At 72.7% G+C, this 43,043-nt stretch carries 30 protein-coding genes; 23 read left to right on the plus strand and 7 right to left on the minus strand.

From position 1 onward, the window contains the following. Nucleotides 1-49: 49 nt before the first annotated feature. Together ACRX5S_RS39115 and ACRX5S_RS39120 are read right to left on the minus strand one after the other, a co-directional pair. Nucleotides 50-940 carry a glutamate ABC transporter substrate-binding protein gene (locus ACRX5S_RS39115; RefSeq protein ID WP_436778044.1) on the minus strand — a complete coding sequence of 297 codons (891 nt, stop codon included), beginning with the start codon at nucleotides 938-940 and terminating at the stop codon, nucleotides 50-52. A 167-nt stretch (nucleotides 941-1,107) separates the two neighbouring features. Continuing rightward, nucleotides 1,108-1,857, minus strand: coding sequence for an amino acid ABC transporter ATP-binding protein (locus ACRX5S_RS39120; protein ID WP_436778084.1), 750 nt, complete (start codon nucleotides 1,855-1,857; stop codon nucleotides 1,108-1,110). 269 nt (nucleotides 1,858-2,126) lie between these two features. On the opposite strand from ACRX5S_RS39120, the gene ACRX5S_RS39125 reads away from it, so the two are divergent. Together ACRX5S_RS39125 and ACRX5S_RS39130 are read left to right on the plus strand one after the other, a co-directional pair. Continuing rightward, entirely contained in the window at nucleotides 2,127-2,837 is a 711-nt protein-coding gene (locus ACRX5S_RS39125; protein WP_436778045.1) for a response regulator transcription factor, read from the plus strand. 26 nt (nucleotides 2,838-2,863) lie between these two features. Continuing rightward, entirely contained in the window at nucleotides 2,864-4,267 is a 1,404-nt protein-coding gene (locus tag ACRX5S_RS39130) for a sensor histidine kinase (RefSeq protein ID WP_436778046.1), read from the plus strand. Nucleotides 4,268-4,380: 113 nt separating this feature from the next. On the opposite strand, the gene ACRX5S_RS39135 is transcribed toward ACRX5S_RS39130, so the two are convergent. After that, nucleotides 4,381-6,771, minus strand: coding sequence for a bifunctional serine/threonine-protein kinase/glutamate ABC transporter substrate-binding protein (locus ACRX5S_RS39135; RefSeq protein ID WP_436778047.1), 2,391 nt, complete (start codon nucleotides 6,769-6,771; stop codon nucleotides 4,381-4,383). Nucleotides 6,772-6,901: 130 nt separating this feature from the next. After that, nucleotides 6,902-7,951 (minus strand): TAXI family TRAP transporter solute-binding subunit, encoded by a 1,050-nt coding sequence (locus ACRX5S_RS39140; protein ID WP_436778048.1) that lies wholly within the window; start codon nucleotides 7,949-7,951, stop codon nucleotides 6,902-6,904. 77 nt (nucleotides 7,952-8,028) lie between these two features. Between ACRX5S_RS39140 and miaB the strand changes: the two genes are divergently transcribed. Beyond that, complete coding sequence (miaB, locus tag ACRX5S_RS39145; RefSeq protein WP_436778049.1) at nucleotides 8,029-9,510, plus strand: tRNA (N6-isopentenyl adenosine(37)-C2)-methylthiotransferase MiaB; 1,482 nt, start codon at nucleotides 8,029-8,031, stop codon at nucleotides 9,508-9,510. 13 nt (nucleotides 9,511-9,523) lie between these two features. On the opposite strand, the gene ACRX5S_RS39150 is transcribed toward miaB, so the two are convergent. After that, nucleotides 9,524-10,114 (minus strand): histidine phosphatase family protein, encoded by a 591-nt coding sequence (locus ACRX5S_RS39150; RefSeq protein WP_436778050.1) that lies wholly within the window; start codon nucleotides 10,112-10,114, stop codon nucleotides 9,524-9,526. Between the two features lie 34 nt (nucleotides 10,115-10,148). Here ACRX5S_RS39150 and ACRX5S_RS39155 point away from each other — a divergent pair, with 34 nt between their 5' ends. Beyond that, entirely contained in the window at nucleotides 10,149-10,865 is a 717-nt protein-coding gene (locus ACRX5S_RS39155; protein WP_436778051.1) for a hypothetical protein, read from the plus strand. 290 nt (nucleotides 10,866-11,155) lie between these two features. Here ACRX5S_RS39155 and ACRX5S_RS39160 read toward each other — a convergent pair whose 3' ends face one another. Next, complete coding sequence (locus ACRX5S_RS39160) at nucleotides 11,156-11,437, minus strand: antitoxin (protein WP_436778052.1); 282 nt, start codon at nucleotides 11,435-11,437, stop codon at nucleotides 11,156-11,158. 437 nt (nucleotides 11,438-11,874) lie between these two features. Between ACRX5S_RS39160 and miaA the strand changes: the two genes are divergently transcribed. The 17 genes from miaA (at nucleotide 11,875) to ACRX5S_RS39245 (ending at nucleotide 37,686) form a co-directional block, all read left to right on the plus strand. After that, nucleotides 11,875-12,978 (plus strand): tRNA (adenosine(37)-N6)-dimethylallyltransferase MiaA, encoded by a 1,104-nt coding sequence (miaA, locus tag ACRX5S_RS39165; RefSeq protein WP_436778053.1) that lies wholly within the window; start codon nucleotides 11,875-11,877, stop codon nucleotides 12,976-12,978. A 562-nt stretch (nucleotides 12,979-13,540) separates the two neighbouring features. Beyond that, nucleotides 13,541-15,460, plus strand: coding sequence for a gamma-glutamyltransferase (ggt, locus tag ACRX5S_RS39170; protein ID WP_436778054.1), 1,920 nt, complete (start codon nucleotides 13,541-13,543; stop codon nucleotides 15,458-15,460). Nucleotides 15,461-15,716: 256 nt separating this feature from the next. Then, complete coding sequence (locus ACRX5S_RS39175; RefSeq protein WP_436778055.1) at nucleotides 15,717-16,097, plus strand: hypothetical protein; 381 nt, start codon at nucleotides 15,717-15,719, stop codon at nucleotides 16,095-16,097. Continuing rightward, nucleotides 16,094-16,951, plus strand: coding sequence for a diaminopimelate epimerase (dapF, locus tag ACRX5S_RS39180; protein ID WP_436778056.1), 858 nt, complete (start codon nucleotides 16,094-16,096; stop codon nucleotides 16,949-16,951). Before ACRX5S_RS39175 ends, dapF begins: the two co-directional genes overlap by 4 nt. A gap of 372 nt (nucleotides 16,952-17,323) precedes the next feature. Beyond that, complete coding sequence (locus tag ACRX5S_RS39185) at nucleotides 17,324-18,064, plus strand: SCO6745 family protein (RefSeq protein WP_436778057.1); 741 nt, start codon at nucleotides 17,324-17,326, stop codon at nucleotides 18,062-18,064. Between the two features lie 271 nt (nucleotides 18,065-18,335). Beyond that, on the plus strand, nucleotides 18,336-18,998 hold the full coding sequence (locus ACRX5S_RS39190) for a DUF4097 family beta strand repeat-containing protein (protein ID WP_436778058.1): 663 nt from the start codon (nucleotides 18,336-18,338) through the stop codon (nucleotides 18,996-18,998). A 147-nt stretch (nucleotides 18,999-19,145) separates the two neighbouring features. After that, on the plus strand, nucleotides 19,146-20,672 hold the full coding sequence (gene hflX, locus ACRX5S_RS39195; protein WP_436778059.1) for a GTPase HflX: 1,527 nt from the start codon (nucleotides 19,146-19,148) through the stop codon (nucleotides 20,670-20,672). Between the two features lie 355 nt (nucleotides 20,673-21,027). Then, a complete protein-coding gene (locus ACRX5S_RS39200; protein WP_436778060.1) occupies nucleotides 21,028-22,443 on the plus strand; it encodes a diaminobutyrate--2-oxoglutarate transaminase in 1,416 nt (471 codons plus the stop codon). A gap of 824 nt (nucleotides 22,444-23,267) precedes the next feature. Further along, on the plus strand, nucleotides 23,268-24,605 hold the full coding sequence (locus ACRX5S_RS39205; RefSeq protein WP_436778061.1) for a pyridoxal phosphate-dependent decarboxylase family protein: 1,338 nt from the start codon (nucleotides 23,268-23,270) through the stop codon (nucleotides 24,603-24,605). A gap of 442 nt (nucleotides 24,606-25,047) precedes the next feature. After that, a complete protein-coding gene (locus ACRX5S_RS39210; protein ID WP_436778062.1) occupies nucleotides 25,048-26,880 on the plus strand; it encodes an IucA/IucC family protein in 1,833 nt (610 codons plus the stop codon). Continuing rightward, nucleotides 26,877-27,902: a GNAT family N-acetyltransferase gene (locus ACRX5S_RS39215; protein ID WP_436778063.1), complete on the plus strand. Its 1,026-nt coding sequence runs from the start codon at nucleotides 26,877-26,879 to the stop codon at nucleotides 27,900-27,902. The genes ACRX5S_RS39210 and ACRX5S_RS39215 overlap by 4 nt, the downstream gene beginning before the upstream one ends. Then, complete coding sequence (locus ACRX5S_RS39220; protein ID WP_436778064.1) at nucleotides 27,899-29,335, plus strand: lysine N(6)-hydroxylase/L-ornithine N(5)-oxygenase family protein; 1,437 nt, start codon at nucleotides 27,899-27,901, stop codon at nucleotides 29,333-29,335. Before ACRX5S_RS39215 ends, ACRX5S_RS39220 begins: the two co-directional genes overlap by 4 nt. Nucleotides 29,336-29,477: 142 nt before the next feature. Next, nucleotides 29,478-31,208, plus strand: coding sequence for an IucA/IucC family protein (locus tag ACRX5S_RS39225; RefSeq protein ID WP_436778085.1), 1,731 nt, complete (start codon nucleotides 29,478-29,480; stop codon nucleotides 31,206-31,208). 109 nt (nucleotides 31,209-31,317) lie between these two features. Further along, nucleotides 31,318-32,151 carry a carbon-nitrogen hydrolase family protein gene (locus tag ACRX5S_RS39230; protein ID WP_436778065.1) on the plus strand — a complete coding sequence of 278 codons (834 nt, stop codon included), beginning with the start codon at nucleotides 31,318-31,320 and terminating at the stop codon, nucleotides 32,149-32,151. Between the two features lie 157 nt (nucleotides 32,152-32,308). Then, entirely contained in the window at nucleotides 32,309-33,328 is a 1,020-nt protein-coding gene (locus ACRX5S_RS39235; RefSeq protein WP_436778066.1) for an SGNH/GDSL hydrolase family protein, read from the plus strand. Between the two features lie 175 nt (nucleotides 33,329-33,503). Next, nucleotides 33,504-35,699, plus strand: coding sequence for an ATP-dependent DNA helicase (locus ACRX5S_RS39240; protein ID WP_436778067.1), 2,196 nt, complete (start codon nucleotides 33,504-33,506; stop codon nucleotides 35,697-35,699). A gap of 562 nt (nucleotides 35,700-36,261) precedes the next feature. Next, complete coding sequence (locus ACRX5S_RS39245) at nucleotides 36,262-37,686, plus strand: outer membrane protein assembly factor BamB family protein (protein WP_436778068.1); 1,425 nt, start codon at nucleotides 36,262-36,264, stop codon at nucleotides 37,684-37,686. Nucleotides 37,687-37,908: 222 nt separating this feature from the next. Here ACRX5S_RS39245 and lexA read toward each other — a convergent pair whose 3' ends face one another. Then, nucleotides 37,909-38,595 (minus strand): transcriptional repressor LexA, encoded by a 687-nt coding sequence (lexA, locus tag ACRX5S_RS39250; RefSeq protein ID WP_436778069.1) that lies wholly within the window; start codon nucleotides 38,593-38,595, stop codon nucleotides 37,909-37,911. Nucleotides 38,596-39,395: 800 nt separating this feature from the next. On the opposite strand from lexA, the gene nrdR reads away from it, so the two are divergent. Both nrdR and ACRX5S_RS39260 read left to right on the plus strand, forming a co-directional pair. Further along, the gene (gene nrdR, locus ACRX5S_RS39255) at nucleotides 39,396-39,995 is read left to right on the plus strand and encodes a transcriptional regulator NrdR (protein ID WP_436778070.1); all 600 of its coding nucleotides are present in this window, start codon (nucleotides 39,396-39,398) and stop codon (nucleotides 39,993-39,995) included. Nucleotides 39,996-40,122: 127 nt separating this feature from the next. Beyond that, nucleotides 40,123-42,966 (plus strand): vitamin B12-dependent ribonucleotide reductase, encoded by a 2,844-nt coding sequence (locus ACRX5S_RS39260; RefSeq protein ID WP_436778071.1) that lies wholly within the window; start codon nucleotides 40,123-40,125, stop codon nucleotides 42,964-42,966. Nucleotides 42,967-43,043 lie beyond the last annotated feature (77 nt).

Raw genomic sequence — 43,043 nt, forward strand, 5'->3', positions numbered from 1 at the left:
GTTGGATGTGGCGGTGGGTGTGGCGGTCGACCACCGCACACGCGGCGGCTCAGTAGCGCTCGATCTGCGGCGCCGGCGGGGCCGGGGAGCCCGACTTGCCGAGCGTCGAGTCGTAGATGCTCTTCCAGGTGCCGTCCTGCATCTTGGCCGCGAGGATGTCGTTCACCTTGTTGCGGAACTCGGTGTCGCCCTTCGGCAGGCCGATGCCGTACTTCTCGGTGGAGAAGTTGTCGCCGACGACCTTGAGGTTGTCCGGGTCCTTGGCCGCGTAGCCCTTCAGGATCGCCTCGTCGGTGGTCACCGCGTCGACCTGGCCGTTGAGCAGGTTGTCCACGCAGGTCGAGTAGTCGCTGAACTCGACCGGGACCGTCTCGGGGAACTCGGCCTTGATCTTCTGGATCGGCGTCGAGCCCGTGGCCGAGCAGACCTTCTTGCCCTTGATCGTGTCCTTGCCGGTGATGTCGGTGTTGTTCTTCTTCACCAGCAGGCTCTGGCCCGAGATGTAGTACGGGCCCGCGAAGTCGACGAGCTGCTTGCGCTTGTCGGTGATGCTGTACGTGCCGACGTACATGTCGACGTCGCCCTTGGCGAGCGAGGTCTCGCGGTTCGCGGAGGCGATCGCCTTGTACTCGATCTTCTTCGGGTCCAGGCCGAGTTCGGCGGACACCATGCGGGCGATCTCGATGTCGAAGCCGGAGCGCTCGCCGGTGGTCGGGTCGAGGAAGCCGAGGCCCGGCTGGTCCTCCTTGACGCCGACGATCAGGTGCCCGCGGCCCTTCGCGGCCTGGAACGTCTTGGAGTTGATGTCCACGGACTGCGTGTTCACCGACTGCGGCGGCGCCTGCGGGGTCTCCGTCTTGGGGTCGTCCTTGCCGCAGGCCGTCGCGAGGAGGGCCAGTGCGGAGAAGCCGGCGACGGCTATGGTCTTGCGGAGATTCATGACCCTTGCTCCTTGGTGGTGGTTACGGGTACGGACAACTGCCGACGCGCGCCATCGAGCGCCGGCGGGGGTACTGCGCCGCGCCGTTCAGCCGGTGGGTTCAGCCGGGCCGGGTCGGCCGGTCGTTCGGCCGCTCGCCTGCGGCCGGGCCGGTTCGGTTCGGCAGGTCAGTGGTGCAGGATCTTGGACAGGAAGTCGCGCGCACGGTCGCTGCGCGGGTTGCCGAAGAACTCGTCGGGGGTGTTCTCCTCGACGATCCGGCCGTCGGCCATGAAGATCACCCGGTTCGCGGCGGAGCGCGCGAAGCCCATCTCGTGCGTGACGACGACCATGGTCATGCCGTCCGCGGCGAGGCTCTTCATGGTCTCCAGGACCTCGTTGACCATCTCGGGGTCGAGCGCCGAGGTCGGCTCGTCGAAAAGCATGACCTTCGGCTGCATGGCCAGCGCGCGGGCGATCGCCACACGCTGCTGCTGGCCGCCGGACAACTGCGCCGGGTACTTGTCGGCCTGGTTGCCGACGCCGACCCGGTCCAGCAGCGCGCGGGCCCGCTTGTCCGCGGCCTCGCGCGACTCGCGACGCACCTTGGTCGGGCCGATCGTCACGTTCTGGAGCACGGTCTTGTGCGCGAAGAGGTTGAACGACTGGAACACCATCCCCACCTCCGAGCGCAGCCGGGCGAGGGCCTTGCCCTCCTGCGGCAGCGCCCGTCCGTCGATGGTGATGGAGCCGGAGTCGATGGGCTCCAGGCGGTTGATCGTCCGGCACAATGTGGACTTGCCGGACCCCGACGGCCCGATCACGACGACGACCTCGCCCTCGTGGATCGTCAGGTCGATGTCCTGGAGGACGTGCAGCGCGCCGAAGTGCTTGTTGACGTTCGACAGGACTACGAGGGGGGCAGCCGTCTTGTCCATGCCGTGCGACGGCTGCTGCTTGTCCAGGGCTTCGGTCACGGTGGCTTCGCTCCTCCGCATCGTGTGGTGGGCTCATGAAAGCGGGCAAGACCCAAGCGGTACGCCGGATTTGAGCTTCACCTGAGGTCAAGAGCGGATAACGGAGCGTCGCGCGCCCTGGACCCTCGGCAGAATCCGGCGAGTCTGATTGGATGACCCGGTCGCGACGCGGGGGTGAACCCGCGGGAACGGAAGCGCATCGGGGGCGGAGAGGCACGAGAGGACACGCCATGCGGTTGCTGATGGTCGAGGACGACCTGCGCATCGCCACGCCGCTGCGCGCCGTCCTGGGCCGCCACGGGATCGACGTACGGCACGCGTGCACCGGCGAGGAAGCCCTCGACGCGCTCGGCGCCGACGTCGACGTGGTGCTGCTGGACCTCAACCTGCCCGACCACGACGGCTTCGAGGTGTGCGCCCGAATACGCCGGATCAGCGACGTCCCGGTGATCATGGTGACCGCGCGCGCCGACGTACGCTCGCGCGTGCACGGCCTCAACATCGGCGCCGACGACTACGTCACCAAGCCCTACGACATCGGCGAGCTGCTCGCCCGCATCCATGCGGTCAGCCGCCGCGCCCGCCCCGAGCCCCGCCCGGAGGCCGCCGCGCCCGCCCCGGCCGCCCCCGCGTCCGACGACGCCCCCGCCGCCTCCGCGGCCCCCGCGCTGGTCGTCGACACTCCTGCCCGCCGCGTCACCGTGCACGGCGCCGAGGTGGTGCTCACCCGCAAGGAGTTCGACCTGCTCGCCCTGCTCGCCCAGCGCCCCGGCGTGGTGTTCCGCCGCGAGCAGATCATGAGCGAGGTGTGGCGCACGAGCTGGGCCGGCAGCGGCCGTACCCTCGAAGTCCACGTCGCCTCGCTGCGCGCCAAGCTCGGCAACCCCCGTATGGTCGAGACCATCCGCGGTGTCGGCTACCGCGTGGTCCCGGACGCCTGACCCGGCCCGCCCGAAGACCGGCACCCGTGCGCACCCGACTCCTCGCCCTGCTCCTCGCCCTCATGGCCGCGGTCCTGCTCGCGCTGGGCATACCGCTGGCGGTGTCGCGCGCCGACGTCCACCAGCAGGAGGTGATGCGCGACCGCGCCGACGACACGGCGCGCTTCGCCGCGCAGTACCAGACCGCGATCCGCCAGGGACAGGACGTCGAGCTCCAGGCCGCGGACCGCAAGCCGCTGAGTGCGGCCCTGGAGCAGTACTACTCCGTGTACGGGATCCATGCGGCGGTTCTCGACCGCAACGGCGACGTCCTGGTGGCGTCCGACGCCGAGTACCGGCTCCCGCACTCCGGCCAGGCGCGCGAGGCCTTCGCCGAGGCGCGTGCCGGGCGGCAGAGCGAGGCCCCGCAGGTGTGGCCGTGGCAGGACCGCACGATCACCGTCGCGGTGCCCGTGGTCTACGGCGGCGACGTCGTCGCGGTCGCCGTCACCGAGTCGGTCACCGTCAAGATGCGCGATCGGATCTGGGACAACTGGCTCTTCCTCGGCGCGGGCGAGGCGATCGCCGTCCTGGCCGCACTGCTGGCCGCGGGCCGCCTGACCGGCACGATCCTGCGGCCCGTCCAGGTGCTCGACAAGGCCACGCACGAGATAGCCACCGGCAAGCTCGGTGCGCGCGTCGCCGCCGCGCAGGGGCCGCCCGAGCTGCGGCGCCTCGCGAAGGCGTTCAACGAGATGGCGGACAACGTCGAGACCGTCGTCGAGCAGCAGCGGGCCTTCGCCGCCGACGCCTCGCACCAACTGCGCAACCCCCTGTCGGCGCTGCTGCTGCGCATCGAGGAGCTGGGGCTGTCCCTGCCGCCGGAGCACAGCGACACCCTGGACGGGGTCCGCGAGGAGGGCCGACGCCTGACACACGTCCTGGACGAGCTGCTGGCGCTCGCCCTCGCCGAGAACGCCGCCAACACCGCGACGCACCGCGTTCCGCTGGACGTCGCCGCCCTCGTGCGCGAGCGCATCGACGCCTGGGAGCCGCTGGCCCGCGCCCGCGGCCAGCACTTCGACCAGCAGGGGCCGCGCGCGCTGACCGGCAACGTCGACCCGATAGCGCTGGGCAGCGCGCTCGACGCCATCCTCGACAACGCGCTCAAGTTCAGCCCGGACGACGCGGAGATAGCGGTCGCCCTCGCGGCCGTCGGCGGACGCCTCGAACTGCGCGTCGCGGACCGCGGGCCCGGGCTGGAACCTTCCGAGCTGCGCCGCGTCGGCGACCGGTTCTGGCGCAGCTCGCACCACCAGAACGTGGACGGGTCCGGTCTCGGCCTGTCGATCGCCCGGACGCTGCTGCGGGCGACCGGCGGCGACATCGAGTTCGCGTCGCGCGACGGGGGCGGGCTGGTCGTGACGGTGACGGTCGACCGGGCGGTGTGACGGCGCGCGATGTGACGGTCTACGGCGTTACGGCGTGTGGTGATGGTGCCGGGTGCCGGGTGCCGGGTGCCGGGTGCCGGGGTGCCGAGGTGCCGAGGTGCCGTGGTCGGCCGTCAGCCGCCAGTGAGGTCGCCCGTCGTCATGTGCGGCGTGCACTTGGGGGGACGCGGCGGGAGCAGGCCCAGCGTGCCGAGGGTGGCGTCGTACGCCCGCTGCCAGTCGCCGTTGTCCACGTGCCGGTCCAACGCGTCGCACACGGCCTTCGCGAGGACGGTGTCGCCGCGGCTGAGGCCCACGCCGTACGGCTCCTCCGAGAAGGGGCTGCCGAGCACCCGCAGCTCCGCGGGATGCTTGGCGACGAACCCGGCCAGGATCGTGTCGTCGGTGCTGACCCCGCGCACCTTCTTGTTCAGCAGTTCGTCGACGCACTCGGAGTACTTGCCGCGCTCCTCGATCCGCATGGCCGGGAACTTCTGCCCGATCCGCGCGGCGGACGTCGACCCGCGCACCACGCAGATGGTGTCGTTCGCCAGGTCCTCGGGCCGCGCCGCCCCCGGGTCGTCCTGGCGGACCAGGAAGTCCTGCCCGGCCACGTAGTACGGGCCCGCGAACGACACGCGTTCCAGGCGCTCGGGATTGATGGTGTAGCTGGCGACGATCAGGTCGACCTGGCCGCTCGATATTCGGTACTCGCGGCCCTGCGTCTCGACGTCCACGAAGCGGACCTTGCCCGCGAAGCCCAGGTCCTCGGCGATCATGCGGGCGATCTCGTCGTCGAACCCGGCGTACTGGCCGTCCGGGCCCTTCTGGCTCAGCCCTGGCTGGTCCGGCTTGACCCCGACGAGCATGTAGCCGCGCTTGAGCATCGCCTGGTACGTCGGCGACTGGTCGCGCAGCTTCGCCAGCGTGTCCTTGCGCTTGTCCTCGCCGCCGACCACCGCCGCCACCGTCACCGACACGGCTATCAGGACCAGCGCCACCGCGACGGGCAGGCCGATCCGTGCCGCCTTGCGTTTCCAGAACGACCGGCCGGGCCCGCCGGGCTGTTCCTCCGTCGGCTCCACGGGGCCCGGGGCGTCCCCGGCCCATGTCGCGTCGACGGCGTCGCCGGGGCCGTGCGGGGCGAGGCCGGGAGCGGCGAGACCGTCCGCGCCGGGCGTACCCGCGTCGTCTGCCCCCGGGCCCGTCACACCCGCGTCGTGCGCGCCGGACACCGTGTGCGGGCCCGTGCCGCCCGGACCGTACGTCCCGGCTCCGGCTGCTCCCACGCCGACCGCGGCGCCCGCCGCCTCGGCCGCACCGCGCGGAGCCGTCCGGTGCGTCGCCGTGTGCCCGCTGCCGACACCGGTGCGGTACGCGCCCGAACTCGGCACGTCCGCGGATCCGCCGGGCTGCCGCCGGGTCGCCGGCGCCTCGCCTCCCCAGGTGGGCGCCAGGGCCTCCTGGATCACGCCGATCAGCGCCTCCTCGGCCTCCTTGGCGTCCATCCGCTCGACCGGGTCCTTGCGCAGCAGCCCCAGGACCACCGGCTCCAGCGGGCCCGCGTGGCGCATCGGAAGCGGGTCGTGGTTGACCACCGCGTCGACGACCTCGACGGGGGAGGAGCGGCTGAACGGCGGCCTGCCCTCGACCATCTCGTACAGGGTCGCGCCGAGCGACCACAGGTCCGACGCGGGATCCAGCAGTGTGCCGCCGCTCATGCCGAGCGCGTCCTCGGAGCCGCGGAGGGTGGCGGGGTAGGCGTCGGTGGGGCTGTCGGCGGAGTCCGGGACGCGCAGGCCGCCCGGGGCGCCGGTCGTGGCCGTGGCGGCCGTCGAGTCGGCCGGGGCGCCTCGGCCGGTGTCGTCCCCCTCACCCCCGCGCGCCTGCTCGTCGGTGCGGCCCCGCGACGGCCCCGCGGCAGGCCTCGCCACCGCTCCGCCGCCCGCGAAGCGCTCGGCCCGTTCGGGGGCCAGGTAACCCGGCGTGCCGAGGAGTTCGCCGATCTGCGTCACCTGCGGGGCGTCCACGAACGTCGCGATGCCGAAGTCGGTCAGTACCACCCGGCCGTCCAGGCCCAGCAGCACGTTCGCGGGCTTCACGTCGCGGTGCAGCACACCCTTGGCGTGCGCGGCGCGCAGGGCACGCAGGACGTCCAGCCCGATGCGCGCGGCCTCGGCGTAGTCGAGCCGCCCCTCACTGCGCACCGCCTCGGCGAGGGACCGCGAGATGACCAGCTCCATGACGATCCACGGGCGGCCGTCCTCCTCGAACACGTCGTGGACGGTCACCACGTTCTCGTGCCGGATGCGCGCCGCCGCGGTGGCCTCGCGCTTGCTGCGCTCCAACCACGAGCGCTGCGCGGTGTCGTCGAGCGAGGCGGGCAGCAGCAGTTCCTTGACGGCGACCTCGCGGCCCAGAGCGGTGTCGACGGCGAGCCATACCTCGCCCATGCCGCCGCGCCCGAGGCTCCTGCTCAGGCGGTACCGCTGGTTGAGCACACGGCCGACATCGCCCTCGGACACTGCGGTACGCCCTCCTCCCAGGTGCTCCACGTCCTTCTGACAGGGCGTCAGAGTTTAGGAGGTCCACCCAATACGCGGGGTCTGGCCCCAGCATGTTGCATTCAGCGGTCTACGCGCGACGTCGCGCGTATCACGGTTTCGCCGATCTGTACCAGAGTCGGGCACCTTCGTGCAGCCTCAGCGGAGGAAATGTGAAGATCGCCGTACCCGGGTCGACGAGCTGCGCGGCGTGCACGACGGCCCCGATCGCCTGGCGACTGGTGAGGACCGTCCCGGTCACCCGTCTGATCAGTTCGGGGTCGGCATCCGCCCGGGTCACCATCAGGTTCGGCACGGCGACGGTCGCGACTCCGCCGACATTGCGGTACGCGTCGCCCGGGATGACCGCCTCGCGGTACACCTGCGGCTCCGCGATGTCGGGCTGGTTCTGGAGCGCCTGCGCGACGCCGTCCAGCTTGACGAACTGGATCTCGAACCCGGCCCCGTCCGGCGGCGGGTTCACGATGTCGCTCACCGCCTTGGTGGGCAGGCCGCCGGACCAGAAGAAAGCGTCCAGTTCGCCGTTCACCAGCTTGGCCGCGGCCGCCCCGAGCCCGTCATCCTGCGCGTCCAGGTGGGTTTCCGGGTTCATGCCCACGGTCTTGAGGATGCGCCGGGTCAGGAGCTGTACGCCGGACCGCGGCGGGCCGATGCCCACCCGCAGGCGGGTCCCGTCGGGAGCGGGGCGCAGGTCCGCGAGCGACTTGATCCTGCTGCCCTTCGGGACCACGAGCTGCACGAAGTCGTCGTACAGGCGTGCGATCGCGCGCAGTTGCTCTTTCTGCTCCGGCGGCAGCGCGGCGACCGCGTCGGCCGTCGCGATGCCGAGCGTGGCGTCGCCCCGCAGCACCCGGTCGAGGTTGTCCGGGGATCCCTGGCTGGTCATCAGGGTGACGTCGGTGCGGAGGTCGGCGGCGAGGCGCGGTTCCAGGAGCTTGCCGTACTGGTGGTAGACGCCGTCGCCGACACCCGTCGTGATGGTCAGCGGACCGCCGCGGTAGGGCACGCTGTCGTCCGAGCTGATCCACAGTCCGGCCGCGAACAGGGCGAGGGCGACGCCGAGCACGCTCGCGACGAGCGTGCGCGAACGGCGCACCGGCTTCACGGCGCTCCGGGCGCGAGCCAGTCGGCCTTGCCTCATATGGGGTTCCTGTCCCTGCTGCTGTCCGTTACCGGGGTCCTGGGCGGCCCGGGGACCGCGTAACCTTGATTCTCGATATGAGCGCGCGATCCTACGAGGTGCGCACCTACGGGTGCCAGATGAACGTCCACGACTCCGAGCGGCTGTCCGGCCTGCTGGAGGACGCGGGCTACGTCCGCGCGGTCGCGGGCGAGGAGGCCGACGTCGTCGTCTTCAACACCTGCGCGGTGCGGGAGAACGCCGACAACAGGCTCTACGGCAATCTCGGCCACCTGGCGCCGAAGAAGGCCAAGCGTCCCGGCATGCAGATCGCCGTAGGCGGCTGCCTCGCCCAGAAGGACCGCGACACCATTGTGGCCAAGGCCCCGTGGGTGGACGTGGTGTTCGGCACCCACAACATCGGGTCCCTGCCGGTCCTGCTGGAGCGTGCCCGCGTCCAGGAGGAGGCCCAGGTCGAGATCCTGGAGTCGCTGGACGTCTTCCCGTCCACCCTCCCCACGCGCCGCGAATCGGCCTACGCCGCCTGGGTGTCCATCTCGGTGGGCTGTAACAACACCTGCACGTTCTGCATCGTCCCGGCGCTCCGCGGCAAGGAGAAGGACCGGCGGCCGGGCGACGTGCTCGCCGAGATCGAGGCGCTGGTCGCCGAGGGCGTGATCGAGGTCACGCTGCTCGGCCAGAACGTCAACGCGTATGGCTCGGACATGGGCGACCGCGAGGCCTTCTCGAAGCTCCTGCGTGCCTGTGGCGAGATCGACGGCCTGGAGCGCGTGCGCTTCACCTCGCCGCACCCGCGCGACTTCACCGACGACGTGATCGCGGCGATGGCCGAGACGCCGAACGTCATGCACCAACTGCACATGCCCCTCCAGTCCGGCTCGGACGACGTATTGCGCACGATGCGGCGCTCGTACCGCCAGGACCGCTACCTCGGCATCATCGACCGCGTGCGCGCCGCGATGCCGGACGCGGCGATCTCGACGGACATCATCGTCGGCTTCCCCGGCGAGACCGACGCCGACTTCGAGCAGACTCTGCACGTCGTCCGCGAGGCGCGCTTCGCGAACGCCTTCACGTTCCAGTACTCCAAGCGCCCCGGGACCCCGGCCGCCACGATGGACGGCCAGATCCCCAAGGCCGTCGTGCAGGAGCGCTACGAGCGCCTGGTCGCGCTCCAGGACGAGATCTCCTGGGCGGAGAACAAGAGGCAGGTCGGCCGCACCCTCGACGTCCTCGTCGCCGAGGGCGAGGGGCGCAAGGACGAGGCCACCGCCCGGCTCTCCGGCCGCGCCCCCGACAACCGCCTCGTGCACTTCCAGCGCCCCGACGAGGAGGTGCGCCCCGGCGACGTCGTCACGGTCGAGGTCACCTACGCCGCCCCCCACCACCTGCTCGCCGAGGGTCCGACGCACGCCGTCCGCCGCACCCGGGCCGGGGACGCCTGGGCCAAGCGCAGCGCAGCCCCCGCGGCCGCCCCCGGCGTCCTGCTCGGCCTCCCCACCGTGGGCCCGCCCCCTGCGGCGCCCGCCGCGGAGTCGAGCCCCTGCCGCACCAACTGAGGCAGCACGCGCGTCAGGTGCGGCGGTTCCAGGCGGTCATGACCTGGTGGCCGTGCTCGAAGCCGAGGTCGGAGACGCCCGCGGTGGCGAGCGCGAACAGGCGCCCGTCCGCCGGGGGCAGTCCCAGCCAGCGCGCGGTCAGGATGCGGAGGACGTGTCCGTGCGCGACCAGGGCGACGTCGTCCCCGCCGTCGAGGACGGGGCGCACGCGCTCCAGGACGCGGTCGACGCGCGCGCCGACGTCCGACACCTGCTCGCCGGGGTGGTCCGCGTCGCCCGGGACGACGCCGTCGCGCCAGAGGTACCAGCCGGGGACGGTCTCGCGGATCTGAGCCGACGTCAGGCCCTCGTAGCCGCCGTAGTCCCACTCCATCAGGTCCGGTTGGAGGCCGGTGTCCGGCAGCCCGGCGAGGGCGGCCGTCTCGCGGGCCCGCAGCAGCGGGCTCACGAGGACCAGCGCGAAGTCGCGGTCGGCGACGAGCTTCCCCGCCGCGCGCGCCTGCTCCTCGCCGACGGGGGTGAGCGGGATGTCGGTGCGGCCGGTGTGCCGGCGGTCCCGGCTCCACTCCGTCTCGCCGTGCCTGATGATGGTGAGCTGCGCCATGAGCCCATGAGAACACGCCCGGTAGTCTCGTGCCGTGCTCGTTGCCGCTGCCGTGTGTCCTCATCCGCCGTTGCTCGTACCCGACCTGGCCGCAGGTGCGGCGGGCGAGTTGGAGGCCTTGCGCGCCGCGTGCGACGCCGCCGTCGCGGCACTCGTCGCCGCCCGCCCCGACCGCATCGTGGTGGTCGGCACCGGCCCTGAGTCCGTCGACTTCGCCCGCGGCGGCGTGGGGACGTTCGCCCCCCACGGCGTCAACCTCTCGGTGCGCCTGGGTGCCGGGGGCTCCGGCGACATCGAGGAGCGCCTGCCGCTGTCCCTGGCCCTGGGCGCGTGGCTCCTGGGCCGCACACGCGTCGACGCCCCGGTGTCCGGCCTCGCGGTCGCGTCGGACGCCGACGCCGCCGACTGCCTGGCCTCAGGCGCGGCCCTCGTCACGGGCGACGAGCGCACCGCGCTCCTCGTCATGGGCGACGGCAGCGCCTGCCGCACCGAGAAGGCCCCGGGCTACCTGGACGAACGCGCCGAGCCCTACGACGCCGCCGTCGCACTCGCGCTGGCGGGCGCGGACGTGCCGGCCCTGGCCGCGCTCGACCCCGAGCTGTCCGACGAACTGTGGGTCGCGGGCCGCGCCGCCTGGCAGGTACTCGCGGGCGCCGCGGACGGCGCGGGGCTGACCGGCCGGCTGACGTACGACGACGCGCCTTATGGCGTGGGGTATTTCGTGGCCGTGTGGGGGAGCGGCGCGGCCTGAGCAGCGGAGTTCACCTGCTGCCGTCTGAGCGGCAGGGCCCTGGAGGGCAGTCTCAGAGACGCGGCCTGAGAAGGGTGAGCAGTGAGGCGCAGCGTGGGCGGGCGCGGGGCGAGAGGCGCTGCCCGACAACGGGCGCGCCGAGAGGCGTGAACCGCGAGGCAGCCTGACCGTCCGCCCGTACTGTCCGCACAGCGCCTACGGCCACGGGAGCGTTGTCCCGTGGCCGTAGACGCTGCGGACCTGTGCCTTGCGGTGTGCGGTTGTCTCGGGCCCGCGCCCGGAGGTGTGGGTCAGGCGGGCGGATTCTGCTCCGGCGGTGCCTCGCCCGTCGGCGGGGCTTCCTCGGGGGCCGCCTCGGGAGCGGCTTCCGGGGCCGCCTCCGGTGTCGCGGGAGGAGCCGCCTCGTCCTGGGTGCCCAGTGCGCCCTTGGCCTGCTCGGCGGCGCTGTCGATCTTGTCGCCGTGCTTGCCGCCGGTCTTCTCGTCGATCATGTCGGCCGCCTTGTCGACGCCCTGGTTGACTTTGTCGCCGTGCGGGGCCAGCTTCTCCTTGATGGTGTCCAAGAGACCCATGTCCTGCTCTCCTTCGGACTCCCGACCCGAGCCGGAAGGCTTCGGGACTGTGGCGAGCGTCGCGGTGGGACCACCGCCCGCGGCCTCCGGGCCGGCGTCCGCGGCGCTGTTGCCACCGCAGCACGGTCCGGAATCCTGGGCGGGGACGCAACACTCGGTCGCGGGCCGCTCCTCGACGAGGGTTCCGACGCTTCCCGCCTGCGCCGACTCCGACGAGCCGGGCTCCTGAGCGGTCGCTTCCGCGGAATCTTCCGTGGAACTGCGCCTAAACCAGTCGAAAACGCCCATAACTTGCTCCTTGACCCTACGTCGGACGTGGCGGATGTGCATGTCGTGCCGCAGGACAACGAGGCCGGGGCCGGGGCGGTTATGTGAACGCGCCGGGGCGTACCGCATCGGGTGACGGTCCGTAGCCGCTGTTCCGGCAGACTTGACCCGTGAGTTCGCGATCTCTCCCCGATGCGGCCCCTGCCCCCGGCCGCCCGCGTGTCGTGGCCGTGGTCGGCCCGACCGCCGCAGGCAAGTCCGATCTCGGCGTCGCCCTGGCCCAGGCGCTGGGCGGCGACGTCGTCAACACCGACTCGATGCAGCTCTACCGGGGCATGGACATCGGCACCGCCAAGCTGACGCTCGCCGAGCGGCGCGGCGTGCCGCACCACCTGCTGGACGTGTGGGACGTGCGGCGCACCGCCAGCGTCGCCGAGTACCAGCAGGACGCGCGGGCGGTCGTGGACCAGTTGCTCGTTACCGGCCGCACGCCGGTGCTGGTGGGCGGCTCCGGGCTGTACGTCCGGGCGGTCGTGGACGACCTGGAGTTCCCCGGCACCGACCCCGAGGTGCGCGCCCGGCTGGAACGCGAGCTGGACGCGGACGGGACCGGCCCGCTGCACGCGCGCCTCGCGGACCTCGACCCGGCCGCCGCCGCCGCGATCCTGCCCGGCAACGGGCGCCGCATCGTGCGCGCGCTGGAGGTCATCGAGATCACCGGCAGGCCGTTCACCGCGACGCTGCCCGGGCCGGTGCCGGTGTACGACTGCGTGCAGATCGGCGTCGACGTGCCGCGGCCGGTGCTGGACGAGCGGATCGACGCCCGCGTCGAGCGCATGTGGCGCGACGGGCTCGTGGACGAGGTGCGGGGGCTGGAACAGCAGGGCCTCCGGGACGGGCTGACCGCGTCGCGGGCGCTCGGGTACGCACAGGTGCTGCGGCAGCTCACCGGCGAGATGAGCGAGGCCGAGGCCAAGGAGGACACCGCCCGGTCGACGCGCCGCTTCGCGCGGCGGCAGGACACGTGGTTCCGGCGCGACCGGCGGGTGCGGTGGCTGGCGTACGACCGGCCCGACCTCGTGGCGGAGTCGCTCCGGCAGATCGCCTTCGGCGCGGCGGGGGAAGCGGACGGCGCGGGCGGCGACGGGAGCGGCGGGAGCGGCGGGGGAGAGGGCGGCGGCAAAGGGAGCGGCGGCGCGGGCGGCGGCCGTGCGACCGGCCCGGCGAGCAGCCTCGGCAGCGGCGTGAACGGCGGGATCGCCGACGACGTGTAGCTGTCCGGCCAGGTGCCGACGAGCCCAGGTGCCGACCAGCCGAGGTAGCGACCAGCCCAGGTAGCGTCCGGTCCGGGTGTCGACCGATCCGGGTGCCGACCGATCCGGGGGCCGACCGGCCCGGGTGTCGACCGGCCCAGGCCCGGTGGTCGGATGGCGTCCGATCGCGTCACCGAATGCCGGGGCTGTGCGTCCGCCGTGTGCCCGCCGTCCGCAGGTCTCCGCGTGCGTCGGCGCGCCCCGGCTCCGCCCGGTTCCCGGCTCCGCCCGGTTCCCGCCTCCGCCCGGCTCCCGGCTCCGCCCGGCTCCCGCCTCCGCCCGGCTCCCGGCTCCGCCCGGCTCCCGCCTCCGCCCGGCTCCCGCCTCCGCCCGGCTCCCGGCTCCGCTTGGCTCCGGGCGCCGCGACGTGCTTGGCGGTGCGCTTGTTCGATCTGGTGTTCTAATCGGATCGGAGGGTCGTCGGTCCGGGTGAACTTCCGCCGTGTGGCGGGATTTCGGCTGTGCGGGGTGGGGCGGGAGTGTCACCGTGGATGCGTCGTCGCCGCATCCGGGGGAGGTCGTCATGGCCGTATCACCGCCACAGCCAGGGCAGTTCGCGCCGTTCGGGCGCGCCCGCGGGGCGGGCTCCCCGGTCGGCGGGGGCACCGCCCGCAGAGGGGGGTGGCCGAGAGTCGGCAGCAGGCTGTGCCGGGGCTGGGCCGCCGCGATCGCCGCCGCTGCGCTGCTGGTCGGCGGCTCGCCGGTCGCCTCCGCGCATCCGGGTTCCGGCGGCGGCGCGTTCCCCAAGGTCCCGGTGATGACCGGGTATGGCGGCGCGGTGTCGAGCGTCGACCCGGATGCCACCCGCGTCGGTCTGGAGGTGCTGCGGCGCGGTGGCAACGCGGTCGACGCCGCGGTGGCCACGGCCGCCGCCCTCGGCGTCACGGAGCCGTACTCCGCCGGGATCGGCGGTGGCGGCTACTTCGTCTACTACGACGCCCGCTCGCGTACGGTGCGCACGATCGACGGGCGCGAGACCGCGCCGTTCCGCATGACCCCGACCTCGTTCATCGACCCCGCGACCGGCCTGCCCCTGCCGTTCGACCAGGGGGTCAACTCCGGTCTGTCGGTGGGGGTTCCGGGCACCCCCGCGACCTGGGAGGCGGCGCTGCGCCGCTGGGGCACGCTCTCGCTCCGGCAGGCCCTCGACCCCGCCGCCGCGCTGGCCGCGCGCGGGTTCGTCGTCGACGAGACGTTCCGCGCCCAGACGGCGGCCAACCAGTCGAGGTTCGACGACATCGTGCCCACCCGCGACCTGTTCCTGCCCGGCGGCCAACCGCCCGCGGTGGGAAGCACGTTCCGCAACCCCGACCTGGCCCGCACGTACCGCGACATGGGGCGGTACGGCGTCGACTGGCTCTACCGCGGCGCGCTCGGCCGCGAGGTGGTGCAGACCGTCAAGGCCCCGCCGGTCGCACCGGACGCCGACCGCGTCTTCCGGCCGGGCCTGATGGAGACACGCGATCTCGCGAAGTACTCGGTCATCGACCGCAAGCCCACCCGGTCCGACTACCGCGGGCTCACCGTGTACGGCATGGCGCCGTCGTCCTCCGGCGGAACCACCGTCGGCGAGGCGCTGAACATCCTGGAGCACGTCGACCTCGCGGGGATGGACGCCGCCACCGCCGCGCACTACTACCTCGAAGCGTCGCGCCTGGCCTTCGCCGACCGGAACCGCTACGTAGGCGACCCGGCGTTCGTCGACGTGCCGCAGCGGGCGCTGCTGAGCCAGGGGTTCGCGAACGAGCGGGCCTGCCTGATCGACCCCGCGAAAGCGGCCGTGAGCCCGGTGCCGCCGGGTGACCCCAGTCCGCCGTACCAGGGCTGCCCGGCCGCGGTCGGCACCGGCGACGCGGAGCCGTACGAGGGGCAGTCGACGACCCACCTGGTGGCGGCGGACCGCTGGGGCAACGTGGTCGCGTACAACCTGACGATCGAGCAGACCGGCGGCAGCGCCATCACCGTTCCGGGGCGCGGGTTCCTGCTCAACAACGAGCTGACCGACTTCAGTTTCGCCCCGGCGAACCCGGCGGTGCCGGACCCGAACCTGCCCGCCCCGGGCAAGCGTCCGCGCAGCAGCATGGCGCCGACCATCGTGCTCCAGGACGGCAGGCCCTTGCTGGCGGTCGGGTCGCCCGGCGGCGCGACGATCATCACGACGGTCCTCCAGACCCTGATCGGGCGGCTCGACCAGGGCATGACCCTGCTCGACGCCGTCGCCGCGCCGCGGCTGTCCCAGCGCAACGGAGCGGCGACCGAGGTCGAGCCTTCCGTACCGGTCGCGCTGCGCGCCGCTTTGGAGGCACGCGGCCATGTTCTGAGGGACAACCCGGAGATCGGCGCGGCGACGGCCCTGGAGTTCCTGCCGCACGGACGCATCCAGGCCGTGGCCGAACCGATCCGCCGAGGAGGCGGTTCCGCGGGGGTGGTGTGGCCGACGTAGCCGGGTCGACGGGCTCCAGCGGGTCGCAAGCCGCCCCCCTTCCCCGGATCGCCGTAGGCCGGGGGAGGGCACAAGGGCACGATGACGACCGCCGAGCCTGCTGCCGAGCCCACTCCCGAGTCGACCGGCGAACCGACCGCCGACCCGGCCGGCGCGGCGACTGCACCGGGGCGGCGCACCGGGGCGGGCGGCATTTTGCGAGGACCTCATCGGGGTCGTCCGCGAGTAGGACCGGCTCGACGAGGTGGTTGTGGGGATGTCTCTCGACTTCCATGTTCCCGGCGACGCGCCCGGGCTCGGGCGGTCGCCCGGCCTTCCTGCCGAGCGGGTTCGCGGAGGGGTGGTCCGCCGACAGCCCTGGTCCGAGTTCGATCCAGAGGAGTACGGCCGCTGCCGAGAGCAGGTCGACGACCTGCCGGCCGCGAACATCCCGGTGCTCGGTCCGGGCGAGGTCGTGGCCGACAGCCGGGTGCCGCGGCCGGCCGAGGCCCTGGCGTGGCGCGATGTCGTCGTGCACACGCTCGACTTCGACGCGGTGCCCCGGTTCCCCGGCGGATTCCGGTGCTCGCACCACCCGCTGCGCCGCACGCCCGACCGGCCGGGGTCCGCCGCGCGGACCGTAGGATCGGGAGGGTGAGCACTCTGCGATTCCTCAAGGGGCACGGCACCGAGAACGACTTCGTCATCGTTCCGGACGCCGACGGGGCCCTCGACCTCGACGCGCGCCACGTGGCCGCGCTGTGCGACCGGCGCGCGGGCATCGGTGCGGACGGGCTGCTGCGGGTGGTGCGTTCGGCCAAGGATCCGGCGGCGGCCCACATGGCCGACGAGGCGGAGTGGTTCATGGACTACCGCAACGCGGACGGCAGCATCGCCGAGATGTGCGGCAACGGCGTACGCGTGTTCGCGCGCTACCTGGTGGAGCACGGCGAGGCGGCGCCCGGCGACCTGCGGATCGCGACCCGGGGCGGCGTCAAGAAGGTGCACGTACCGGCGGACGGCGGCGACGTGACCGCGGAGATGGGCTCGGCGCGCTTTCCGGGCCCGGACGGCATTGAGGTCGCGCTGCCGGACGGCACGGTGCGGCCCGCCGTCAACGTGAACATGGGCAACCCGCACGCGGTCGTGTTCGTCGACCACCTCGACGACGCCGGGAACCTGTTCGCCGCACCGCCGGTGACGCCCGCGTCGGCGTACCCCGAGGGCATGAACGTCGAGTTCGTGGTCGACCGCGGCCCCGGGCACGTCGCGATGCGCGTGCACGAGCGCGGCTCGGGCGAGACCCGGTCCTGCGGCACGGGCGCGTGCGCGGTCATGGTCGCCGCCGCGCGACGGGACGGCGCGACGCTGCCCGCCACCTACACCGTCGACGTGCCCGGCGGACGCCTGGTCGTCACCGAGACCGCCGACGGCCGCGTCGAGATGACCGGCCCCGCGGTCATCCTCGCCGAGGGCGAGGTCGACCTGGCCCGCCTCACCTTCCGCGACTGACCCCGGCGCGCCGCCCCCCCCCGCCGAGCCGTTCGCACCACGCCCGACTCCGCCCTCACCTTCCGCAACTGGACCCCGGCGCGCCGACCCCCCCACCCCGCCGAGCCCGCTCGGCCCAACCCGGGGGGCATACCCGTGAGCGCCGCCCCGACTCCGCCGGTCGCCGCCGAACCATCCGACCCGCGCGTGGGGGATTTCGCGTCGTTGCAGGCGTTGTCGGACCGGGTGTGCTGTCGCAGAAAAATGCCGGGCCGCCGGTGTCTTCCTTCCGTCCTGCACACCGGGCCGTATGGGGCCTTGGCGATGGCTCTGCTAGAAAACGCTTGACGCAGCCAAGCGAGTAGCAGTCGGAGGGCTTCAATGAGTTCACGCATGGATGTCGCGCGCGCCACCACCCTGGCGGTCAAGCCCGCGATCCAGCAGATCGGGGCGAAGTTCTTCTTCGACCCCGCGACCACCGCGCGCGGTGCCGAACTGGGGTACGACGGCCTCCAGTTCTACATCGCCGGCCGCGGCGGCGTGGTCGGGGACGCGTCCGACGACGTGGTGGCCGACGCCTTCCACTACTTCGAGCCCTCGGCCATCGCCGCGCTGTGGGGCGCCGCCGCGAAGATCGGCCCGGTCGCCGACGCGGCCGCGGCGTACGCCGAGTGCTGCCACGCGTGGGGCCGCGCCAAGCTCGCCGACCTGCCCGACGTCGAGCGCCTCGCCGAGCTCGCGGGCCGCATCACCGAGGCGAACGACCTCGGGACGGCCGGACGCCTGTCCAGCGGGTGGCGTGCCATGCCCGGCGCCGACGACGCCCCCGCCCGCGCGATGCACCACTTCCAGACCCTCCGCGAACTGCGCAGCGACCTGCACGCGCTGGCCCTGCGCGTACACCGCATCGGCGCGCTCGACGCGCAGATCGGCGAGCGCAAGCACGAGGGCATGATCAAGTTCTTCGGCTGGACCGAGCCGTTCCCGGAGCTCGACGCGGCGCTGGAGGAGCGGCGCGCGGACGCCGAGGTGCTCACCGACGAGATGGTCGCGGGCGCGTTCGCGGTGCTGGACGAGGCGGAGTCCGAGGAGTTCGCGGTGCTCGTGCAGGCGGCGCTGGCCCACCTGGGCTGACGCGTGCCCGGCAAGTCCCGGGCAGGTGGGATGAGGAGCCGTCAACCCTGCGAACGATGTAATCCCTGACAGGGGTAACCCGGAGAAAGTAGGGGAGGACCGCGGCGTTCTCCGCCGTGGGGATGAGCGCCGTCCCGGTCGCGCGGCCGACGTTTCGCCGCGGGGCCCGACCTAGCGTGGAACGTATCGCAGCGTTCCCTGCCTGGAGGCCCTGATGTCCGCGTCCCATGCTCGAAACCGCCGCCGCCGGCTCGCCGTTCTGATACCGGCGGTGGCGGTCGTCCCCCTGGTCCTGGCCGCGTGCGAGATGGACGTCGACGTCGACGCCGAGCACAAGAAGACGAACACGTACGAGGTCACCGAGAAGGTCGGCAAGGTCTCCGTCGTGACCACGGCCGGCAAGGTCACCGTCACCGAGAAGGACATCCCGCAGGTCAAGGTCACCGAGAAGTGGAATTGGGAGGGCGGTACCGAGCCGACCACCAGCCACAAGGTCGACAACGGCACCGTCGACCTCACGTACAAGTGCGGCAACAAGGACTGCTGGGTCTCGTACGAGGTGGAGGTGCCGCGCGGCACGGGCGCCCACGTGGAGACAGACGCGGGCGAGGTGCGGCTGACCGGGCTGTCCGGCGACCTGGACGTCAGCACCGGCGCCGGGAAGATCGACGGCGACGCCCTCACCGCGAAGCAGGCGACCGCCCGGACCACCGCGGGGTCGCTCGACCTGACGTTCAGTGCCCCGCCCGCGAACGTGGACGCCAAGACGACCGCGGGCCGCGCCACCGTCCGCGTGCCGGGAGGCCAGTCCTACGACGTGGACGTCGACGCGACCGTCGGCGACACCGACGTGGACGTCGCGAGGGACCCCAGCGCCGCCGGCAAGATCAAGGTGCGCACGACGGCGGGCCAGGCGCGCGTCCTGACGTCCTGACCGCCCCGCGTCCCCGGCGCACGGACCCCGACACACAAGGGAAACCCGCGTGCCATTCCGCGGACGTGCGTGGCACGATCGAGGGGACGGACTCCCCAGGCGACGGGGCGGAACATCTCCGCGCCGCGCCGTGTTGAACAGGACAATATGACCTCCGCATACGACCGCTCCCCGTACGACGACGACTCCGCAGTCGAACTTTTCGACGACCTCGACCTCGACGGATTCGACGACGCTGACGGCGACGGTTCGGGCGACACCGCCGGGTCGGGTCCTGCTGCATACGGCGCGGGCTACGACGGCGAGCAGTTCGACCTCGCCGACCGCCAGGCGCTCCGCCGCGTGGCGGGCCTGTCCACCGAACTCGCCGACGTCACCGAGGTCGAGTACCGGCAGCTCCGCCTGGAGCGCGTGGTGCTCGTCGGCGTCTGGACCGACGGCACGGTCGAGGACGCCGAGAACTCCCTCCAAGAGCTCGCCGCCCTCGCCGAGACCGCCGGATCCGAGATCCTCGAAGGCGTCATCCAGCGCCGCGACAAGCCGGACCCGGCCACGTACATCGGCTCGGGCAAGGCGCGCGAGCTGCGTGACATCGTCATCGCGACCGGCGCCGACACCGTCGTCTGCGACGGTGAACTGACGCCTGGTCAGCTCATTCATCTGGAAGACGTGGTCAAGGTCAAGGTCGTCGACCGGACCGCGCTCATCCTCGACATCTTCGCCCAGCACGCCAAGTCCCGTGAGGGCAAGGCGCAGGTCTCGCTCGCGCAGATGCAGTACATGCTTCCGCGCCTGCGCGGCTGGGGCCAGTCGCTGTCCCGCCAGATGGGCGGTGGCGGCAGCGGTAGCAGCGGCGGTGGCATGGCCACCCGCGGCCCCGGTGAGACCAAGATCGAGACCGACCGGCGGCGCATCCGCGAGAAGATGGCCAAGATGCGCCGCGAGATCGCCGACATGAAGAAGGCGCGCGACACCAAGCGCGCCGAGCGGCGCCGCAACAAGGTGCCGTCGGTGGCGATTGCCGGATACACCAATGCCGGCAAGTCCTCGCTGCTCAACCGGCTCACCGGGGCGGGCGTGCTGGTGGAGAACGCGCTGTTCGCCACCCTCGACCCGACCGTGCGCCGGTCCGAGACGCCGTCCGGCCGCCTCTACACGCTGGCCGACACGGTGGGCTTCGTACGGCACCTGCCGCACCAGCTCGTCGAGGCGTTCCGCTCCACGCTGGAGGAGGTGGCCGAGGCCGACCTGATCCTGCACATCGTGGACGGCGCGCACCCCGAGCCCGAGGCGCAACTGGCCGCGGTGCGCGAGGTGTTCGTCGAGGTCGAGGCACAGGACGTGCCGGAGATCGTGGTGGTCAACAAGGCCGACGCCGCGGACCCGCTGGTCCTGGCCCGGCTGCTGCGCCGCGAGCCGCACGCCGTCGTCGTCTCGGCGAAGACCGGGCAGGGCATCGAGGAACTCCTCGCGCTGATCGACGAGGAACTGCCGCGCCCCGAGGTCGAGGTCGAGGCGCTGGTGCCGTACCAGCGCGGCGATCTGGTGGCGAAGGTGCACGAGAGCGGCGAGATCCTGGAGAGCGAGCACCGTGCCGAGGGCACGTGGCTGCGCGCCCGGGTCGGTGCGGTGCTGGCGGCCGAGTTGCAGGCCTTTGCGGTGGCGAACCGATAGGAGCCGAGCGGCAGGTGTGAGGCGCGCGGGCGCCACCTGCGCACGACATTGCGGCGGGTCCCCTTGTGGGGCCCGCCGCTTCGTCGTGTCCGGAGGGTTGCGGCGTACGGGTACCTCGAAAAGGGCGGCGCCGAAGCCGTGTTCGCGGTCGGTCCTGATCGTTGGACAGGAGGTGCGGACGTCGAGCGGAAACCGCCCCGGAAGCACGGAAAGTCCGTACGGTCACTCGAAACGGTGGTGTCGGTTGCGATACGTGACATTACTAAGGTAAGCCTTACCTAAATAACCGTCAGCGGGCAGTTCGCCCGGACCCCATCCCGCCGAGCCCGCTCGGCCCAACCCGGGAGGCATACCCGTGAGCGCCGCACCGACGACGACCGACGCCGCCGCAGTCGGCCCGGGAGCAGACGCCGGAGTCGAGGACACCGCCGGGGCCGAGGGCATCCTGCTGCGGCAGTCCCGCCGCGAGTCGTCCGCCCGGACGTACGCCCGGTCGCTGCCCATCGTCCCGGTCCGGGCCAAGGGCATGACCGTCGAGGGCGCCGACGGCCGCCGCTACCTCGACTGCCTCTCCGGCGCGGGGACGCTCGCGCTGGGCCACAACCACCCCGTGGTGCTGGAGGCCATCCGCGGCGTCCTCGACTCGGGAGCCCCGCTGCACGTCCTCGACCTCGCCACTCCGGTCAAGGACCGCTTCGTCGACGCGCTGTACGACACCCTCCCACCGGAGTTCGCGCGCGACGCCCGCATCCAGTTCTGCGGCCCGGCGGGCACCGACGGCGTCGAGGCGGCGCTGAAGCTGGTGCGCACGGCGACGGGGCGGCGCGGCATGCTGGCGTTCTCGGGGGCGTACCACGGCATGACCGCCGGAGCGCTCGCGGTCAGCGGCGACACCGCGATCCGCGAGGCGATCGGGCCCGGGGCGGACGAGGTGACCCGGCTGCCGTACCCGCACCCGTACCGCTGCCCGTTCGGCGTCGGCGGCGGCGAGAGCGCACGGCTCGCCGCCCGGTACGCCGAGACGCTGCTCGACGACCCGTCCGGCGGGATCGCGGCACCGGCCGCGATGATCCTGGAGGTGGTCCAAGGGGAGGGCGGCGTCGTCCCCGCCCCCGACGCGTGGCTGCGCGAGATGCGCCGGATCACCGACGCGCGCGGCATCCCGCTGATCGTGGACGAGGTGCAGACCGGCCTCGGACGCACCGGGGCCTTCTGGGCGATCGAGCACAGCGGCATCGTCCCGGACGTCATGGTCATCTCGAAGGCGGTCGGCGGGTCGCTGCCGCTGGCCGTCGTCGTGTACCGCGGCGACCTCGACCGCTGGTGGCCGGGTGCGCACGCCGGCACCTTCCGGGGCAACCAGCTCGCCATGGCGGCCGGGACCGCGACCATCGGCTTCATCCGCGAGAACCGCCTCGACGAGGAGGCCGCGCGCATCGGCGCGAGGCTCACCGCGGGCCTGCGCCAACTCATGGCGGCGGAACCCGCGGTCGGCGACGTCCGCGGGCGGGGGCTCATGATCGGCGTCGAGATCGTCGACCCCGACGCGGCACCGGGACCCGACGGCGCGCGCCCGCCCGCCCCGGAACTGGCCGCCGCGGTACGGGCCGAGGCGCTCGACCGCGGCCTCATCATCGAGCTGGGCGGCCGCCACGGCACGGTGGTGCGCCTGCTCCCGCCGCTCACGATGACCGACGCGCAGGCCGACGGCGTTCTGGCCCGCCTCGCCGAAGCCGTCCCCGCCGCCGCGGCGCACCGGAGGACCCCGTGACCACCCCACCGGACCCCGCGACATTGATCGAGTTCGCCCCCGCCCCAGGCGCCGAACGCGCCCCCGGCTCCGCTGCGCCGAGGCACCTCCCTGCCCCGGAGTCCGCGTCGCAGTTACCCGCCGAACCCGCATACGCCACCCCCGCGCCTGACCCCGTGTACGGGCCGACAGCCCACGCTGCCCCGGCACCGGACCCCTCGCCGTCCACCGAGCCGCGGGGTGTGGGGGAGCCGGTCGAGTTCGGATCTGCCGCTGCCCCGGCGTTGCCCCTGCCGATGGATGGCCCCACTGCGGGCCCACCGCCAACAGCCGGGGCGGAGCCGCCTGTTGGGACCGTGACCGCGGCGGGTCCGGCGGCCTCGGGTGCGTTCGCGGCTTCGCCTGCCGATGCGCTGTCCCCGCCGAGCGGCGCTTCCGCATTTGCGGCCGGAGAGGGCCATGTGGCCTTTGGGACCGGGTACTTCCCGGCTTCGGAGCCCGCGATCGCGGCGCAGGCTTTATCGGCCCCTGGCCATGTCGCCTCGGCCCCTGAACCCGTGTCGGTGGTCCCTTCCGACTCGTCGCGTGCGTCCGCGGCGATCGCGTACGGCGCCCCCTCGCCGACCCACCCGCCGTTCGGCGTGCCCGAGCCTGCGGGCGGGGGTGCGCACACGGCGCCGGCGCCCTTTCCGGCTGCGGAGCGTGAGCCCGGGCTCCCCGCTCGGCTGTCCGGCGGGATTGCGGGGGGTGACGCGTTGGGGGAGTTGCTGGGAACGGTGCTGGGGTCGTTGTCTGCCGGCGTTCGGGAGCGCGGCGGGCCGTTGCCTGCCGGGGGGCCGCGAGTCGTGGATGCCGCGGTGCGGCGGGCGCTGGAGGGGGATCCGCTGCCCGAGCGCGGGGTCGGGCAGCGGGAGGCGCTCGCGGCGTTGACGCGGGTTCTGGCGTACGGCACCACCGATCCCGCCGACCCGCTGTGCGCCGGTCACCTGCATTGTCCGCCGCTCGCCGTCGCGGTCGCCGCCGACCTGGCCGCGTCAGCGCTCAACCCGTCCCTCGACTCGTGGGACCAGGCCCCCGCGGCCACCGCGCTGGAGACGGAGGTCGTGGCGGCCCTCGCCGGCCTGACGGGCTTTGCCCCTGGTCTGGCCGGAGGCACGGTGACGACCGGCGGGACCGAGTCGAACCTGCTCGGACTGCTGCTCGCCCGCGACCGCGAGGGGCCCAGCGCGGGACGCCACCGCGTGCTGTGCTCGGACGCCGCGCACTTCTCCGTCCGCAGGTCCGCCGCGCTGCTCGGGATGGGCGACGACGCCGTGGTCCCCGTCGCGACCGGTACCGACCACCGCATCGACCCCGGCGCCCTCGACGCCGTGTGCCGACGCGTGCTCGCCGCCAACGACCGGCCCACGGCGATCGTCGCGACCGCCGGCACCACCGACCTCGGCGCCGTCGACCCGCTCGCCGCCTGCGCGGACGTCGCCCGCGAGCACGGCGTCTGGCTGCACGTCGACGCGGCGTACGGCGGCGGCGCGCTGTTCTCCGACCGCCTCGCACCCCTCCTGCACGGCGTCGACCGCGCCGACTCCGTCGGCCTCGACCTGCACAAGCTCGGATGGCAGCCGGTCGCCGCGGGCGTGTTCCTGGTGCGCGACCGCGCGCTGTTCGCCCCGCTGACCCACCGCGCGAAGTACCTCAACCCGGCCGACGACGAGGATGCGGGCCTGCCCAGTCTGCTCGGCTGCTCGCCGCGTACCACCCGCCGCGCCGACGTCTTCAAGATCGCGGTCACCCTGCGCGCCCTCGGCCGCGAGGGCCTCGGCGCGCTCGTCGACCGCTGCCACGCCCTCGCCCGCCACGCGGCCGCCCGCATCGACCGCGACCCCGGCCCCGGCGCGCTCGAACTGACCGCCGAACCGGTGCTGACCACCGTGGTGTTCCGGTACGTCCCGCACCCGCACCCCGGCGAGTGCCCGGCCCGGCACGCCGACCTGGTCAACGCCGAACTGCGCCGCCGCCTGCTCACCGCGGGACAGGCGGTGGTCGGCCGCACCGAGATCGGGACCGGCCCGGGAGCGGTGCGCCTGAAGCTGACCCTGCTCAACCCGTACGCCTCTGAGCGCGACGTCGACGCGCTGCTGCACGCCGTGGTGGCCGCGGGACGCGCCGCGGAGCGCGACCTGTGAGCGACGGGCGCGGGACCGGACGACGGGAGCAGCCGACGGCAGGGTGGGCCGAGCCGTCGCCCTGCCCCGAGCCGTCGCCGCGCTCGGCGCAGGTCCTGCGCACGGCCCCGACGGCGCGTGCCTTCTCGGCGCAGCGCGCACTGCCCGCGCCGCGCCGGCCCCTTCTGGCGCCGCAGCGCCCTCTGCCCGTGTGGCGCCCCTTCTCGATGCGGTGCGCTCTCCCGGCGCCGTGCGTCCGGCCCGCGCCGGGCACCCTCCCGGTCCCGCCGCGCCCGCGCCTCGGCATAGCCCGCTGACGTCCCGGCGAATTCCGTTGTTTGCCTAATCTCCCCTGAATCTCCCCAAAATTAGGCGAAACGCGGGCCAAATGGTCGACATCGCCGGAAAACCCCAGATCATCGATGGATGTCGGTCCACCCGGGCCGATCGAACCCCCGGAGCCATGATGACGACCGCAGGTCCCGCCGTGCCTGTCGGAGTCCCCGTGCCCGCACCCGCACACCCCGCCGCCCGCACGGGCGACGAGACGCGCACCTGGACAGGCGACCCGCTCGACCACCCCGACCCCGACCGGGTCGGCGACGCCGCCGCGGCCGAGGCCCTGCTGCGCTGCTGGGTCCGCGAACGCGGCGTACCGCGACCACCCGGCGACGGGCCGCTTCGCCTGCCCATGCCCGCCACCGGCGTCACCCTCGACGTGCCCGTCCGCTACTGGTCGCAGGCCGGTTGGCACCGATTCGGCCCGCCGCGCCTGGCCGACGCGCCCGGGCCCGACCTGGACGCCGTCACCGTCGCCGCACTCCTCGGACGCGAGGCCGCCGGAGCCACCGCGGCCGCCCGTACCGACACCGCCGCGCGCGTCGCCGACTCCGCCCGCCGCGCAGCCGACCATGTGCGCCACCGCCGCGCGCACCCCGACGACCCGCCCGGCACCACGCCGTTCCTCGCCGCGGAGCAGGCGCTTCTCCTCGGCCACCCCACCCACCCCACGCCGAAGAGCCGCGACGGCCTGACCGCCGCGGAGGCCGCCGCCTACGCCCCCGAACTGCGCGGCGCCTTCCCGCTGCACTGGTTCGCCGTCCACCAGGACCTGGTGACCCAGGACAGCAGCACCGGCAAAACCGCCGCCGCCATCGCCGCCGAGCTCTCCGACGGCCTCGTCGGCCCCGCGGACCACGTCCTCGTCCCCGTGCACCCCTGGCAGGCCCGCGACCTCGCGCACCGCCCCGGCATCCGCGCCCTCCTCGACGTCGCCCTCATTCGCGACCTCGGCCCCTTCGGCCCGCCGTGGCACCCCACTTCGTCGGTACGCACCGTCTACCGGCCCGGCGCGCCCGTCATGCTCAAGCTGTCCCTCGGCCTGCGCATCACCAACTCGCGCCGCGAGAACCTGCGTAAGGAACTCCTGCGCGGCGTCGAGGTCGACCGCATCATGCGCGGCGGCCTGGTCGCCGAACTGCACGCCGCCCACCCCGGGTTCGACATCGTCCGCGACGTCGCCTGGCTCGCCGTCGACGCGCCGCGCACCAGCGGACCGGAGCGCGCCGAGAGCGGACTCGAACTCGTGTTCCGCGACAACCCGTTCGGCACCGACGACATCGCCTGCGTGGCCGGGCTCGTCGCGGAGCGTCCCGGCATGGGCCCGTCCCGCCTCGCCACCCTCGTCCGCGGCCTCGCCGAACGCACCGGCCGCACCACGGAGTCCGTCGCCGAGGAGTGGTTCACGCGCTACCTCGCCGCCGTCGCCGACCCCATCCTGTGGCTCGACGCGCACGCCGGGATCGCCCTGGAGGCCCACCAGCAGAACACCCTCGTCGTCCTGGACCCCGACGGCTGGCCGGCCGGCGGCCGCTTCCGCGACAACCAGGGCTACTACTTCCGCGACTCCCGCGCAGCCGACCTGCGGGGGCGCCTGTTCGGCGCGGGCGGCGGCAGCGACACCTTCGTCCCCGACGAGGTCGCCGACGAACGCCTCGCCTACTACCTCGGCGTCAACAACCTCCTCGGACTCGTCGGCGCGTTCGGCGCCCAGCGCCTCGCCGACGAGGACACCCTGCTGCGCCGCCTGCACGCAACCCTCGCCGCCCACGCCCCCCGCGTACGCGCCGCGCGCCTGCTCACCGGCGAACCCACGCTGCGCTGCAAGGGCAACCTCATGACCCGGCTGCACGGACTCGACGAGCTGGTCGGCCCCGTGGCCACCCAGTCCGTGTACGTCGACATCCCCAACCCGCTCCACGCACATCGCACGTCCGGAGGTGCCGTCCCCGCATGACCGTGTCCCCGCTGTCCCCCGCCAACAGCCCCGCCGACGCCACCGTGGAGGCCGCCGTCCAGGCCGCCGCCGCGCACCACGCCAAGACCACCGCCGAGGCCGACCCGACCGGCATCCCCGACGACGACACCCTCCGGCTCACCCACCGCCGGCTCCGCGAGGGCCTGTCCGGCCCGCTCACCGAGGCCAACCGGTGGGGCACCGTCTCGCTGCCCCCCGGCCGGTTCTCCTTCCACGAACTCCACCTCAAGCGCGACCTCCCGATCATCCACGAGTGGATGAACGACCCCGAGGTGGCCCGCTGGTGGGAACTCGCCGGCGGCATCGAGGTCACCGGCAACCACCTCGCGGCGCACAGCCGCCTCACCCACGCAACCGCCTACGTCGGCTGCCTCGACGACCAGCCCGTCAGCTACTGGGAGCTCTACCGCGCCGACCTCGACCCGCTGGCCCGGCACTACGCGGCGCAGCCGCACGACGTCGGCGTCCACGTCCTCATCGGACCCGCCGCCCACCGCGGGCGGGGCCTCGGCTCGTTGCTCCTCCTCGTGGTCAGCGAACTCATCCTGCGCGCCGCCCCCGACACCCACCGCGTCATCGCCGAGCCGGACGTACGCAACGCCGCCTCGATCGCCGCGTTCCGCCGCGCCGGGTTCCGCCGCTCCGTCGACCTTTCGCTGCCCGGCAAGACCGCCGCGCTGATGATCCGCGACCGGCACCGCGACGGGGGCCCGCTCACGGACGCCGCGGACGCGGCCACGAGCAGGCCCGACAACGGACGCGGCAGGTCCGCGTCCGCGGCAAGCGCACGGGGCAGGGGTGCACCTGACAAGGGCGCGCCGGGCAAGGGCGCGTCGGGCAAGGGCGCGTCGGGCAAGGGCGCACCCGCCAAGACCGCGCCCGCAGGGCCCGCCGGTGACGCCTCCGCCCGCGCCAACGCCACCCCTGCCGAGCCCGCCCCCGCCGAGCCCGCCACGACCGAGCGTGCTCCCGCGAACGGAACCCCGGCGGCGACCGAGTGACCGCACGCGAACTGCCCCACCCGCGCAGCGGCACCGCGCGCCCCGACCCCGGGACGCCCGTCCACGACCTGGTCGGCATCGGCATCGGCCCGTTCAACCTGGCCCTCGCCGCCCTCGCCGACCGGGTCGGGGGCCTGCGCACGCTCTTCCTCGACCGGTCCACCGAGTTCCGCTGGCACCCGGGCCTGCTCATCGACGGCACCACCCTGCAAGTGCCGTTCCTCGCCGACCTCGTCACCCTCGTCGACCCGACGAGCCCCTGGTCGTTCCTCGCCTACCTGCGGGCCCACGACCGGCTGTTCCCGTTCTACTTCGCCGAGCGCTTCCACGTGCCGCGCCGCGAATACGACCACTACTGCCGCTGGACCGCCGCGGCCCTGCCGTCCTGCCGCTTCGGCGCCGACGTCACCCGCGCGTCCTGGGACGCCCAAAGCGGCCTGTACCGCGTCGAGTTCCGCGACACCAAGACCGGCGAGACACACCGCGCCGCGGCCCGCAACCTCGTCCTGGGCATCGGCACCGAACCCGTCGTCCCGGCGCCCTTCGCCGACCTCCTCGACATCCGCGGGCCCCGCGACGTCCTGCACAGCGCCGACTACCTCGACCACCGCGACAGCCTCACCGCCGCCCCCGACGTCACCGTCGTCGGCTCCGGCCAGTCCGGCGCCGAGGTCTTCCTCGACCTGCTGCGCCGCCGCACCTCGCCCCGGCACCGCATCGCCTGGCTCACCCGGTCGCCGGCGTTCGCCCCCATGGAGTACTCCAAGCTCGGCCTGGAGCACTTCACCCCCGACTACACCCGCTACTTCCACGGCCTCGCCGAACCCGTCCGCGACCGCGTCCTGCCGGCCCAGGCCCAGCTCTACAAGGCGGTCAGCGCCGACACCCTCGCCGCGATCCACGACGAACTGTACGAACGCGGCATCGCGGGCGGCCGGGTCCGCGCCACCCTCATGCCCGGCGTCAGCGTCACCACCGCGGTCCGCACCCCCGCCGGGCTCGAACTCGGCTGCCACCACACCCAGCAGGACCGGGTGTTCACCACCCTCACCGACAAGGTCGTCCTCGCCACCGGCTACGCGCCGCGGCGTCCCGACCTCCTCGACCCCCTCGACGCACACCTCCTGCGCGACGCCCGCGGACGTCCCCGCATCGGCCTCGACCACCGCATCGCCCTCGACGAATCGGTCACCGGCGGCCTCTACGCGCAGAACGCCGAACTCCACACCCACGGCGTCGGCACCCCGGACCTCGGCCTCGGCGCCCACCGCGCCGCCGTCATCCTCAACGCCGTCTGCGGACGCGCGGTCTACCGGCTGCCCGCCCGCACCGCCTACACCACCTTCGGACTCGCCGCCGGAGACACCGCGGCCCCTGTCCCACTCACGGCACCGCCCGACGAACTGGAGACACCCCGTGTCCCTGCCCACTGAGCCCGCCCTGACCACGGCCGACCCCGGCGCGGCGCCACTGGTGGACGGCGGCCCCGGCGCGCCCGCGCCCCCGTCCGTCCCGGCGGCCCGCAGCGCCGACCCGCCACGGCAGGACGACGCCTGGGCCCGCGCCGGACGCGCGATGCTCGCCAAGGCCATCGGCGAATTCGCGTACGAGGAACTCCTCGCCCCCGTCCACGAACACGGCGACACCTACCGCGTCGACCTCCCCGGCGAGGTCCGGTACGGCTTCCGCGCGCGGCGCGGAGCGTACGACTGCTGGCACGTCGACCCCGCCTCGCTGCGCCGCACCGGTCCGCTCGGCGACGAGCCCGGCGACGACATGCTGCGGTTCCTCCTCGACGCGCACTCCACCCTCGGCCTCACCGGCGACACCGCGGGCCACCTCGTCCGCGAACTCACCGCGACCCTCGCCGCGGACGTCGCCATCGGCAAGACCGCGCAGCCCGCCTCCGTGCTCGCCGAACTCGACTACGCCGACCTCGAAGGCCACCAGACCGGCCACCCCTGGATCGTCGCCAACAAGGGCCGCCTCGGCTTCTCCGCCACCGACGCCGCCGGGTACGCCCCCGAGTCGCGGCGCACCATGCGCCTGCCGTGGATCGCCGTCCACCGCAGCCTCGCGCTCTACCGCGCCGTCCCCGGACTCGACGAACACCGCCTCTACGCCGAGGAGTTGGACCCCGCCACCGCGCAGCGCTTCGCCGAGCGCATGGCCTCCCGGCTCGGCGAGGACGCCGACCGCGGCGCCTACCTGTGGATGCCGGTGCACCCCTGGCAGTGGGACGAGACCATCGCCACCCTGTTCGCCCCCGATATCGCCGCCGGACGGATCATCCGCCTCGGCGAGGCGCCAGACCGCTACCTTGCCCAGCAGTCCGTCCGCACCTTCCTCGACATCGACCAGCCCGCCCGCCGCACGGTCAAACTCCCGCTGTCCGTGCTCAACACGCTCGTCTGGCGCGGACTCCCCACCGAACGCACCCTCGCCGCCCCCGCGGTCACCGCCTGGGTGCACGCGCTGCGCGACAACGACGAGTTCCTGCGCGACGAATGCCGCGTCATCCTGCTCGGCGAGACCGCGTCCGTCACCGTGCGGCACCCCGTCCTCGAAGACCTCCCCGGCGTGCCGTACCAGTACCGCGAACTTCTCGGCACCATCTGGCGCGAACCCCTCACCCCGTACCTCGAACACGGCGAACGCGCCCGCACCCTCGCCTCGTTGCTGCACATCGACCCGTACGGCCGCCCCTTCGTCGCCGAACTCGTCGACCGCTCCGGCATCGCCCCGCGCGCCTGGCTGCGCGCGCTGTTCCACACCATGCTGCCGCCGCTGCTGCACTGCCTGTACCGCTACGGCCTGGTCTTCTCCCCGCACGGCGAGAACGCCATCGTGGTCTTCGACGAGGACGACGTCCCGGTGCGCCTCGCGGTCAAGGACTTCGTCGACGACGTCAACATCAGCGACCGGCCGCTGCCCGAACTGGACGGCCTGCCGGACGAGGTCGCCGCTGTCCTGCTGCGCGAAGAGCCCGCGTATCTTTGCCAGTTCATCCATGCGGCGCTCTTGGTCGGGCACTACCGCTACCTCGCCGACACCGCCGAGATGCACCTCGGGGTCCCGCAGGCCGACTTCTGGGCCATGGTGCGCGACGAGATCCTGGACCACCAGGCGCGCTTCCCCGAACTCGGCGACCGCCACCGCATGTTCGACCTCCTCACGCCGCGCATCGACCGGCTCTGCCTGAACCGCAACCGGCTGCTGCTCGACGGCTACCGCGACCGGCCCGGCCGCCCGCACGTCGCCGCGCACGGCACCGTCCCCAACCCCCTGTACGGGGGACCAAGCTGACGAAGCCCCACGAAGCGCCTCCGCCGCACGGCCCCGGCGCACGCACCGACCGCCCGAACACCCGAAGATGACCATGGTGTGATTCCCGTCACGATGCCACAATGCGCCCGTGACGTTGGATCGAGCGCCTTTGCGCGTGGCCGCTGCCCAGGCACACGCCCTGGCCGGGAACGTGGCCGAGAACGTGGCCACCGCCGCCCAGCTCGTCCGGTTCGCCGCGTCCGCGGGCGCCGATCTCGTCGTGCTGCCCGAGCTGTTCCTGTCGGGGTACGACCTCGACCTGCTGCGCGGCGAACCGGAGAGTTGCGAGATCGTGCCCGGCGACCCCCGTCTCGACGACCTCGTGGCGGCCTGCTACGCCAGCCGCACCGTCGCCGTCGTCGGCGCCTGCGTGCGCAGACCCGGCGGCACCCGGTCCTCCTCGGTCCTCGTCGTCGGACGCGACGGCGAGGCCCACGTCGCCTACGACGCCCAGCACCTGCCGCCCGGCGCCCGCGACCTGTTCACCCCCGGCGACCACGGCTGCTCCGTCGAGGTCGGCGGCTGGCGGCTCGGCGTCGGCACCCGGCACGACATCGGCTTCCCCGAACACGTGCGCGCGGCCACGCTCGACGGCTGCGACGCGTACCTGTGCTGCGGCGCGTTCACCCGCGGCGACGAGGAGTACCGCCGCGGCCTCTACCTGGCCACCCGCGCCCTGGAGAACACCTGCTACACCGTCGTCGCCAACCACGTCGGCGCCACCGGCGACGGCCCGGCGTGCGGGCGCAGCGCGGTCTTCGGGCCGGACGGCCGAGTCGTCGCCGAGGCCGACGGCGAACGCGTCGACGTCGTCGTGGCCACCCTCCAGGACTTCGAGATCGACGCCGCCCGGGAGAGCCTGACCATGCTCAGCGAGACGCCCTGCCCGGCCAGCCGCCGCGACCGCCTCAAGCTCGACTGAGGCACGCGGCCCACCGACGACACCGTTCAGCCGGAACGCGACCACGGCACCGCGCGCCCTGGCATACCCGCGCCGGGGCGCCTAAGCTCACCCGCACGCCTACCCGCCGGTAACCGCCGTGGTGGGCCCGAACCAGGCCGGACCAGGGGAGACGTACGTGGGCCACACCCGACACCGCACCGCAGCCGCCGCCCTCGCCGCGGCCCTGGCCCTCACACTCGGCGCCTGCTCCTCCGACGACGACGGGAACGGCGGGGACGGCGGTGACGGCGCCGCCCGGCCCACCGCGTCCGGCGCACCCGGCGGAGCCGCCGCACCGCAGCAGACCGCCGCCGCGCCCGCCCCCGGAGCCGTACCGCCCGCCGCCGCACCCGGCGTCGGCTCCTACTACGTCGCCCTCGGCGACTCCTACGCCGCGGGCGTCAAGATCCCGGAGACCGTCCCCGGCAGCCCGCCCGGATGCAGCCGCAGCGGCAGCAACTACGCCCACCTGATGGCCGCGCAACTCGCCGTCCCCAGCTTCGCGGACGCCACCTGCGGCGGCGCCACCACCGCCGACCTCGCCGCACCCCAGACCACCCTGTCCGGCGGACAGGCCCCCGCCCCGCCGCAGTTCGACGTCCTCGGTCCCGAGACCAGGCTCGTCACCCTCGGCATCGGCGGCAACGACATCGGCTTCGGCGAGATCATGACCACCTGCGTCATGCGCAGCGGCAACAAGACCTCCCCGAACCCGTGCAAGGACGCCTTCACCAAGGACGGCCAGGACGTCCTCAAGCAGCGCATCGACGCCACCGGACCCAAGATCGACGCCGCTCTCAAGACCATCCGCGAGAAGGCGCCGCAGGCCCGCGTCCTCCTCGTCGGCTACCCGGCGATCCTGCCGGAGACCGGCAACGGATGCCCCGCCCAACTGCCCGTCGCGGTGGGCGACCTCGACTACCTGCGGAGCGTCATCCGCGACCTCAACGGCATGATCTCCGCGCGGGCCGCCGCCGGGAACGCGACGTACGTCGACACCTACACCCCCGGCATCGGCCACGACGTCTGCCAGCCCGTCGGGGTGAAGTGGGTCGAGGGCATCGTCCCCGAGTCACCGGGCGCCCAGGCCCACCCCAACGCGATCGGGCACGAGGGCATGGCCGCGGCGGTCGTCGCCATGGCCCGGCAGGCATGAGGACGCCCTGCCCCGTCGGACCTGCTGGTTCGGTCACCGCCCTTAGAGCCTGACCGGGGGCGCGCGAGGGCCGGGGAAGCACGCCGGGATCCGCGAAACCGCCCGTCCACGGGCGATCACGCGGATCCCGACGCGTCCGCGGGACGGCCGCCGCACACCCCTTAGGCTGGACCCGATGAGCGACACCGCGGCACCCGAGGCCCCCGACACCAGCAGCGGCGACACCGACACCACGGTGCCCGCGGACCACCCCGCCGCCGAGGCGGGCGCCGAGTCCGGAGCGGAGTCCGGAGCCGACACCGATGGCGACGCCGGCGTCGAGAGCGGCGACTCCGGCGGCGGACGCGCCGGCCTCGGCGAACTCCTCGCCGCCGCGGTCGGGGCCGTCGGCGGCACCGAGCGCCCCGGACAGATCCGCATGGCCGAAGCCGTCGCGGGTGCCGTCGCACGCCGCGAACACCTCCTCGTCCAGGCAGGCACCGGGACCGGCAAGTCCCTCGCGTACCTCGTCCCCGCACTCTCCGGGTACCGCCGAGTTGTCGTCGCCACCGCCACCCTCGCGCTGCAACGCCAACTCGTCGAACGCGACCTCCCGCGCACCGTCGAGGCCCTGCACCCGCTGCTGCGCCGCCGCCCCAGCTTCGCCACGCTCAAAGGCCGCGGCAACTACGTGTGCCTGCACCGCCTCCACGACGGACCGCCCGACGAAGGCGAGGTCCTGTTCGACCCCTCACCCGCCACCCCCACCGGACGCGACATCCTGCGGGTCCGCGACTGGGCCGACGACACCGAGACCGGCGACCGCGACGACCTCAGCCCCGGCGTCAACGACCGCGCCTGGGCCCAGGTCTCCGTCTCCTCCAGCGAATGCCTCGGCGCCTCGAAATGCGCCTACGGCCAAGAGTGCTTCGCCGAACGCGCCCGCGAGATCGCCAAGCAGTCCGACATCATCGTCACCAACCACGCACTGCTCGCCATCGACGCCCTCGAAGGCGCCCCCGTCCTGCCCGAGCACGAAGTCCTCGTCGTCGACGAGGCCCACGAACTCGCCGCGCGCGTCACGTCCGTCGCCACCGACGACCTCACCATCGGCACCGTCGAACGCGCCGCCCGCCGCGCCGCCAAACTCGCCAACGAGAAGGCCGTCGACGCGCTCCAGTCCGCCGCCGAGGCGTACGCCAAGGCCATGAGCATGCGCGAACCCGCCCGCCTCGCCGAACCGGACCCCGACCTCGGCTGGGCCCTCGCCGCACTGCGCGACGGCGCCCGCGCGGTCATCACCTCGCTCGGCGAGGTCCGCGACAAGTCCCTCTCCGACGAGGACGCCGCCCGCCGCCAGGCGATGGCCTCCGCGCAGGCGGTGCACGACACCTGCGAACGCATCCTCACCGGATCGCCGTACGACGTCCTCTGGATCGAACGCAGCGACCGCGTCGGCCCGTCCCTGCGCATCGCCCCCCTCGCCGTCGCCGGACTCCTGCGCGAAGCCCTCTTCGGCGACCGCACCGTCATCCTCACCTCCGCCACGCTCAAACTCGGCGGCGACTTCACCGGCGTCGCGCGTACCCTCGGCCTGAGCCCCGAGGGGCTCCTGCCCGAGCCAGGGGCCACCGTCCCGGCGGCACCACCCGCGCGCGGCAAGGCAGTTCGTGCCGTGGAAGACGAGGGCGACGAGGACGGCGACCCCGACACCGACGCCGAACTCGCCCCCTGGCGCTGCATGGACGTCGGATCGCCCTACGCCTATCCCAAGCAGGGCATCCTCTACGTCGCCAAACACCTCCCGCAGCCAGGCCGCGACGGCATGCACTCGTCCACCCTCGACGAACTCGCCGAACTCATCGAGTGCGCGGGCGGACGAACCCTCGGGCTCTTCTCCTCCCGCCGCGCCGCCGACGCCGCGACCGAGGCCCTGCGCGAACGCCTCGACGTCCCGGTCCTCTGCCAGGGCGACGACTCCCTGCCCGAACTTCTCAAGGCGTTCTCCGCCGACCCCGCGTCCTGTCTGTTCGGCACTCTCTCGCTGTGGCAGGGCGTCGACGTCCCCGGACCCGCGTGCCAACTCGTCGTCATGGACCGCATCCCCTTCCCGCGGCCCGACGACCCCCTCATGAGCGCCCGCGCGCAGGCCGTCCAACAAGCGGGCGGCAACGGCTTCATGGCCGTCTCCGCCACCCACGCCGCACTGCTCATGGCCCAGGGCGCCGGACGCCTCATCCGCGCCGCCGACGACCGCGGCGTGGTCGCGGTCCTCGACTCCCGGCTCGCCACCAAGCAGTACGGCGGCTTCTTCCGCGCCTCCATGCCGGACTTCTGGTACACCACCGACCGCAACCAGGTCCGGCGCTCGCTGGCGGCCATCAACGTGTGACTCGCGGGGTGAGGCCGTGACTTGGTCTTGACGGCCAGACGGCCAGACGGCCAGACGGCCAGACGGCTCGCGGGCGCGTGCGCGGTGGACGCGTGCCGGTGTCCGCCTGCGGGGCCAGGGCTCCTGCCGATGATCGTCAACGTCCTTGGCAGAGACGAGAACTGACGGACTCTCACGCGGCGGCACCGCGGAGGAGATACATATCCTCGTCACGCGGCCGGGCCGAGCGGCGGTCCAGCCGGGAACGCGAGGGGGAACCATGACACAGCCTCCAGGCGCCTACGGGCCTCCCGGCACGCCGGGGGGACCAGGAGGTCCACCCGCCTACGGCAGCCCGCCTCCGCCCGGCGGATCCGGCCCTGGGGGCCCTGGAGGCCCGAGCGGACCGGGCGGCCCGAGCGACCCGGGCGGCCCGAGCACCGGCGGAGGCGGAACCTGGCAGCCGTCCCCGCCGAGTCCGAGCCTGCCGGGCGTTCCGCCGCCGCCGACGCCCGGCACGCCGTCGGGCCCGCCTCCGGCACCGCCCGCGGGACCGCCGGCGAGCCCGGCAGCGCCTCCGCAGGTGCAGCCGGTCGGGAATGCGTACCCCGGCACGCCGCCGCCGGGAGCCGGAGGCTCGACACCGTCGTACAACCCGTACGGCACCGGCAGCACGCCCCCGCCGAACCGGCCCCACGACCCCGCACGGCGCCGCCTGATCGCGATTCTGTCCACGGTCGTCGCGCTCGCCCTCATCGCCACGGGCACGCTCGTGTGGCTCTTCGTCATCAAGGACGACGGCGGCGACGGCTCGTCCGCCACCGACGGCAGGACCATGGCGCGCGCGTGGGCCACCCCCGACACCGGCAAGAGCGTCGACATGCTCGGAGCCTGGACGTCCGGCCCGCGGGCCTTCGTCGGAGACGAGAAGGCGATCGTGGCGTACGACGTCGCCGACGGCCGCGAGGTCGGCAAGTTCACGGCCCCCTCGGGGGAGTTCTGCGGAATGGTCCCCAGGACCTCGCAGGACGTCGGCGTCGCGATGTACGGCGCGGGCGACAACTGCGACACGACGGTCGCCGTCGACCTCACCACGATGCGCTCGCTGTGGGAGAAGAAGACCAAGGACGTGGGCAACTCGGGAGACCGGTACCGGACCGTGCAGACCGACGTGGACGGCGAACTGGTCGTGGTGACGTCCGAGCGGGGCCTTGTCGCGTACGACCTGAAAACCGGGGACCAGCGCTGGAAGTGGGACTCGGCGGAATCCAACCCGGACGAGATCGACGGCCTGCGCGTGGACGGAAAGGCCGTGTTGGTCACGCAGACCACGTACGAGGAAGGCGAGCCCGCGGTGCTCACCGCATTCGACACCGCCGACGGCGCCCGCAAATGGACCAAGAACATCCCCGCCTCGGCCGACAGCTACGCCTCCTTGACGCTGATCCACGCCGACCCCGCGCTCGTGCAAATCGAGCGCAATGGCGAGGAGTTCTTCCAGGCGTACGACGCCGACGGCAATCTGCGCTCCGAGATCCCGGTGCGCGGACCCGAGGGAATTCTCGACCTGGAGTACGGCCAGAGCCCCTACGACCTCGACTTCTCGGCACCCACGCGCTACGCGGTCGTGGTCGCGAAGGACACGTTCTACATCATGGCCACGCGGCGCGACATGGGCCCGGGAGACGTGGTGCGGCTGGTCGCCTTTGACCTCAACACCGGCAAGGCGCGGTGGAGCAAGCCGCTCGGCAAGGGCGTCGGCGACGGGGACATCGTGGGCTCCGACGCGACCGGCGTCCTGGTCCTGGGCAAGGGGCTTCCCGGCGCACCCGGGCGGCTGGCGGCGTTCAAACACGAGGACGGCTCGTCGCTGGGCGCGCGCGAGGTGGGCGGCAAGGACCTGCTGGGCGCGGAGGACACCGACGAGTGGATGCTGACCGAGGGGCGGCTGGTCGGGTTCACCTGGAACGTGCGGCCAGGCGTCCCGAGCCTGGTGACGCTGGCCTGACTCGGTGGCGTTGCACGTGTGGGCGGTTCGGGCGCCGACATGCGGCGGGGGGGGGGGGGGGGGGGNGGGCGGCTGGTCGGGTTCACCTGGAACGTGCGGCCAGGCGTCCCGAGCCTGGTGACGCTGGCCTGACTCGGTGGCGTTGCACGTGTGGGCGGTTCGGGCGCCGACATGCGGCGGGGCCGCGGGGGATTCCTCCCGCGGCCCCACCGAACACTCTCGTCAGACGCGGCGCATGACCGCGACGACCTTGCCGAGGATCGTGGCGTCGTCGCCCGGGATCGGCTCGTACGCCGGGTTGTGCGGCATCAGCCAGCGGTGCCCGTCGCGGTTGCGCAGGCGCTTGACGGTGGCCTCGCCGTCGAGCATGGCGGCGACGATGTCGCCGTTCTCCGCGACCGGTTGGCGGCGTACCGCCACGTAGTCGCCGTCCATGATCGCCGCTTCGATCATCGAGTCGCCGCTGACCTTGAGCAGGAAGACCTCGCCGTCGCCGACGAGTTGGCGCGGCAACGGGAAGACGTCCTCGATCGACTGCTCGGCGAGGATCGGGCCACCGGCGGCGATACGACCCACCACGGGCACATACGACGCGGCCGGACGCTCGGCGCCGGCGCCGTTCCCGTTCGCCGTGCCGTTGGGCGCGACCGGGGCGAGGGGGCGTCCGCCGTCGGGGGAGCGCACTTCGTACGCTCGCGGGCGGTGCGGATCACGGCGCAAATAGCCCTTGCGCTCCAGGGCCATCAACTGGTGTGCGACCGACGACGTGCTGGAGAGGCCGACCGCCTCGCCGATCTCGCGCATGCTCGGCGGGTAGCCGCGCGATTCGACGGAGGCGCGGATGACCTCCAGCACGCGGCTTTGACGCGGCGTCAGACCACCGGCTCCGCGGCGCGGGAGAGACCGCACCTGAGCCGACTCCGACCGGTCCCCCCCGGGTGCGTCCGTTGCTGTCGCGGTGTTCCGGGCTGCACTGGCAAAGGCCGGAGGCTGGGGGCCTCCGACTGCTTCTCCGGACACGGGTTTCCCCTCTCGACGGATTACTCGCACACGGAGAACGGTAGCCGGGATCGAAAGGTTGCGCCAAACACACGTTCGAGTGAATTTGGCCCAATCCGCCTCAGGGATCGCCCCGGCGTAGTATTAATCGTACAGGTATTCGATCGAATGTATGTACTGAAGTCCGGTCGGAACGCCGTGGTCGGGCGGGTCTCATGCGCCGCTACGGCCGGGTTCGGAGACTACCCCGCGCGACCGCCGGAGCCGCCGCGGGCGGGGCCGCGGAGGCGTTCGGGCCGTAGGGGACAGTGCATCAGGCAAAGCCTGATTCGTCCGACATCTCCCGTAACACGCGCCCACCCGGCTGAATTTTCGCCCCACCGGTCTCCGGTGCCACCGCGGTGACCTGCGCCGATGACGAGAGGTCGCAACACCCTCTCCCAGGGTGCGCGTGTCAGCTTGCAGCACCTCGGGCCGCGCAATACGGTAGCCACTACATCTTGTGGTTCGGATTCAGATCTAACCCATAAGTTGTGGTCGCCGTATATACCACATCCCGAAGCGCACCAAGCGAAACCTCGCCGCGAACCGTCCGACGAGGCCCTGGGGCGCGGGGGCGACACCGTCGCACGGACACCTCGCGTACCCGCCCGTACGCCCGGAACCACGCGGCACACCAGGCAGGCACTCAGGGGAGGACAACACCAGTCATGCACTGCCCCTTTTGCAGGCGGCCCGACAGCCGCGTCGTCGACAGCCGCACCACCGACGACGGCGCCGCGATCCGCCGCCGCCGCTCCTGCCCGGACTGCGGCCGCCGCTTCACGACCATCGAGTCGGCCTCCCTGACGGTGGTCAAGCGCAGCGGCGTCACCGAACCCTTCAGCCGCGACAAGGTCGTCACCGGCGTCCGCAAGGCATGCCAGGGCCGACCCGTCACCGAGGACGCCCTCGCCCAACTCGGCCAACGCGTCGAAGAGGCGGTGCGCGCCACCGGCTGCGCTGAACTCAGCACGCACGACGTCGGCCTCGCCATCCTCGGCCCCCTGCGCGAACTCGACGAAGTCGCCTACATGCGCTTCGCCTCCGTGTACCGCGCCTTCGACTCGCTTGAGGACTTCGAGTCCGAGATCTCCCTGCTGCGCACCGAAGCCGCAGGCACCCTCGGACCAGCCGACGACCCTCCCGGGACCGCCTCCGATGCCCCCGCCGAAGACGATGTCCCCCGATCCGGGGGATTGGTTTCGGCCACGGATGGAGAACCACACCATCCGCGCGGACCCGCCCCCGGGGCCGGACCCACCCGCTGACGCCGAACCCCGGCGTCACCACACCCGAAGACCGCACGACACACCAGGTGGAACGAACGACGGACCACCCGATCGGGCATGCCGGAATCGCCGGCCCGCCCGCGGCGTTGTTCAGGAGGAGATACGTATGACAGAGACGACGAGCGGCTCAGCACGCGGCGCCGGCCGGGCGAAGCCCGGCAAGGGCCTCCGCATCGAGCGCGTGTACACGACCCCCGGAACCCACCCGTACGACGAGGTGGTCTGGGAGCGCCGTGACGTCGTCATGACCAACTGGCGCGACGGCTCGATCAACTTCGAGCAGCGTGGCGTCGAGTTCCCCGACTTCTGGTCGGTGAACGCGGTCAACATCGTGACGAGCAAGTACTTCCGCGGCGCGGTCGGCACCGACGCGCGCGAGTGGAGCCTCAAGCAGCTCATCGACCGGGTGGTGAAGACCTACCGCAAGGGCGGCGAGGACAACGGCTACTTCGGCTCGCCCGCCGACGCCGAGATCTTCGAGCACGAGCTGACGCACGCCCTCCTCCACCAGATCTTCAGCTTCAACTCCCCGGTGTGGTTCAACGTCGGCACCACGCAGCCGCAGCAGGTCAGCGCATGCTTCATCCTGTCGGTCGACGACACGATGGAGTCGATCCTCGACTGGTACAAGGAAGAGGGCCTGATCTTCAAGGGCGGCTCGGGCGCCGGCCTGAACCTCTCCCGCATCCGCTCCAGCAAGGAGCTCCTCTCCTCCGGCGGCAACGCCTCCGGCCCGGTCTCTTTCATGCGCGGCGCGGACGCGTCCGCCGGCACCATCAAGTCGGGCGGTGCCACCCGCCGCGCCGCCAAGATGGTCGTCCTCGACGTGGACCACCCCGACATCGAGGACTTCATCGACACCAAGGTGAAGGAAGAGGAGAAGATCCGCGCGCTGCGCGACGCGGGCTTCGACATGGACCTGGGCGGCGACGACATCACGTCCGTCCAGTACCAGAACGCGAACAACTCGGTGCGCGTCTCCGACGAGTTCATGAAGGCCGTCGAATCCGGCTCGGAGTTCGGCCTGCGCGCCCGCATGACCGGCGACGTCCTCGAAACGGTCGACGCCCGCAAGCTCTTCCGCAAGATGGCCGAAGCCGCCTGGGCCTGCGCCGACCCGGGGATCCAGTACGACGACACGATCAACCACTGGCACACGAATCCCGAATCGGGGCGAATCACCGCATCTAACCCATGCAGTGAGTACCACAGTTTGGACAATTCGTCATGCAATCTCGCTTCACTCAATCTGATGAAGTTTTTGCGCGATGACGACACGTTCGACGTGGTGCGGTTCGCGAAGGTCGTCGAGCTGGTGATCACGGCGATGGACATCTCCATCTGCTTCGCGGAGTTCCCGACCGAGAAGATCGGCGAGACGACTCGGGCGTTCCGCCAGCTCGGCATCGGGTACGCGAACCTCGGCGCGCTGCTCATGGCGACCGGTCACGCCTACGACAGCGACGGCGGCCGCGCCCTGGCCGGCGCAATCACCTCGCTGATGACCGGTACGGCCTACAAGCGCTCGGCGGAGATCGCCGGCGTAGTCGGTCCGTACGACGGGTTCGCCCGCAACGAGAGCGCGCACAAGCGCGTTATGAAGCAGCACTCGGACGCGAACGACGCCGCGACGCGCATGGACGACCTCGACATCCCGGTGTGGGAGGCCGCGACCAAGGCCTGGAAGGAAGTGCTCAAGCTCGGCGAGAAGAACGGCTTCCGCAACGCGCAGGCCTCGGTGCTCGCTCCCACAGGGACCATCGGCCTGATGATGGACTGTGACACCACCGGCGTCGAACCGGACCTGGCCCTGGTCAAGTTCAAGAAGCTGGTCGGCGGCGGCTCGATGCAGATCGTCAATGGCACGGTGACGCGCGCGCTCCAGCGCCTCGGATACCAGGACGAGCAAATCGAGGCAGTCGTCGAGTACATCTCCGAGCACGGCCATGTCGTGGACGCGCCGAGCCTGAAGACCGAGCACTACGAGGTCTTCGACTGCGCGATGGGCGAGCGTTCCATTGCCCCGATGGGCCACGTGCGTATGGTGGCGGCCGTTCAGCCCTGGCTGAGCGGATCGGTCTCCAAGACCGTCAACCTCCCTGGTAGCGCCACGGTCGAGGACATCGAGCGGGTCTACATGGAGGGGTGGAAGCTCGGCACGAAAGCCCTCGCGGTTTACAGGGAATCGAGCAAGGTCGGCCAGCCTCTCTCCGCGAAGAAGAAGGAAGAAGAGACGGCCGAGAAGCCCGTCGCCGTCGAGAAGGTCGTCGAGTACCGTCCGGTCCGCAAGCGCCTCCCGAAGAGCCGCCCGGGGATCAGCACCTCGTTCTCGGTGGGCGGCGCCGAGGGCTACATGACGGCGAATTCGTACCCGGACGACGGTCTGGGTGAGGTCTTCCTCAAGATGTCCAAGCAGGGTTCGACCCTCGCGGGCATGATGGACGCCTTCTCGATCGCCGTGTCGGTCGGCCTCCAGTACGGCGTGCCGCTGGAGACGTACGTCTCGAAGTTCACCAACATGCGCTTCGAGCCGGCCGGCCTGACGGACGACCCGGATGTGCGGATGGCGCAGTCGATCGTCGACTACATCTTCCGCCGCCTGGCGCTCGACCACCTGCCGTTCGAGACCCGCTCGGCGCTCGGCATCCACTCGGCCGAGGAGCGTCAGCGGCACCTCGACACCGGTTCGTACGAAGCGGCCGAGACGGACGGCGAGGACGACGACGTCACGACGGAGACGCTGGCCCAGTCGGCCCCTCGCGAGCACAAGAGCTCCCCGCCGGAGCTGAAGGTCCTTCCGGCAGCGGTGCATTCGTCGACGGAGCTGCTGGAGGCCCAGCAGGGCCGCAGTGCGGACGCCCCGCTCTGCTTCTCCTGCGGCATCAAGATGCGCCCGGCCGGTAGCTGCTACCTCTGCGAGGGCTGCGGCTCCACCAGTGGTTGCAGCTGAACGAAGCGGCCCGACAACGTGGTGACGAAGCGTTGTTGAGGCAGCGGGGATTGTGAGAGGGAGCCGACCCGCGGGTC

The organism is Yinghuangia sp. YIM S09857, assembly GCF_051388915.1.
Taxonomy (GTDB): domain Bacteria; phylum Actinomycetota; class Actinomycetes; order Streptomycetales; family Streptomycetaceae; genus Yinghuangia.

What these genes read in the sequence shown, in the direction of transcription:
- ACRX5S_RS39115 (WP_436778044.1), bottom strand. Translation starts at nt 940, where the DNA reads ATGAATCTCCGCAAGACCATAGCCGTCGCCGGCTTCTCCGCACTGGCC.
- ACRX5S_RS39120 (WP_436778084.1), bottom strand. Translation starts at nt 1,857, where the DNA reads ATGGACAAGACGGCTGCCCCCCTCGTAGTCCTGTCGAACGTCAACAAG.
- ACRX5S_RS39125 (WP_436778045.1), top strand. Translation starts at nt 2,127, where the DNA reads ATGCGGTTGCTGATGGTCGAGGACGACCTGCGCATCGCCACGCCGCTG.
- ACRX5S_RS39140 (WP_436778048.1), bottom strand. Translation starts at nt 7,951, where the DNA reads ATGAGGCAAGGCCGACTGGCTCGCGCCCGGAGCGCCGTGAAGCCGGTG.
- miaB (WP_436778049.1), top strand. Translation starts at nt 8,029, where the DNA reads ATGAGCGCGCGATCCTACGAGGTGCGCACCTACGGGTGCCAGATGAAC.
- ACRX5S_RS39150 (WP_436778050.1), bottom strand. Translation starts at nt 10,114, where the DNA reads ATGGCGCAGCTCACCATCATCAGGCACGGCGAGACGGAGTGGAGCCGG.
- ACRX5S_RS39160 (WP_436778052.1), bottom strand. Translation starts at nt 11,437, where the DNA reads ATGGGTCTCTTGGACACCATCAAGGAGAAGCTGGCCCCGCACGGCGAC.
- ggt (WP_436778054.1), top strand. Translation starts at nt 13,541, where the DNA reads ATGGCCGTATCACCGCCACAGCCAGGGCAGTTCGCGCCGTTCGGGCGC.
- ACRX5S_RS39175 (WP_436778055.1), top strand. Translation starts at nt 15,717, where the DNA reads ATGTCTCTCGACTTCCATGTTCCCGGCGACGCGCCCGGGCTCGGGCGG.
- ACRX5S_RS39185 (WP_436778057.1), top strand. Translation starts at nt 17,324, where the DNA reads ATGGATGTCGCGCGCGCCACCACCCTGGCGGTCAAGCCCGCGATCCAG.
- hflX (WP_436778059.1), top strand. Translation starts at nt 19,146, where the DNA reads ATGACCTCCGCATACGACCGCTCCCCGTACGACGACGACTCCGCAGTC.
- ACRX5S_RS39210 (WP_436778062.1), top strand. Translation starts at nt 25,048, where the DNA reads ATGATGACGACCGCAGGTCCCGCCGTGCCTGTCGGAGTCCCCGTGCCC.
- ACRX5S_RS39215 (WP_436778063.1), top strand. Translation starts at nt 26,877, where the DNA reads ATGACCGTGTCCCCGCTGTCCCCCGCCAACAGCCCCGCCGACGCCACC.
- ACRX5S_RS39225 (WP_436778085.1), top strand. Translation starts at nt 29,478, where the DNA reads ATGCTCGCCAAGGCCATCGGCGAATTCGCGTACGAGGAACTCCTCGCC.
- ACRX5S_RS39240 (WP_436778067.1), top strand. Translation starts at nt 33,504, where the DNA reads ATGAGCGACACCGCGGCACCCGAGGCCCCCGACACCAGCAGCGGCGAC.
- nrdR (WP_436778070.1), top strand. Translation starts at nt 39,396, where the DNA reads ATGCACTGCCCCTTTTGCAGGCGGCCCGACAGCCGCGTCGTCGACAGC.
- ACRX5S_RS39260 (WP_436778071.1), top strand. Translation starts at nt 40,123, where the DNA reads ATGACAGAGACGACGAGCGGCTCAGCACGCGGCGCCGGCCGGGCGAAG.